Raw genomic sequence first — 42,777 nt, 5'->3', positions numbered from 1 at the left:
TCTTTTTTTTGAAAATTTCTTTCCGTCTGATTCTCCTTTCCTGCCAGTATTTCGATGAACGCCTTCGCTGTTGCGGGTGCAAAAGTAGAACCTTTTTCCGCTTACGCAAGCTTTTTCAAAGAGTTTTTTTGATATTTTTTCCATGTTTTTCTTAACATTCTAATAACTCGCCGTTTACAGCATAAACTTTTTTGAAGTCTTGTAGGTTTTTTCTCTGCAGCCCCGCTGTTTTGGCATTTTACGCCCGTTTCAGCATTCGCTTTTTATGGGGTTTTCAGCCTTTAAGCCCATTTTTTGAAGAAATTCCATGTTTTCAAAAGCCGACATCTTCCGTTTTTAATCCCGCAAAGGCGCTGAGACGCCAAGCTTTTCCTTCTCCCCCTTCCAAAACCCGCTCTTTTCCCTTCAAGCCGCCTCTGAAAACGGTGCCCTAGCCCCGATAGAAGCGGAAATCCTTTTGTGCCGGGGTTCGGCACAAAAGATTGGAGCGGATAGCGGGAAACAGCTCCTTATTATATTATTGTATAAAAGGCTTCGACTTCGCTCAGCCAGACAATCTAAATTTTCTACTTATATATATGTACAAAAACAAACCCGACAGATTTTAAAAAACTGTCGGGTTTATATACCTTATATATATGTATACTTATTTCTTGTTTAGATCTTTTGCTTTTTGCTGCCATTTTTCGGCTAGATCTTCATAATCTAATGGATTGGCTGGCTTTTGATTTGCTAATCTGCCAGACTCAAATGCTCTTACCAAAATGGTTTCTATCAAATAGTCTTCATTTACATCGTAGGGTTTGTATTCTTCTTTTAAACTAATGTCAAACAAATTGGCAGTTGTATTCGAAACGAAGGCTTTGAATCCGCTTTTTAGTGTTTTTATGAGTTCATACGTTGTAATTCCTGTTTGGCGATGGACTAGCTTTACTAAAATCTGTCCTTGTTTTCTAGAAAGTTTTTTAAGCCTTTCTTCGAATTCATTATTTAGATAATCTTCTACAATTTTGAAATACTTCTTTTTTTCACGGTTGGTTTTCAAACGCGCCATTCCGTTATTCAATGCCGTTAATCGCTCTGCAGCCAATTTTGCATAAGGATAAACTTTATAAACTCTATTTTGAAGAATTTGAAATTGTTTCATTTCTTCTGGACTCATCTTCTGTCCTTTTGAAATAATTATTTCTGGCAGTTGAATGGTGTCGCCTAAAATAGAATCTTTCTCTGTTAATATATATCCCATTTGTTCGTTCTCTTTGGGAGTAACTTGGGCTTTAGAAGAAAAACAAACTAAGAGTATAAATAAAAAGGTGGTTAATCTCATTGAATCATAATTTAAGTGTAAAATTATATATTTATACACAACTCTAATACCAAATTTATATTTTAGCAGAAAAATATTTTTATGAGCACAAATTCTATCTTAAATGAGACTTCTATAGCATTCTTAGAAAGCTACCTAAATAACGCTTCTCCTACTGGTTACGAAAGTGAAGGCCAGAAACTTTGGATGGAGTATTTGAAACCTTATGTTGACACTTTTATAACGGATACTTATGGAACTGCTGTTGGAGTAATCAATCCTGACGCGCCCTATAAAGTGGTTATTGAGGGACATGCTGATGAAATTTCGTGGTATGTAAATTATATTACGGAAGATGGTTTAATATATGTTATTAGAAATGGTGGTTCTGATCATCAGATTGCTCCTTCTAAAAGAGTCAATATTCATACTAAAAATGGAATCGTTAAAGGTGTTTTTGGATGGCCTGCAATTCATACTCGTTTGCGCGACAAGGAAGAGATTCCTAAATTAAGTAATATTTTTATTGATTTAGGTTGCGAAAATAAAGAGCAAGTTGAAGCTTTAGGCGTTCATGTTGGATGTGTTATTACTTATCCGGATGAATTTATGATTTTGAACGAAAACAAATTTGTCTGCCGTGCGATCGACAATAGAATGGGCGGTTTTATGATTGCTGAAGTGGCTCGTTTATTAAAAGAAAACAATAAAACCCTTCCTTTTGGTTTATATATTGTAAATTCTGTTCAGGAGGAAATTGGTCTTCGCGGTGCCGAGATGATCGCACACAGAATAAAACCAAATGTTGCCATTGTTACCGATGTTTGCCATGACACCACTACTCCAATGATTGATAAAAAAGTGGAAGGCGACCTTAAAATGGGGAAAGGTCCTGTTATTGGGTACTCTCCTGCTATTCAGAATAAACTTCGCGATTTGATTGTAGAAACTGCCGAAGAAAACAAAATCCCTTTTCAGAGACATGCTACTTCTCGTGCAACAGGTACAGATACTGATGCTTTTGCTTACAGTAATGGAGGTGTTCCTTCTGCATTGATTTCGCTTCCTTTGCGATACATGCATACAACTGTAGAAATGGTTCATAGAGAGGATGTTGAAAATGTTATTCAATTGATTTATGAGTCATTACAGAAAATTGAGAACAATGAGACGTTCTCTTATTTCAATTAAAACAATACCTTATATTAAATTCGGCTGTTTCTCAAAATGGCCGAATTTATAAATTTCCTTCAAGAATGAAAATACTACTACTCGAAGACGATTTTACTTTGTCTAAAGAAATCTCAGCATTCTTTACCTCTAAGAAGTTCGAGTGTGTTCCTTATTATGATGGTTCTTTATTGCTGAAGAAATATTTTCCGTACGAATACGATTTGATTATTCTTGACATCAATGTCCCTGGATTAAACGGAATAGAAGTTTGCAAAGGCATTCGTAAAATAGATAATAAAACGCCAATAATCATGCTGACTGCTTTTAGTGAAATCGAAGATAAACTATCTTCTTTTGATAGTGGCGCAGATGATTATTTAGTTAAACCATTTCATTTTGAAGAATTATACGCTAGAGTACAATCTCTTTTAAGACGAAAGGAAGTTCCGCAACAGATAGAAAGCAAAATTGCAATCAAAGATTTAGAAATTTTTGAAGAAGATATGAAAGTTTTTAGATCTAATGAAGAAATTAAACTTACTCCGAAAGAATTTAAGTTGATTCTAATTTTGGCTCATGCCAAAGGAAAAGTGCTTTCGAAACAATTTATTGCTGAAAAACTTTGGGACTATCATATTGAAACTAATCAAAATACCATTGAAGTTTACATTAACTTTTTGAGAAAGAAAATAGACAAGGATCACGAAATAAAACTTATACGTACTAAGGTTGGCTACGGCTATTATCTAAGCGATCAAGAATGACATTAAAAAATAGAATATCCCTTTTAGTAAGTTTACTGTTTACCATCCTTTTCGGGCTGGCATCTACAGTGATATTCATTTTGTATTCTAATTATAGAAAAGAAGAGTTCCGCGATCGATTAGAAATTAAAGCTTTATCCAACATCAAATTATTGGTGAATGTCAAACAGATCGATAACCAGCTTTTAAAAATAATAGATCAAAATTCTATCAATAAACTATATGACGAGAAAACCTTAGTTTTCGATTCTAATTATAAGCTAATCTATAGCAGTATTGACGATGCCAAAATTAATTGGTCTGTTGAAGACTTGAAATATTTAAAAAAGAATAAAACTTTTTTTAAACAACAAGGAGATTATGAAGTCTATGGCGTTTTTTATGATACAAACGACAAGGACTTTTATGCTTTGATATCAGCAACTGATGATTATGGAAAAAAGAAATTACTTTTTTTAAGGTACACATTAGTTGTTTCATATATTTTCTTTACTACGATCTGCTGGCTATTAACCTCTTTTATGGTTAGAAAAGCGATGAATCCGCTTCTTGCTTTTCATCAAAAAATAAAAAACATTAACGAAAATAATCTCGATACCAGAATTGCATCCAACAGCACCAAAAATGAAGTCGATCTGCTTGCTGATGAGTTTAATTTTATGATGGATCGAATTGAAGTTTCGTATCAAAAACAGAAGGAATTTACCGCTCATGCCTCACATGAATTAAGAACACCGCTTTCTAGAATGACTTCTCAGATTGAAAACGCTATTGCCGATCCAGATCTAAAACCGAAGAATAATTCTTTCCTTAAAAACATATTGGCTGATGTTAATCATTTGGGCGAACTAATTAATTCGTTGCTTATTCTTTCAAAAATTGACAATAGAAATACAGAAAACATCGAAATTCAGCGTCTAGATGAAATTTTATTCTCTTCAATAGAAAAAATCAACAAAACATTTCCCGATTTTGTTATTCTTTTTGAAATGGAAGAAAGTGACGATCTGGATACTGCTTTGGAAATAAAAGGAAACAAAAATCTTTTGGAAATTGCTTTAACTAATATCTTAAAAAATGCCTACATCTATTCGGACAATAAACAGGCAAAAGTAAAAATAAGCACTGACCATTACCATCTTATCATTTCCGTTTCGAATACCGGAGACACTTTAAACGAAGAAGAACAAAAAAATCTTTTTGAGCCTTTTATGCGTGGGCAAAATTCAAAAAGAACTTCTGGCTTTGGACTTGGCTTAAGAATTGTTCATCGTATTCTGACGGTTCACAAAGCTAACATAACCTACTCAACCCCAGATATTAACACGAATTTATTTCAATTATTTTTCGAATTGTAAACTTTTTTAAGCTATTTTTAAGGTAGATTTTAAGCTTCCCTAAAGCCTGTTGATAGCATATTTGTATAACTCAAAATCAATACAATGAAAAAGTTATTCGCATTGCTGTTATTTGCAGTTTTGAATCAGACTGCAATAGCGCAAAAAACAGTCACTCTTCAGGACTGTGAAAGCCAATTTTTAAAAAAGAATTTATTCTTGCTGGCATCGCAATATAACATCGATGCTTCAAAAGCTCTAGCCATTCAGGCTCGCATTTGGGAAAACCCCGTAATAACAGCCGAACTGAATGCATACAACCCAGAAAGAGATAAGTTTTTTGACATTGGCAAAGAGGGTCAAAAAGTATTTGGCATTGAGCAACTTATTTATCTTGGGGGTAAAAAGCGTAATGAAATCAAACTTGCACAAACCAATGCGCAATTGGCAGAACTTTCATTCAATGATTTATTGCGCACTTTAAAACTACAGTTGCGTAAAAGCTTTTACACCGTTTATTACAATACCAAAAACCTTGAAAACACTGATAAACAGTTAGCTCATATCGAAAATTTGATCAATTCTTATTCCGTTCAAGCTCAAAAAGGGAATATTCCATTAAAGGATGTTGTTCGTTTGCAATCGTTGTATCTCAACTTTAAAAATGACCGATTGGAAGTAATAAACAACAATATAGATGAACAAGCTAATTTGAAACTGCTGTTGAATGAAACTGAAAATGTAATTCCTTCTGTTAGCAAAGACGATTCGAATAAATATTTAAAAGTTATTCCTTTTGACCTTAAAAGCTTTGAAGAACAAGCCATTGCAAATCGACCTGATTATTTAGCAAAACAAAAAGAGATTGAAGCTAATGAATTGAATGTAAAATGGCAGAAATCACTTGCGATTCCAGATCTTACTTTAGGAGCCAATTATGATCAGCGAAGCGGGGCTTTTAACAATGAAGCCAATGTTAGTGTTGGGATTCCGTTGCCGTTATGGAATAAGAACAAAGGAAACATTAAGTATGCCCAAACTATTTTAGAACAATCTAAGGTTGAAAAACAGAATTTTGAACTGCAACTTCAAACTGAAATTACTTCGGCTTGGACAAAATGGGATGAATCGAGACAAAACTACAGTGTGATTAAGCCAACGGTAAACTCAGACTTTGAAGCCGTTTACAATGGAATGCTTACCAATTTTCAGAAACGAAATGTAAGCCTTTTAGAATTTACCGATTTTATGGAAAGCTACAATCAGGCCATAATTCAGTTAAACGAATTAAAGAAAAAAGTAGTAATCGCCGGCGAAGAATTAAATAGTACCATTAACAAAGATTTATTTTAAAACAGTAAAGAAATGAAACATACATTATTCATAGGAATCGCAATTGCAAGTCTATCTCTAACAGGTTGCAAAAAACAAGTAGAGAATCCTGAAACAAATACGTCTTTTGTTTTAAGTAATACTATGCTAAAAAGCACTACAACAGCCGAAGCTAAAACTCAGCCCTTGAAAAATGAACTTAGTTTTTACGGAAAAATTACTGCTGACAACAATAAAATGATTGATGTTTACCCGCTAGTTGGTGGAAATGTTATGAAGGTAAATGTTGAACTTGGGGATTATGTAAAAAAAGGACAAGTTCTTGCGACAATAAAAAGTACCGATGTAGCCGATTTTGAAAAACAAGCTATAGATGCTAAAAGTGATTTGCTTGTTGCGAAGAATAATTTAAAAGTTGCTCAAGAATTGTTTGATGGTAAACTAAATTCTGAAAGCGATGTTCTCCAAGCGAAATCTGAAGTAAATAAAGCGCAGTCGCAATTAAGCAAGATTCAAGAGACTTATAAAATTTACAATATCAAAGCGGGATCTATTTACGAAGTAACCGCACCTATAAGCGGTTTTATAATTCAAAAAAGCATTAATCAAGATATGCTTTTGCGTAACGACCGTTCTGAAAACATATTTGATATTGCAGAAATTAGTGAAGTTTGGGCAATGGCCAATATTAATGAAATCGACATTAATAAAGTAAAGTTAGGAACTTCTGCCGCTGTAACTACTTTAAGCTATCCAGATAGAGTATTTCAAGGAAAAGTAGACAAAATCTACAATGTAATTGATCCAGAAACTAAAGCAATGCAGGCTAGAATCAAACTAAGCAATCCAGATTATATGCTTAAGCCAGATATGAATGCTAATATTAAATTGTCTTTCAACGAAAATCAATCTATGATAGCCGTGCCGAGTAAAGCAATTGTTTTTGATAAAAGTAAAAACTTTGTTGTGGTATTCAAAGACCGTAATAATATAGAAACAAGACAAGTAGAAGTTTACAGAGTTGTTGGTGATACTACTTACATTTCAAGCGGATTAAAGGAGAATGAAAAAGTAATCACAAACAATCAGCTATTTATTTATGGTGCTTTAAACAACTAAGAACATGAACAAATTCATAAAAAACATTATTGCTTTCTCTTTAAAGAATAAAGCATTTACCTTCTTTTGGGTAGGATTATTGGCTGTTGCTGGATTTATTTCATTCAAAAATATGCCTATCGATGCTTTCCCAGATGTTACCAATACACAGATCATCATAATCACGCAATGGAATGGAAAAAGTGCTGAAGAGGTAGAGCGTTTTGTAACCTCTCCAATTGAAATTGCGATGAACTCAGTTCAAAAGAAAACAAGCGTTCGAAGCATTACCATGTTTGGCTTATCGGTTATAAAAATTATTTTTGACGATGGCGTAGATGATACTTTTGCCCGTTTCCAAGTAAACAATTTATTGAAGAATGTTTCACTTCCCGATGATGTAGAACCAGATGTTCAGCCACCTTATGGCCCAACAGGAGAAATTTTTAGATATATTGTAAAAAGCAACAGTAGAGATAGTAGAGAATTATTGACATACCAAAACTGGGTAATTGATAAACAGCTTCGTTCTCTTCCTGGTGTTGCCGATCTAAATGTATTTGGTGGACAAACTAAAACATACGAAGTTGGAGTTGATCCGATTAAACTAGCCAAATATAATATTACGCCACTACAAGTTTATAATGCGGTAAATGCTGGAAACTTAAACGTGGGAGGTGATGTTATTGAAAAAAACGGACAAGCTTTTGTTGTTCGCGGTGTTGGTTTATTAAAATCAAAGGCAGATATTGGAAATATTATTGTTGATGATGCTGGCGGAAATCCAATTTTAGTTAAAAATCTAGCAGAAGTTTATGAAAGTTCAATGCCAAGAGTTGGTCAGACCGGTCTTGGAGATAATGACGATGCCGTTGAAGGAATTGTAGTAATGAGAAAAGGTGAAAACCCTCAAGAAACACTTGCCCTTATAAAAGCAAAAATCAAAGATCTAAATGATAATGTCTTGCCAAAAGATATTAAAATTGAAACTTTCTACGATCGTGATAATCTGATGAATTTTACGACCGAAACAGTAATGCACAACTTATTTGAAGGTATTATTCTGGTTACGGTTGTGGTATTCTTATTTATGGCTGACTGGAGAACTACTTTTACAGTTTCAATTGTAATTCCACTTTCTTTATTATTTGCTTTTTTATGTCTTAAAATGATGGGAATGAGCGCCAACTTATTAAGTTTAGGTGCTGTCGATTTCGGAATTATCATTGATGGAGCCGTTGTAATGGTCGAAGGATTATTTGTAGTTTTAGATCATCGAGCGCATCAATTGGGCATGGAGAAATTTAATAAAATTGCCAAAGGAAGCTTGATCAAAAGAACAGGAACTGAAATGGGTAAAGCCATTTTCTTTTCAAAGTTAATCATTATCACGGCTTTGCTTCCTATCTTCTCGTTCCAGAAAGTAGAAGGAAAAATGTTCTCTCCCCTAGCCTTTACATTAGGCTTTGCATTGTTGGGAGCCCTTATATTTACACTAACTTTAGTACCTGTTCTTTCGCATATTTTATTGAATAAAAATGTAAAAGAAAAACACAATCCGTTTGTTAATTTTTGGGATCGAATTGTTTCTAAAGGTTTTGCATGGACATTCAAGCATAAAGTACAAACTCTAATTGCCTCTACGGCGTTACTAGTTGGGGTTTTCTTTTCTGCAGGTTTCTTAGGAACAGAATTTTTACCTCAATTAAATGAGGGTGCATTATGGGTTACTGCCGAATTACCAATGAGTACTTCTCTTCCCGAAAGTGTTAAAACAGCGGCAATAATTAGAAAAGACTTAGAAAGTTTTCCAGAGGTAAAAAAGGTATTATCGCAAACTGGACGAAGCAATGACGGAACCGATCCAAATGGTTTTGGGTTTATTCAGCTGCAAGTAGACTTAATTCCGCAAAAAGAATGGAAACGTAAAATCTCTATGGACGATTTGATTAATGAAATGGATGAAAAACTAAAAGTTCACCAAGGGATAACCTACAATTACTCGCAACCTGTAATTGATAACGTTGCAGAATCGGTAGCGGGATTTAAAGCATCAAATGCGGTTAAAATTTATGGCGATGATTTGAATAAATTGGATCAGCTCGCAAATGAAGTTTTGGCACAGATTAAAAATATTCCAGGTATTAAAGATGCTGGTATTTTAAGAAATGTTGGTCAGCCAGAAATAAGCGTTATTCTTGATCGAGAAAAAATGGCAGCTTACGGAGTAACTTTAAGTGATGCTCAAGCGGTTTTAGAATTAGCTTTTGGAGGAAAAACAGCAACTGAAAAATACGAGGATGAGAAAAAATTTGATGTTCGTGTTCGTTTTTCAAAAGAATATAGAAAAGACGAAAAAGATTTGGAAGAAATTAAAGTTCCAACGATTAACGGAATCAAAATTCCTTTAAAAGAAATTTGCGACATCAAAACCATTACAGGTCCGGCATTTATTTACAGAGATAATACCAAGCGTTTTATAGGAGTTAAATTTTCTGTTCGTGATCGAGATTTAGGAAGTACCATTGCTGAAGCACAATCAAAAGTAAATAAATTGAAACTTCCTGCAGGTTACACAACAGGTTGGACAGGAGAATTTGAAAATCAAGTTCGTGCCAGTGCTCGTTTAGCACAAGTGGTACCGATAAGTTTAATTGGAATTTTTGTTCTTTTATTTATTTTGTTTGGAAACTTTAAGGATTCTCTTCTTGTTCTTGCCAACGTTCCATTTGCCATTATTGGCGGAATCATTGCGCTTCATATTACAGGAATGAATTTCGGAATTTCTGCTGGAGTTGGATTTATTGCTCTTTTAGGAATTTGTATTCAAAATGGAGTTATTCTGATTTCTGAATTCCATCATAATCTGAAAGCAAAATTCTCACTCGAAGAATCTATTTTTAGAGGAGTAAAAGCTAGAACAAGAGCTGTAGTTATGACTGCCTTAATGGCTTCTATTGGTCTTATGCCCGCTGCAATTTCTACAGGAATTGGTTCAGAATCTCAAAAACCACTGGCTATTGTAATTATCGGTGGCTTAATGACGGCTACAGTCTTAACTTTATTAGTATTCCCAATTTTATTCTGGGTATTCAATAGAAAAAAAGATGTGCCAATAGAATAGCAATCAAAATATTTAGTTTTAAATCAATTTGTTGGGATTTAAAAAAGAAGAAGCATCATTTTTATAATGATGCTTTTTTGTTTTAGAGTTCTTTCTAAAACAAAAAAAAGACCTTCTGCTCACAAAGGTCTTTTTTTCTACTAACTCAAAACTTTTTTATACTGTTATTTCAAATCTTTCAAAATCGCAATAGATTCTGAAGCATTTGATAATTCTGCATATTTCAATGCAGTAAAACCATTTTCATTTTTTGCACTAGCTTTTGCGCCATTTGCCAATAAAACTTTAATGATTTCAAATTTGTTATAACGTGCAGCTGTCATTAATGGAGTAAGATCTTCTGAAATTAAATTTACATCTGCTCCGTACTCAATAAATTTCTTAACTGTTTCAATATCTCCTTTGCTAATAGCAACATTTAAAGGGTTTGCTGTATAACCTGTACGTTCAATTGGATTTTTAACAGTTGAAACTCCGTTTGAAGCCATTGCTACATTTCCAAATGCTACCAAGGCTAGTCCTAAATAAATAACTGATTTTTTCATAATGATTGATTGTTTATTAATTGATTATTGATGATTTTAATTTCTGATGTAAAAGTAATTCATTTTATAGTATTATGCATTACAAAGTACCATGTTTTAACCAATTCTTAACAGTTACTTAATAATACGATAATTAAAGAACCCAAACGTTACCAAATTAATGGTTTTACTATAATAGACTATATAAAAAAGAAAATGTTACAATAAATCTTATTTATTTTTAATCTTTTTTGCAAACCCCTTCATTTCAAACTTTCAAATAATTTTTTAAATTTACTATGGGATTAAAAATCAAAAAGATAGCGTTTCAATCTAAAAGCCCTATAGTTCTTTGTTTAGCAAAAAAATCTATCCAAAAAACACTAACCTTAAAAACAAAAAAACCATGATTTTCATTAAAAGATTACTAGTTATTTTAATTTTATTCATTTCGATTGTTTTAATTGCTGCCTACTTTATGCCAAAAGAATATTCGGTTGAAAGAGAAATTACGATCAACAAACCTGCCGATAGTATTTTTAAATATGTTAGATCCTTAAAGAACCAAAATGAGTTTAGTGTTTGGCCCAATAGGGATCCAAAAATAAGGATTACTTATAAAGGTACTGATGGCGCAGTAGGCGCTGTATCTTCTTGGGAAAGCAATGTAAAAGAAGTTGGAGTTGGAGAACAAGAAATCACGAAAATAACAGAAAATAGACGTCTGGATTTTGCTCTTCGTTTTAAAAAACCTATGGAAGATACCGCAGTTGGATTTATGTCTACCGACCCAGTTTCGGAAAATCAGACAAAAGTAAAATGGGGAATCAGCGGTGTAATTCCTTATCCAACAAATATTATGCTTCCGATGCTAAAAATGGATCAAATGATTGGAAACGATCTGCAAAAAGGTCTAGAAAATTTAAAAGAGAAAATGGAATAACACTTTATCATTTTAAAATAAAAAAGTGCAATTCCGTTTTTTTGAATTGCACTTTTCTTTTTCTATTTACTATTCTTACGATTTTCTTTTAGCGTCTTTAAAATAGTAATAGAGTCTGATGATTTGGCGTACTCTGCATAATTCAAAGCGGTTAAACCGTGTGAGTTTTCGATTGACGAATCTGCTCCGTTGGCAAGTAATAATTTGATAATGTCGCAATGGTTAAATCTTGCGGCAACCATTAATGGCGTCATATTATTTTCCATTTTATTGACATTGGTGCCATACAAAACGAACTTCTTAACGGCTTCAAAATCGCCTTTGCTAATGGCGAGATGTAACGGAGATTTTCCATAAACTGAAAATTCTACTTGATTTTTAACTGCAAATGCCGAATTTGATGCAATTGAAACATTTCCAAAAAGGAAAAATAATCCTAAAATAACAACTGATTTTTTCATGATGATTGTTTGTTAAATGATTGATGATGATGATGATGATGATTTACTAGTTAGACGACTTAAAACTCGAGAAGGTTGCATGATTATTTCAAAAAAATAAAAAAACGCAATTTAGTTTGACCTAAATTGCGTTCTTAATTTGTTGAAGAATAGACTAAATCTTAAATTTCTTGCTGTAAATGTTCTTCAAATCCTTTTCAAATAAAGTAAAAGGATCATCATAGAATTTTATAAAATCTTTTTCGCTTACTTGTCCCGGAAAAGGCGCATAATAATGCGTTGGACTTGTAACATCGTTTCTCCAAACTAAAACATAAGCCAATTGCAGATTTTGGGATTTTAAAGTTTTAAGTAAAACTTCTGTCCACCACTTTTCATTAGGAATTGATTCTAGTCCAGTTTCTGTAAATGCAGCTAATTTTTTCTTTTTTATAGCCAAATCAGAAAATATTTTAAGTTTTCTTAGTCCAGCATCTAGATCGTATTTGCCATTTCTTCCAAAATCTCCATAATCATCCATGCCAAGCATATCAACAAATTCATCACCTGGATAACGCTCTAAATATTCTGCTTCAGAATTAAATTTATTATCAGGAGAAAAAGCATAAATAAAATTATGAACTCCCAAAGTATCTCTTAAATAAGAAACCGTAAACTGCCAAACCGCAATAAAATCTTCTCGAGAAGTATGCGTTCTCCCCCACCAAAACCAATCGCCATCAAATTCGTGAAAGGGCCTGAAAATCATCGGGGAAAGTTTTCCATCTTTTGCTTTAACAGAATGTGCAAAATCGGCAATAGTTTTTAAAATCTCTTTGTATTCCTCATGATGAGAACCTCCGGGCTTTATCAAAGACATGGAAGCAGCTGAAATTCCTTCTTTCCAATAAAATCCTCCTTCAGAAGCTGGATGGATTATTAAAATGCCAAGAAACAGTTGTAATTCCGCCTCTTTCATACGTATCGATTACATTTTTTCGCAATAAATCTTTAGTCTTTTCAATTTGGTCTTTGGAACGACCAGAAAAATCACTAAAATCAATCCCAACAATGGCAGGATGCGAACCCGTAACCGATTTTACATCTGAACGATTAGGCTCATTACTCCATCCATGTCCATATTCAAGCGCGTGCTGATGCCCGAAAAGAATATGCTTTTCGGAAATAGTTTTAAGATTCTGATATAAGTTTTTAGTTTCCTTTGTCGCATTTTTATCAATCTGCGCAAAAAGAAAATGCCCTGCTGTAAAACATACAAATAGCAGGGCATTTTTTTGGGTTATAAATTTCATGGCTTAAATAGTTAGTTTAAACCCGAAATTACTATTTTGAAGAAAGGTAATCTAATACGTTTTTTTCAATACGTTGATCAATATTGTCAATATCAGCTTTTACAAATTTTTCTCCTAAAATATTCTCAAATAATTCGATATATCTCTCAGAAACAGACTCGATATATTCGTCTGTCATATTCGGAATTTGCTGTCCTTCCTGACCTTGAAAACCATTTTCGATCAACCAACGGCGAACAAATTCTTTAGATAATTGTTTCTGCTCCTCTCCATTAGCCTGTCTTTCAGCATATCCATCAGCGTAGAAATAACGCGAAGAATCTGGAGTATGGATTTCGTCAATTAAAACAATAACACCGTCTTTTGTTTTTCCGAACTCATATTTTGTATCCACTAAAATCAATCCGCGTTTTGCAGCGATTTCAGTTCCTCTTTGAAATAAAGCACGAGTATATTTTTCTAAAACCAAATAATCTTCTTCAGAAACAATTCCTTTTGCTAAAATATCTTCACGAGAAATATCTTCGTCATGAGAACCATTATCTGCTTTTGTAGTTGGTGTAATAATTGGTTCTGGAAATTTATCGTTTTCTTTTAAGCCTTCAGCCATAGTAACACCGCAGATTTGTTTTCTACCCGCAGCATATTCGCGAGCTGCATGACCAGATAAATAACCGCGAATTACCATTTCTACCTTAAAAGGTTCACATAAATGCCCAACAGCAACGTTTGGATCTGGAGTTGCAATCAGCCAGTTTGGAACGATATCTTGCGTCAATTCCATAAATTTTGTTGCAATCTGATTTAGGATTTGTCCTTTATACGGAATTCCTTTTGGCAAAACTACATCAAAAGCCGAAAGTCTATCTGTTGCCACCATTACTAAAAGTTCATCATTAATATTATAAACTTCTCTAACTTTTCCGCGGTAAACTGATTTCTGATTCGGGAAATTAAAATCTGTAGTTGTGATTGTGTTGCTCATTATCCTTTTGGTTGTGTTGTTTTTAATGAATGCAAATTTAAAACTATTTGGCAGAGCAAACAAAGAAAATATTACTTCAATTTTAACTGATTTATTTAAAGCTTAAAATTCCTTTGCCAAAAGATTTTATTGACTCGTCTAAACTAGAAATTGTCGTTTGTGGCAACTTTTTAAAATCTCCTGATTGTACAATTAAAATTTGCCCTTCGTTATGCGCTGGTGCATTGGGCAAAAAAATTACGGCATTTCCCATTTCATCTTCCTCAATTAAATGGGCCGGTTGCCAGAAATTTCCATTTTTAAACAAAACCGGCAAGTCTGTAACTGGTTTTGGTTTACTATTTCGCTTTAATAACTTTTCTTCTGCTTCTTTTTTATTCTTTTCATAACCTGGCAGAAAGATCATTAATTTCTCATCTACCCACTTTGTAAATCTTTTTAAGAGAGATAATCGCATTAAAAAACCGCTGAAATAAATAAGAGCAATTAAAATAATCCCGCCAGCAATATCAGTTGCATATTTCCCTAATACCAGATCTAAACGAAGAAAGTGCGCAAATTTTTCTCCATAATTCTGAAAGAACTTCCAAACTTTTTCTAACAAAATAAAAAAAACTAAAAGCGGTAATAAAACCAATGCTCCCGAAATACAATTTCGTTCAACTTGAAGTAAAAATCTTTTCATTGTTAAAACAAATTAAGGTTAAAAAAATAAGAGCTAACTCTTTGCGAATTAGCTCTTATAAAAATAACTTATTATTTAATATTCAGCAACAAAATGAACATAAAACATTCTGAATTAAGTTGTTGCAAACTCTTTATCTAAAATTTTAGAGGCAATATATTTTGCAACTCCGTCTTCTGCATTGGTTTGAATTACTTCTAAATCTGGCAAAGCATCTTTTAAAATTGAAGGAGCGTTCCCCATAATTAATCCTCTTCCGGTAGCAGACAACATTTGCAAGTCGTTAAAACCATCGCCAAACGAAACCGCTTGTTCCATCGTAAATCCTTCTTTTTCTAACACTTTTGCAATAGCAACCGCTTTATCTACCGATTTGTCCATAAATTCTAAACAAGTTGGCAAACTAAAAGCATGATGCAAATGCTCTGAAGAATTGGCTAAAACAGCATCTCTCACTTTTACCAATTTCTCGTGATTATCGCATGAAAAGAAGATTTTAATTGCCTTGAAATCGTCTATAGTTTTGTAATCTACTAATTCTGGACGATATTTTAATTCGGCTTGAAAAGAGTTTAATCTCTCATTCCATTTATTAGTCTGCCACACGTTTTCCTTAAATAACACAACGGTAACATCTGGATCGATTTCGATATTTAATGCCGCTTTCACCACATCGCTGTCCAAATTAAAAGCAAAAAGTTCTTCTTTATCTGGCGAATGAATTCTACCTCCGTTCGAACTTACCAAATAAACCGGTACCGCAAGTGTTTCGATAATAGCCATGGCATCAAGGTGATGACGGCCTGTAGCTACAACAATCAAATAACCTTGATTGTGAAGTTCTTGAAAAATTGATTTGGTGTAATCTGAAATTCTGTGTTGTGGGTTGAGTAAAGTTCCGTCAAGGTCACTTACTACAACTTTTATATTTTTAAGTTTTGTCATATTAATATTCCAATATTTAGAATTGCAAATTTACGGCTTTAAGCTCGGTTAGACAAAGATTACAGGCTTTGAAAGCCAAAATTGAGGTAAGTTTATTATTTATTTAACTATTCCGTTAAATATTGCTATTTAAACATTTTAAATCTTAACAATTCCTGTTTTATATAAATTTATTGCTTTTTGAATTATCGTTTCAATCTGATCCAAGGGTAAATCTTCATTACTATCAAACATCATAATCTTCATTCGCGAACGATTCTCCTGAATCAAAAAAGGCTCATCAAAATGTTTTCCTTCTACAATTCCCATATAAGGCTTTTTGAATTTTTTATGAATCCATAAATAGCAAAACATTTTTCCTTTATAACAGAAAAATGGCATTCCGTATTTTAAAGTATTTGTAATATCCTGATCTTGTTTTAGAATGATTTCTTTTAATGCCAAGAATAATCCTTTTATAGGTTCTTCTTGGTTTAGGTAGAAATCATCTAGTTGTTTCATTTTTTAATACGTTTATCTAATTTTCTTGGTATGTGCATAAACTCTTTTTAAGGTGTCATAACCTGGACAATTAGAACTAGCTTTAAATTCATAAACTAAAGAATCATTTTTAAGATAGAATCTTTCTTTTGAGAAAATTAAAAAGTCAGCATTTTGGCTAGTATTACAATTTGGAATAGTCAACGTATCTTTTCTTCTGGTTTCACCAAATTTTATACATCTTGTATATGGAAACATTCGATAACATGTATCGCTACTTGTACTGTTTAATTCAATAGAATCCCCTACTAGTTTCCATTTCCCTTTAGAAATTACTCTCCAGTCGCACCCCGCTCCTTTATAAGAAAAAGTGCTGTCTTTATTTATCTTTAACAAATGACTGCCTGGAACAATATATTCCGTATCATACCAAGTGCCTACAAACTTGTTTTTTGGGATTTCTTTTTTTTCACATGAAAGCAAACCAATAAATAATATTAAAATCGATATTCTAATTTTCATTTAAATCTCGTTTGATTAATCTCTAATTCAAAAAAAATATTCGTTTTGCACCTTTACTAGAAACGTACAAAACGAATATTAATAAATGTTAAAACACAATTCACGATTTACATTTAACATTTCACTACAATAATTATTAATCGTGATTCTCGATTTGTTTATAAGCGTCAATCACCTTTTTAACCAATCTGTGGCGAACGATATCTTTATCATCTAGATAAATAATTCCGATTCCGTCAATATCTTTTAGAACCAAAATAGCTTCTTTAAGACCAGAAATAGTTCTTCTTGGTAAATCGACCTGTCCTGGATCACCCGTAATCATAAATTTGGCGTTTTTTCCCATACGGGTTAAAAACATTTTCATTTGTGAATGTGTGGTGTTTTGTGCTTCGTCAAGGATTACAAAGGCATTGTCAAGCGTACGCCCACGCATAAAGGCAAGTGGCGCAATCTGAATTATTCCTTTCAAAATATAATCCTCTAATTTTTCATTCGGAAGCATGTCACGCAATGCATCATACAATGGTTGCATGTAAGGATCTAGTTTTTCTTTCATATCCCCAGGAAGAAATCCGAGATTTTCTCCCGCTTCAACCGCTGGACGCGTCAGGATGATCCTTTTTACCTCTTTATCTTTTAGCATTTTAACCGCCATAGCGACACCGGTATACGTTTTTCCGGTTCCAGCAGGACCAATAGCAAAGACCATATCGTTTTTCTTAATCGTATCAACCAGCAATTGCTGATTTGGCGTCATTGCTTTGATAATCTTACCGCCAACACCATGAACTAAGATTTTATCATGATCATAAGCTCTTTTTTCTTCTTGACCATCACTCATAATTACACGCTCAATTACATTGTCGTCAATATTGTTGTAACGTGTAAAATGAAGCATTAATCTTTGAAATCTTTTTTCGAATTCGTCTAAAACTTCTTTTTCGCCAAATGCCTTTAAAGTTGTCCCTCGCGCTACGATTTTAAGCTTCGGGTAATACTTTTTAATGATTTCTAAATGGCTGTCCTGCGCGCCCCAAAATTCTTTTGGTGCAATATCTACTAGCTCGATTATTCTTTCGTTCAAATGAAGTAGTTTTAAATTAAAAATTCCTTTTAATATTTAGTGGTTGTCGGGTCTTTTTTTAATCACCGTATTCAGTGGCGGTTTTCAGTTTTATCAAAATAAACTTAAATACGTGTTACTGAATATTGTAACTTGCAAATGTTTTAAAAATCACAAATTGTCTTTTCTTTCTTTCAATTTGTGTTTACTATTATTAGCTTTGCATTTCTCAAATTTAATGAAATTTAGATTTAAATACTATCAATAGTTATAAACAAAATTATGTCAATAATTACCCTTACTACAGACTACGGCTTGAAAGATCACTTTGTGGGGTCGCTGAAGGGTAAAATACTTTCTGAAAATCCAGAAGTTCAGATCATTGACATTTCTCATGACATTGATCCCTTTAATACTGCCGAAGCAAGTTATATTATTGGAGCTGCTTATTTGAGCTTTCCAAAAGGAACAGTTCACCTTATTGGCGTTGATATTGAACGCAATAAAGAGAACCAGCACATTGCTATGCAGTGGAACGATCATTATTTTATTTGTGCCGATAACGGAATCTTAAGTATGTTGACGCAAAAAATAGTTCCGCAGAAAATTGTGGCAATTAATATCCATGATCGTTTCCCGATTGAAGCTACCGATTTGGATATTTTTATTCAAGTAGCTTCTCACTTATCTAAAGGCGGTTTATTGAATGTAATAGGAAAAGAAATTTCGTCTATAAAAGAAGCTACCGAGTTACAGGCTCTTGTAGCCGACGATGGAAATTCAATAAAAGGAAACATCATTTATATTGATCATTTTGGAAACGTTGTAACGAATATTTCTAAAAAACAATTCTTAGAAATCTCACGCGGACGTCCGTACGAAATTGTGATGAGTCCAAAAAGCATCAAAACCATTCTGCCCAATTATTCGGCTATTGCAACTTCAGACAAATATCCGATTAAAACGTATGAAGGAGAAAAACTGGCGATTTTTAATGAAGCCGGTTTTCTTGAAATTGCCATTTTTAGGAGCAATCCTTCTAAAGTGGGTTCCGCAAACAGTCTCCTTGGGTTGAACTACCGTGATGTGATTACGATTAAATTCTCGTAAATTAATTTTAGATTTTAGAATTCAGATTTTAGATTTGAAAACGCTAAACTTTGGAATTTGGAATTTCTCTATTGGAATTTTATTTTTTTATAAAAACAACAATCAAATTTGGTATTTTTGCGCACCTGTAAGACTTTAGGCAATTCAAAAAATCTAAAATCAACAGTCTAAAATCTAAAATTGAATACATGTTTGTTCGAATAGTAAAAATGAGTTTTCACGAAGAAAAAATTCCTGATTTTCTGGAGAATTTTGAATCGGTAAAAGAGAAAATACGAAATGCCGAAGGAAATCGTTTTTTAGAATTGTATCAGGACAAAAATGATAAATGCATCTTTTTTACCTACAGTTATTGGGAAACCGAAGAAGATTTAGAAAATTACAGAAACTCTGAACTATTTAATACCGTTTGGGATTTTACAAAAAAATTATTCAATGCAAAACCAGAAGCGTGGAGTGTTGATAAATTGGTGAGCTTAAATTAGTTTCAAGTTTAAGTCTGTGCGACTTGAAGTATGAAATAAAAAATCAAATTATGAAATATTTTCTCTTATCATTTTTACTAATTACACTTAGCAGTTGTGCACAAAACAAGCGTTTAGTTTTAGGAATTGAAAATGCGAATGAAGAATTAAAAATTGCTTTATCTAAAAAATCACAGCATAATGTTATCGATAATGAGAAGTTAGTTATAAAAGATAGTGTTACTGCAATTAAAATCGCAGAACCAATTTTATTTGATATCTACGGAAAAGAAAAGATAGAAAAACAAAGGCCATATGAAATTTACCTCTTAGAAAATTACTGGGTTATTTCTGGGACATTGCCTGAAAATTATGTCGGAGGGACATTTTTAATAATTATTGATGCTAGAAACTCCAAGATTATAAAAATTACACACGGAAAATAATTTATAAGTCGTTTCAAGAACATGAAACATGAAACAATAAAAACAAAACAAGAATGAAATCAATCATTTTACGAGAAATAAAATCCTTTTTTGGTTCTCCTATTGGCTACTTGGTCATTGCGATTTTCTTAATCAGCAACGGACTCTTTTTATGGGTATTTGAAGGAGATTATAATATTCTAAACACTGGTTATGCCGATTTAACTCCGTTTTTCACTTTGGCGCCATGGATTTTAATTTTCTTGATTCCAGCAGTAACCATGAGAAGTTTCTCTGACGAAAAAAAACAGGGAACTTTAGAATTACTTTTGACAAAACCTTTATCAATCTGGGAAATTGTAAATGGTAAATTTTTTGGTTCATTTTTGTTGATCATTTTAGCCATTATTCCAACCTTAATTTATGTAAAAGTAATTTCAGATTTAGGTTCACCAGAAGGCAATATTGATATGGGAAGTACAATTGGTTCTTACTTCGGATTATTGTTTTTAATTGCTTCGTATTCAGCAATCGGAATCTTTACTTCTACTCTTTCAGAAAATCAGATTGTGGCTTTTATTGTTGCCGTTTTCTTATGCTTTTTCTTTTATTTTGGTTTCGAAGGGCTGGCTACTTTAATACCTGGTTCAAACAATTTTATTTCGGTTTTAGGAATGCAAAATCATTTTAAAAGTATGAGCCGTGGTGTCATCGATACTCGGGATATTATTTATTTCTTAAGCATTGCTATCGCTTTCTTGTCTTTTACTGTTTACCAATTAAAATCTTTTAAAGCCTAATGAAACTATCTACAAAGCAAAATTTAAAGACATTAGGCATCACTATTTTTATTTTAGTTGTTCTAAATGTTCTCGGAACACTCTTTTTTCATCGTTTTGATTTAACAAAAGACCAACGTTATACCTTATCGCCAACTTCGTTAGGGATTGTAAAACAAGTTCAGAATCCGCTCTCTATAAAAATTTATATGGCTGGCGATCTTCCTGCAGATTTTAGACGTTTACAGCAGGAAACCAAACAGTTATTAGAAGAATTTCAAGCCTATAACAGCAATATTGTTTTTGAATTTGTTGATCCTTTAGAAAATGAAGAAGAAAGTGACGAATTGACAAAATCACTTTTCCAAAAAGGCTTAACTCCAATAAATATTACAGTCGACGACAAAGGAAAACAATCTCAAGCAATGGTTTTTCCTTGGGCAGTTGCAGTTTATAATAACAAAGAAGTTAATATTCCATTATTAAAAAATATAATGGGAGCTTCTACAACTCAGAAAGTAATCGGATCAATTCAGCATTTAGAATATTCTATTGCCGATGCTATCAATAAAATCACAAAAGACAAACAGAAAAAAGTTGCGATCATAAAAGGAAATGGCGAATTGAACGAAGTTCACGTTGCAAAAATGCTAATGCAGATTCGCGAAAGCTATTTCATTGGCCCTTTCACTTTGGATTCTGTTGCTAAAGATCCGAATGGGACTTTAAATGCATTAAAAAAATACGATTTAGCCATTATTTCTAAGCCAACAGAAAAATTCTCGGATGAAGAAAAAGAGGTTCTGGATCAGTTTATTATGAACGGCGGAAAAACGCTTTGGCTAATTGACCAAGTGGCTGCCGATATGGATAGTTTGTATAATGATATGGGCGCAACTCTGGCATATCCAAGAGATTTAAATCTAAACGATATGTTCTTTAAATACGGATTCAGAATTAATCCTGATTTAATTAAAGACGAACAGGGAACTCCGATAAAATTAGCAACTGGCGAACAAGGAAGCGCTACACAATATCAGGATTTTATCTGGAAATTTGCTCCACAGGTTTTTCCAACGAGTCAACACCCTATTGTTAAAAATCTAGGCGGAATTAAATTCGATTTCACAAATCCGATCGACACTTTGAAAAACGGAATCAAGAAAACCGTTTTATTGCAATCTTCTCAATATTCTAAAACAATTGGTTCTCCTGTAGAAGTTAACCTGAACATGGTTACCGAAAAAACAACTCCGCAGGATTATTTGAATAAAGGAAATAAACCATTAGCGGTTTTATTGGAAGGTTCTTTTCATTCTGCTTTTGAAAACAGAGTATTGCCTTTTAAAGACAATTCTTTTACAGCACAAGGAAAACCAAATAAAATGATTGTGGTTGCTGACGGAGACATTGCAAGAAATCAATTGGACAAAAATATGATGCCAGTTGAACTAGGTTACGACCAAAGAACAGGAAATCTATATGACAATAAAGACTTCGTAATGAATTGTATCAATTATCTTTTAGACGATACTGGACTTATTAACATTAGAAGTAAAGATGTAGAACTGCCTTTATTAGATAAAGAAAAAGTTTACGAAAGCTATACCTTTACTCAATTCATAACTATCGGAGTTCCAATTCTAATTTTATTGGTTTTCGGACTTGTATTTACTTTTGTAAGAAAAAGAAAATACAGTAAATAGATGTTAATAAAAAAATGTAATACTTTGGATAGTTTAAGATATATTTGTAATCCGTATATTTAGCCCCAAAATAGATAAAAAGCTTATCAAAAAATAAAATAAAGCAGATGAAATTTATAGTATCGAGTTCGTACTTATTAAAACAATTACAAGTTTTAGGTAGTGTAATCAATAGCAACAATACGTTGCCAATTTTAGACAACTTTTTGTTTGAACTAAACAATAATGAGTTGACCGTTTCGGCTTCAGATCTTGAAACGACTATGTCGGCTACATTATCTATCGATTCTACAAGCAAAGGAAGTGTAGCTGTTCCAGCGAAACTTTTGCTTGAAATTTTAAAAACTTTTCCTGAGCAGCCGTTAACTTTTACTGTTGAAGACAATAACACAGTAGAGATTAGCTCTAATTCTGGTAAATATGCCTTGGCTTATGCTGCAGGAGAAGAATTCCCTAAAGCAGTAAGTCTTGAAGATCCATCTGTAACACTTGTTCCTGCAGAGGTTTTAGCAACTGCGGTAAGCAAAACTATCTTCGCAGCAGGAAACGATGATTTACGTCCGGTAATGTCTGGAGTATTCTTCCAGTTTTCACCAGAAGGATTAATCTTCGTGGCAACAGATGCTCACAAATTGGTAAAATACTCTCGTACAGACGTTAAAGCATCTCAAGTTGCAGATTTTATCATGCCTAAAAAACCTTTAAACATTTTAAAAAGTATTTTAGGAACTTCTGACGCTGAAGTAAAAATTGAATACAACGATTCAAATGCGACTTTCTCATTTGATAATTATATCTTAATGTGTCGTTTAATCGACGGGAAATATCCAAACTACGAAGCGGTAATTCCGAAAGAAAATCCAAACAAATTAATGATTGACCGTTCTTTATTCTTAAGCTCTGTTCGTCGTGTTGCGATTTTCTCTAACAAAACTACACACCAGATCCGTTTGAAAATTGCTGGAGCAGAATTAAACGTTTCTGCTGAAGACATCGATTACTCAAACAAAGCAGAAGAAAGATTGACTTGTGATTATCAAGGTGATGATTTACAAATTGGTTTCAACTCTCGTTTCTTAACTGAAATGCTAACAAACCTACAGTCTGACATGATTATGCTTGAAATGTCTTTACCAAACAGAGCTGGTATTTTAACGCCTGTCGATGGTTTAGAAGAAGGAGAAACAGTAACAATGCTTGTAATGCCTGTAATGTTAAATAGTTAACATTAAAGTTTCTTTCTGTTACAGGGATATTTTTTAGTTTTAAATAAAAGATCTATCATTGTAAAAAAAAAGATATCGCTATTAACCAACCATTTTTTATACCTAGAAACCGCAATTCCCATAAAGAGTTGCGGTTTTTTATTTTGTTTCAGGTTTCAAGTCTCAGGTTTCAAGTTGATATGCTTTTTCTTTAATTTTTAACGCAAAGTGCGCTAAGTTTCCTTTTCTCTAGGTCTTTATAAAGAATAAAAGTTCGCAAAGCTTTGTGTGCTTAGCATTCTAAAAAAAATAAACATAAAACTTAGCGAACTTTGCGTAAAATCTTAGCGCACTTCGCGGTTAGAAAAACGCATAGCGTATCAACTTGAAACCTGAAACCTAAAACTTGAAACAACAATTTTCCATATCTTTGTAAAATGAAAATAGAAATTTGGTCGGACATCATGTGTCCGTTTTGTTATATCGGAAAAAGACAGTTGGAAACTGCACTTGCAGTATTTCCTAATGATGAATTTGAAATTGAATGGAAAAGCTTTCAGCTGGATCCAACCATTACTTCACAACCTGACATGGACGTTTATACGTTCTTATCGGAAAGAAAAGGCATGTCGATTGAACAATCTAAAGAAATGCATAAAGGAGTTGCAGAACGCGCTAAAAGCGTTGGTTTAGATTATAATTTTGATAAGGCTGTTATCTCAAATTCTTTAAACGCGCATAGAATCATTCAATTGGCTAAAACTAAAAATATTGGCGATCGAATGGAAGAAATATTCTTTAAAGCTTATTTTACTGATGGAGAAGATTTAAACAATGGTCAAACCTTGATTAAATTAGGAATCCAGGCTGGTTTGGAAGAAAATGAAATTAGAGAAGTGCTAGAAAGCGAAGATTTATTTGTTAAAGAGGTACAATCAGATATTAAAGAAGCTGCTGAAATTGGAGTTCAAGGAGTTCCTTTCTTTGTATTTGATCGCAAATATGCTGTTTCGGGCGCTCAGCCTATAGAAACCTTTGTAAAAACAATTCAGGAAGTTTTAAAATAAATCTTTAAGCTTCAGAAAACGTAAAAGCGTGCTGTTTATATATAAACAGCACGCTTTTATTATTTAGTTCTACTTTGAATAACTAAAAAAATTAATGACCAGCTCTACCTTTTGAATCTGTTGATTTTGTTGTAGTGCTTTTTCCTCTAGAACCAGATGTTGATTTTTGAGTTTTTCCAGAATCTTTCATTCCAGATTTCGAATCTTTTTTTGAAGTTTCCATAATGTTATAATTTTTTAAATTATTAATAAATACAAAGTTGCAAAATACGCAAGTGCTTATATTACAGAATTATATTTGAATATTACAAAATAGAAAGTAAACCAAAACGCTACGGAAACAAATCATGTAAAAATAAAGCTGAATCTTATAAATTATTTAAGTATCTAATTTTCAACTTTGTGTATATCATAAAGATAAAAATACTTACTAATTTAAAATAGCAGCCATGAGAACAGAAAGCAACTATAGAAAAACTGCCAAATTAAATGATTTTAAATGTAGTAAACCCGATCACGTTGATACGGCACATGAAAATGAAGCAATGGACGAAAACTTTACTTCGGGACAAAATCACGATACCAACTATAGAAATCAATGCGATCATTTTTCTGATGATTGTTACGAAATCGTAGAGAGCGGACTAAATCTGGCTGAGGACAATACTTTTCCTTCCTATAACGAATCAAATCCTTATAACAGTTATAATCTAGATAATGAAGATGATAAATATAACTGTCCTCCTTATAGAAATTTTGAATACTAAAAAATCCTAAAAAAGTTATGTCGCCAAAAAATGATCAGGAAGTTATGAATGAATATTTGTCTAATGAAAGAACTTTATTAGCATGGCTTCGCACTGGAATTGGGATCATGGTTTTCGGATTTGTAGCAGTAAAATTTTCTTTATTTTTAAAACAGGTTCCCGCTAAACATCTAGCAGAAACTGTTCCGCCCAACAGCAATTTCACCATTTATTTGGGTATTGGTTTATTAATTGCCGGAGCATTGACTATTTTACTGTCATATCTACGTTACATCCACACTATCAAACTATTAAAAAAAGGAAAGTATCAGTATTCAACTGCAATGCTTACCTTTATTACAATGATGCTGTTTGTATTGAGCATTTCACTTATCGCCTATCTAATAATAGCAGCAAGCTCTTAAAAAACAATTATCTAATTATCAAATTTTCTAATTATCAAATTAAAAAATGAATCCGCCATTATTACAATTTAACAATAAAGGAATCTACTGCCAGCAGGCCGATGTTTATCTCGATCCGTGGCGGCCGGTAACCAATGCCATTATTACACATGGCCACTCTGATCATGCGAGATGGGGACACCAAAATTATATTACACATTATTCTAATATTCCAATTATAAAACATCGTTTGGGAGACATTAATGTTTCGGGCAAAAACTGGAATGAAACTTTTACTATAAACGGCGTAAAATTCTCTTTTCATCCAGCAGGACATATTATTGGTTCAGCACAAATTAGAGTGGAATACAAAGGTGAAATCTGGGTTTTTACAGGCGATTATAAAACAGAAGACGACGGAATTTCTGTTCCGTATGAAGTCGTAAAATGCCATTCCTTTATAACCGAATGTACTTTCGGACTTCCCGCTTTTAAATGGGAACCACAAGCAAATGTTATGACTGAAATTAATAATTGGTGGGCCGAGAATCGTGCAGAAGGAAAAACTTCTGTTCTATTTGGATATTCCTTAGGAAAAGCACAACGATTATTAAAAAATCTCGACACAAACATTGGACAGATCTACACGCATGGCGCAATTGAAAATATGACCAATATTGTACGCCCAATGATTGATCTGCCTCCAACTATACGCGTAACAGCCGAAACTAAAAAAGAAGATTTATTAGGAAATATTGTAATTGCTCCACCAAGCGCACACGGAAGCACTTGGATTCGAAAAATGACTCCTTTTGTAACAGGAACAGCAAGCGGTTGGATGGCTTTTAGAGGAGCAAGACGCAGACGAGCCGTTGACCGCGGATTTGTCTTAAGCGATCACTGCGATTGGACCGGTTTATTGGAAAGCATAAAAGCAACAGGCGCAGAAAGAGTAATCTGCACTCATGGATATTCTGATATTTTTTCGAGATATCTAAGAGAATTAGGTTACGATTCCCGAACAGCCAACACGCAATACGAAGGAGAAACAAATGACATAGAGGAAAGTTAAATTCCAAAATAAATAAATTCCAAATTCCAAAAACCATCAACAGACAACTTTCAACCATCAACTAAATTCAAATGAAAAACTTTGCCGAACTTATAAAAACCTTAGACAGTTCTAATAAAACATCGGTAAAAGTTGATGCGCTGACGAATTATTTTCTAAAAGCAAACGACGAAGACAAAGTCTGGACAATCGCTATTCTTTCGCATCGTCGCCCTCCCCGACCGGTTAATACGACTTTATTACGTTTATGGGCAAACGAATTGGCTAATATTCCGCTTTGGCTCTTTGAAGAAAGTTATCATATTGTGGGTGATTTGGCCGAAACGATTGCTCTTGTAATTCCAACCACAAAAGAACATTCCGATAAAAGTCTGACTGAATTTTTACAGGAAATCATTGCCTTAAAAAAGAAAACAGATTTAGAGAAAAAAGAATATCTGCAAACCAATTGGCTGAATTTAAATTATTACGAAAGATTCGTTTTCACTAAATTAATAACGGGCAGTTTCAGAATTGGTTTAAGTCAGAAGTTAATGACTCGAGCGCTTTCTAAAGCCGAAAATATTGATGAAGATACGCTTGCTTACAAATTAATGGGCGACTGGAATCCGAATACGATTACCTTTCAAGAATTGATTTTGGACGAAAGAAGTAGCGATTATTTATCAAAACCATATCCGTTTTATTTGGCTTATCCAATTGAAGGCGAATTTGAAAATCTTGGCAATCCTGAAGATTGGAGCGCAGAACATAAATGGGACGGAATTCGATCTCAAACTATTATCCGCAACAATGAAATTTACGTTTGGAGCCGTGGCGAAGAATTGGTAACCGATAAATATCCTGAATTTCAATCTTTTATTGGCAATATTCCCGACGGAACAGTTATAGACGGCGAAATTCTTCCTTTTATTGAGAATCAAATTGGGACATTTAATGATCTGCAAACCAGAATTGGCCGTAAAAACGTATCGGCTTCTGTTTTAAAAAATACACCTGTTATCATTAAAGCTTACGATTTATTGGAATGGCAGGGAAAAGATATTCGCAATCTTCCTTACGAAGAACGCCGAACCATATTAGAAGAATTATTTACGACTTTGATTGGAAAAGAGATTCCGTTACAGCTTTCAGAAAGGATTCATTTTTCGACTTGGGAAGATGTTACAAATGAAAGATTAAAATCGCGCGAAATGAAAAGCGAAGGTTTAATGCTGAAACGAAAAGATTCTCCGTATCTAGTTGGAAGAAAAAAAGGAGATTGGTGGAAATGGAAAATTGAACCTTTAACGATTGATGCCGTTCTCACCTACGCTATGCGCGGTCACGGAAGACGTTCCAATTTGTTTACCGATTACACTTTTGCGCTTTGGCAGGAAAATGAAAACAACGAACGTGAACTCGTCACTTTCGCTAAAGCGTATTCCGGTTTAACTGATGCGGAATTTAGAATGGTCGATGATTTCATCAAAAAAAATACTTTAGAACGATTTGGACCAGTAAGAAGCGTTACGCCAAAATTGGTTTTTGAAATTGGTTTTGAAGGAATTGCTCTTTCCAAAAGACATAAAAGCGGAGTTGCTACCCGTTTTCCACGAATTTTAAGATGGCGACACGATAAAAAAATTGAAGAAGCCAATTCAATCGAAGATTTAAAAAATATGATTTTATAGATGAATAGAGAGCAGTTATTTAAGATCGCCAGCGAATGGTTTGAAAGTCAGGGATGGAAACCTTTTCCGTTTCAGACCCAGACTTGGACTGCTTTTTTACAAGGCAAAAATGGATTGCTAAATGCTCCAACAGGAAGCGGAAAAACCTATGCGCTTTGGCTTCCTATCATTCTAAATTATATTAAAGAAAATCCGAATTCTAGAACCAAGCACAATTCAGGATTAAAAGCGATTTGGATTACGCCTTTGAGATCTTTATCTGTTGAGATCAAACAAGCGGCAGAAAGAGTGCTTACAGATTTAAATATTCCAATGACAGTTGGAATTCGTTCCGGAGATACTTCTGCTTCAGAAAGAGCCAAACAAAAAGGAAAAATGCCCGATTTGCTCATTACCACACCAGAAAGTCTGCAATTACTCTTGGCAACAAAAGGCTATTCGAGTATTTTTAAAAATTGTAGTTCAATTGTCATAGATGAATGGCATGAATTACTAGGAACTAAACGTGGAGTTCAGGTAGAACTGGGATTATCAAGACTAAAAACCATTGCTAAAAATATTCGTATTTGGGGAATCTCTGCCACAATTGGTAATTTACAGCAAGCACAGGAAGTCTTACTTGGAGTAGATTCTGAAGCGTATCATAATTCCGTTTTAATAAAAGCGGTAATTAACAAAAAAATAAAAGTTGTTTCCATTATTCCAGAAAAAATGGATACGTATCCATGGCGCGGACATATGGGTTTACATCTGATTGATGAAGCGGCAAAAATTATAAAAGCCAGTAAAACGACGCTTATTTTTACAAATGTTCGTTCGGCTTGCGAAATATGGTATCAAAGATTATTAGAAAAATATCCTGAATTTGCTGGTGAAATGGCCATGCATCACGGAAGCATTGACAGAGAAACCAGACTTTGGGTAGAAAATGCCATTCGGAATGAAGAATTAAAAGTCGTAGTCTGCACTTCTAGTTTAGATTTAGGAGTTGACTTTGCTCCCGTCGAATCAATTATTCAGGTTGGAGGTCCAAAAGGCGTTGCCCGTTTTATGCAGCGTGCCGGACGAAGCGGACATCAGCCTGGAAAAGAAAGTGTTATTTATTTTCTTGCCACTCATGCCATTGAATTAATCGAGGCTTCGGCCTTGAAAAAAGCGGTTGAAAATAGTGTTATTGAAGATCGTGTTCCGTATTTAAACAGCTGGGATGTTTTAGTTCAATACCTTAATACGTTGGCAGTTTCTGACGGATTTTATCCAAACGAAATTTTCAAAGAAATTCAGGGTACTTTTAGTTATCAAACCATTTCGGATGAAAATTGGAACTGGATTTTAAATTTTATTACACAAGGAAGCCAAAGTCTTCATGCTTATGACGAATTTAAAAAAGTGGAAATTGACGAAAACGGCTGTTACAAAATAAACAGCAGAATGATTGCCATGCATCACAGAATGCAGATCGGAACTATTGTGGGCGATGCCGTTATGAATGTAAAATATCTCAGCGGCGGTTATATTGGCACGATTGAAGAATGGTTTATTTCGAAATTAAAACCTGGCGACACTTTTATTTTCGCAGGAAAAAAACTGGAATTATTCAAAATCAGAAACATGCAGGTTTTGGTAAAAAAAGCGAGTCCGAAGAAAGAATCTAAAATTGCGAGCTGGATGGGCGGACGTTTGGCTCTTTCTTCTCAAATGAGTGAATTGCTTCGACAGGAATTATATCGCGCCAATACCGATAATCTTTCGCCAGAATTAAAAGCTTTACAGCCTTTATTTAAAAGACAACGCAAAGAATCTATTGTGCCCAGTTCAGATGAATTTTTAATTGAAACCTTCAAAACTCGAGAAGGATTTCATGCGATTTTTTATCCTTTTGAAGGACGTTTTGTTCATGAAGCTTTAGCCAGTTTATTGGCCTTTAGAATAAGTTTATTGCAGTCGATCACATTTTCTTTGGCTTATAATGATTATGGTTTCGAATTGCTTTCAGATCAGGAAATTGATATCGAAGCGGTTCTAGACAATAATCTATTTTCAACCGAATATGTCCATCACGATTTGCAGAAAAGTTTAAATTCAACCGAAATGGCCCGAAGAAAGTTTAGAGATATAGCGGTAATTTCAGGATTAGTTTTTACTGGTTTTCCAGGAAAAATGGTTAAAACAAAGCATTTACAAAGCGGTTCGCAACTGCTTTTTGAAGTATTTAGAGACTTTGAACCTGATAATCTATTATTGCATCAAGCCTACCGTGAAACTTTTGAGCATCAATTAGAAGAAGGACGTTTGATTTTGGCTTTGGAACGAATTGCAAATCAAAAAATAATCTGGAAACAATGCTTGAAACCTACTCCTTTTAGTTTTCCAATTATTACCGATCGATTGAGAGAAAAACTTTCAAGCGAAACTCTGGCTGAAAGAATTCAGAAAATGACTGCATCTTATATGAAATAGATCTTTATGAATATTCAAATACAAAACGAAAACTTTACACTTCATTCAAGCGGGGCTGTTTTTTGGGAAAAGCAAAAAACAGTCATTATTTCTGATGTGCATTTGGGTAAAGTAACGCATTTTAGAAAACACGGAATTGCTATTCCACAAGACGCTATTTCTGAAAATTTTAGAAAAATAACAGCAGTTTTGAATCATTTTCTACCTGAAAAAATCATTTTTTTGGGAGATTTATTTCACAGCGCCAAAAATGCTGAATGGGATTTATTTGAGGAGTGGATTTCCAACCATGATCAAGAAACCTATTTAATTACAGGAAACCATGATATTATTGATGAAATTCATTATAAAAAAATTGGTGTGATTGTCACAGAAATTTTAGAAATTGATCATTTTCTTTTTACCCACCATCCTACAGAAAAAGAAGATTTTTTCAATTTCTCAGGACATATCCATCCTGGAATAATCCTCCGCGGATTAGGGCTTCAAAGCTTAAAATTGCGTTGTTTTTTTCAAAAAAGTAATCAAATGATTTTACCTGCTTTTGGAGAATTTACTGGGAAATTTATTATGAAACCCGAGCCAGATCATACCGTTTTTGCTATTGCTGGAGATGAAATTATTTTGATAAACAAAAACAATTGAGGCAGTCTATTTGATTTATTTACAACATTATAAAATTACACATTTAAAGTGTAAAATGAATTACCCTCAACTAAAGCTATAATCAATCGATTAGAAAAACAAAGAATTAAAAAACCCAGTAAAACTAAATTTATTGGGTTTTCTTGTTTAACTCTAAATTGTAATCAGAAAGTAAACATTATTGTTCGTCATTGTTCATGGCAGACATTAATAAGGTGTAAGCGTTTTTGACAACCACTTTTGAAGAGCTAGAAATGGCATCAGAAATGATTTGATTATACCCTTCATTTTTAACTCCAGACTTTACCTCTATCATTTGAAACTGATTGTTTCCAATATCTGTAAACACATAAAACTTTCCTTCCCAACGCACTACAGCATCTTCAGGAACTGTAAGCGCTTTTTTATTTTCTATTTCCACTTCGGCGTTTACGAAAAGTCCTGGCAAAAGTTCTGGATTATAACTGTTTACTTTACAAATAATTTCTGCTGCACGATCTCCATTTAAGCTTTGATTGATAAAAGCGATTTTAGCGGCATATTTTTTAGCATCAGAAGAGTTTGTATACGCCATAACCGTTTGGCCGATTGAAAGCGAAGTCACGTCTTTTTCGAACGCGTTTAATGTTAGAACAATGTCTTTCTTATCAATTAATTCGAAAAGCATATCTGTCGGACTTACATATTTTCCGATGTTTACATTTACTTTAGAAACCAAGCCGTTTATTGGCGAAATCACTCGAATTGTTTTGCTAATATTTCCAACATTCAGTGTTTTAGCACTAATTCCTAACAAGTTTAATTTTTGTTCCAAAGAAGAGATTGTGATACGCTGTGTTCTCATTTCAGTCGTAATTTGTTCCAAAACTTTATCACTTGCCGCTTTGTTTGCATTTAGCTCTTTTTGTCTTCTTTGTTCATTTTGAGCCAATTCGAATTTCTCTTTCGCCATCAAATAATTTTGCTGTAACTCGATAAACTGCATATCTTCTAAAACCGCTAAAACCTGTCCTTTTTGCACATTCATTCCTGCAATAAGATTGGTGCTTTTCACATAACCTCCCAATGGAATACTAATACTGATTACACTTTTGGGCGGAACCGTTACTGTACCTTGAAGCTGTAAAACCTCCTTTACATTTTTTTCAGTCGGATTACCACTTTCTAAACCAGCATTTTTAACTTGCTCAGGACTTAATTTAATGATGTCAATGCTTTTATTTTCAGCATTTTTAGTTTCCTCATTCTTCTTATTTCCGCAAGAAATTAGAAATATAGCGCTTATGAACGCCGCAATGTATTTTTTCATTTTAAATATTATTAAGATTTTGAAGTGTCACAACTGCTCTATTGTAAGCATTAAGCGCGTCTAAATATTCACTTTTGATTGTAATAGCCTGATTGACTACCAAAACCCATTGCAAATAATCGATATCTCCATTTTGCAATTGACTGCTTGAAGCTTCAATAATGGTTTGAGCATTTTTTAATCCGTCAGTTTCATAATACTGTAAGCTTTCTTGATATTTTTTTAGCTCACGATCTGCGTTTTCAATGTTCGTTTTCACCTCGATTTTAGCCGCCTCAGAAAGTTCAACATAGCTTTCGTATTCAGCCTTTGCAGCCTTTTTTCGTTCCGACTGACTTGTGAAAAATAGCGGAATTGAAAGTCCTGCATTTACATAATTAAATCTTTGTCCACTACCATAATAAACTTCCTGACCTGAAGTATTGGTTTGAGTTCCAATAATACTCAAATTGTTATATCCCAAAGTAATTTCAGGAAGTAATTTTGCTCCTTCTGTTTTCCATCTGAACTTAGCCGCTTCCGATTCAAACTGCGAACGCTGCACTGCTGGAAGATTTTCTGTTTTTACATTTTCTATAGACGAATGATTTAAAACTGCTTTCAAATTCATCTTTTTTGGAGCGTATTCCACTTTATCTTGAAGAATGGCATTAAACGAATTCAAAGCAATTTCAATATCTCTATTAACCATTACAAGCTGATTGCTGTAAAATTGTCTCGCAGATTGCGAAGTGCTTTTTTCTAAAACATTTGCTTCTCCCGCTTTAAATCTCAAATCTGATTTTTTCTCCATAATCCTGTAGATCGAATCAGCGTAAACTAAAAGTTCTTTTTTGCTGTTCAACCACAAATAATCATAGTATATATTTCGAACTTGAGTTTTGATTTCTTGCGAAGTCAATTGCACTTCGGCTTTAGCTTTACTAAAATCAGCTTTTAAGGCTTTTTTCTGATTGCTATAAACTGTTGGAAAAGCAAAAGTCTGGCTAATTCCAAAACGAGTGTCGTTTTGAATGCTATTAAACTGTCCGTAATCGGCGTCGATTTGTGTTTGGGGAATATTATAAGCCGATTTTTGCAAGTAGCTTTTCGACTGCTCGTTCAATTTAGCCGATTTAATCGTTCTGTTATTTTGAATCGCAATTGAAATGGATTCGTCAAGCGAAATGGGTAATTCTTGCGCTTTTGCCATATTCCCAATAAAAAGAATACTCAATAAAATGGTTAAATTATTCATGTGCTTTTTTCTTTCTTTAGTAAAAACTTTAGCGTGATACGTCATTAAATAAATCGCTGGAAGTACAAAAAGCGTTAAAAGAGTCGCTGTAACTAATCCGCCAATAACCACGGTTGCCAGTGGACGTTGTACCTCTGCTCCTGCTCCGTTGCTCAACGCCATCGGAAGAAATCCGAGAGAAGCTACAGCAGCCGTCATTAAAACGGGACGCAACCTGTTTTTTGTTCCCAATAAAATAATCTGGAAAGGATCGGTAATTTCTCCTTGTTTCTGAATTCGGTTAAATTCGGATATTAATACAATTCCGTTTAGTACTGCAACACCAAAGAGCGCAATAAATCCAACTCCGGCAGAAATACTAAAAGGCATATCGCGCATTACCAGCGCGAATACGCCACCAATTGCAGATAACGGAATTGCTGTAAAAATGATAATTCCTTCTTTAAACGATCTAAAAGCAAAATACAACAGAGCAAAAATCATTAATAAAGCAGCCGGAACCGCAACTCCCAATCTGGCTTTTGCCTGCTGAAGGTTCTCAAAAGCTCCTCCGTATGTAATATAATAACCAGGATCAAATTTAATTTGCTGATTTACTTTTTGCTGTAATTCCTCAACGATAGATTGAACGTCTCTTCCGCGAACATTAAATCCGACAATGATTCTACGTTTTGCATTTTCTCTCTGAATCTGGTTCGGACCTTCTACTTCCTCTACTTTTGCGACTTGATAAAGCGGAATCTGCATTCCGGAAGGCGTTGCAATTAAGAGGTTTCGAACATCTTCAATTCCTTTTCTTCCGTTGTCTTCAACGCGAACAACCATGTCGAAACGCTTTTCACCTTCGTAAATACTTCCGGCAACAGCACCTGCAAAAGCGGCGTTAATCGTTGCATTTACATCTGCCACACGCAAACTGTATTTTGCCATTTCTGCCCAATTGTAATCAATTACGATTTGAGGCATTCCGGTTACTTTTTCTACATATAAATCGGCTGCACCTTCAACGGTTTTACTAATTGCTCCCAGTTTTTCAGCATATTCTGAAAGCTTCTGAAGATCTTCCCCGTAAATTTTACAAACCAAATCTTGTTTCGCTCCTGTCATCAATTCGTTAAAACGCATCTGAACAGGAAACTGAAATCCAGTTGTAACTCCAGGCGCAATTCGTTTAACGGTTTTGGTCATTTTATCTGCCAATTCAGGAAACGAAGAAGCACTTGTCCATTCCGATTTGTCCTTTAAAACAATAATCATATCTCCGCCTTCAATTGGCATTGGATCGGTTGGAATTTCTGCGCTTCCAATTCTCGACACCACTTGCTCTACTTCTGGATATTCTTTCTTTAATTCTTTAGAAATTTTTGTAATGGTTTCTGTTGTTGTAGAAAGATTGGTTCCTAGTAGCAATCGGGTTTCAACAGCAAAATCTCCTTCTTCCAATTGCGGAATAAACTCTCCACCCATTCTTCCGAATAACAAAACGGCTATTCCAAAAAGTACAAATGCGCCAATAACAATTGCTTTTCTAATACGTAAAGCTTTGGTAAGCCAACCTTCATAAGCGTTTTCTAATCTTTCCATAATACGATCTGAAAGGTTCTTTTTAGGACTGATTTTTTTACTTAGAAATAAAGCGCTAACCATTGGCACATAAGTCAATGACAAAATAAAAGCTCCTAAAATGGCAAAAGCAACAGTCTGCGCCATTGGCTTGAACATTTTACCTTCAATGCCTTGTAAAGAAAGAATAGGCAAATACACAATCAAAATAATAATTTGCCCAAAAACTGCCGCATTCATCATACGTGCTGCCGAACCTGTAACCTCCTTATCCATTTGCTCTTGCGAAATATCATTTGAGACTTGGTATTTTTTAGAACTGTGAAGATGATGCAGAATCGCTTCCACAATAATTACAGCTCCGTCTACAATCAATCCGAAATCTAATGCTCCAAGACTCATTAAATTTCCGCTTACGCCAAAAGTATTCATCATAATAATGGCAAAAAGCATCGCTAACGGAATTACAGAAGCTACAATAAAACCTGCTCTAAGATTTCCTAAGAATAAAACCAGAATTAGAACGACAATTAAAGCTCCTTCAATTAAGTTTTTTTCAACTGTTCCAATGGCATTGTCTACCATTTTAGTTCGATCTAGAAACGGCTCAATTTTTAATCCTTCGGGAAGAATTTTCTCGATTTGAGCAATTTTATCTTTTACGTTAACAATAACATTATTGGCGTTTTCCCCTTTCAGCATCATTACAATACCACCAACCGATTCTCCATATTCATCTGTCGTTAAAGCACCGTAGCGAATCGCTGAAGAAATCTTAACATCGGCAACATCTTTTATCAAAATAGGAAGTCCACCTTGTGTGCTTTTAACCACAATGTTTTCAATGTCTTTAAGGCTTTTAGCTAAACCAGTACTTCTAATGTAAGAAACTGTTGGTCCTTTCTCGATATAAGCTCCACCAGTGTTTTCGTTACTACTATTTAAAGCGGTAAAAACTTCACTTATCGTTAAATTCTGAGCTTTTAATCGTGCCGGATTTACAGCGATTTCATACTGTTTTAATTTTCCGCCAAAAGTAGAAACATCAGCAATTCCTTTTGTTCCCAAAAGCTGTCTTCTGATGGTCCAATCTTGAATGGTTCGTAAATCTTCTAAGGAATATTTTTCTTCGTAACCTGGTTTTGGTTTTAAAACGTATTGATAGATTTCTCCCAAACCCGTTGTTACAGGCGCCATTTCGGGCGAATTTGCATTCCGATCAATTTCTACTTGCTGTAATCTTTCTGCAATTTGCTGACGTGCCCAATATACATCTGCATCGTCTTCAAAGACAACACTTACAAGCGAAAGCCCGAAACGGGAAATACTTCTGCTTTCCTTTAAATTTGGAATATTACTGATGGCTTGCTCAATTGGAAATGTAATTAATCTCTCTACATCTTCTGCGCCAAGCGATGGAGCTGTTGTGATAATTTGTACCTGATTATTAGTGATGTCTGGTACAGCATCAATTGGTAATTGGGTAACCTCATACACACCGTAGATAATCCACAGCAGTGTAAAGATTCCAATTGCCAGTTTGTTCTTAACTGAGAACTGAATTACTTTATTAAGCATATTTTATTAATTAAAAAATAATAAATGAGCAACTAAAAACACTATGTATCAGTCACTTCAAGAAAAATTTAAAAATTAATTATGCAATCGGAGGTCTAAATAGAGAAAGCAGATTCGGATCTGAAAAAAGATCTGATCTGTAAGTTGGAATTTTTGATTGTGGTAATTCTGGATTGAAAGGAACCGGAAGTAAGTCTTTGTCGTCTAAAATAAAAACAAAGTGAACCGAACTGCTGCTAATGGTTTTAAAAGGAAGCTGCATATCTCGATCTCCGTCATTGTCTTTTAAATCTTCTCCCCAATAATGCATAGACAAGAAATCTATAAAGCTTACGCCTTGCAGTTTTTTATGTTCCTGAAAATGTTCTATCAGAATTGGCAGTTTATAGAACTGCTGCACAAAACTGCTGTTTGAAGCGATTAGAAAAATGAATATGTAGACAATTAGTTTTCGCACGAAGCAAATTTAATTTAAATTCTCTAAGATTTCATCTTTTTAAACTAGCAAAAGGGTCTTTTAACAATTTAGAAATATGCAATACCGCTTTTACTGCATCCAATATTGATGAAGCTTGTTTACTATCAAATCGTCAAAATCTAATCCTATCTTCCTAGCTTTCAATGCTGCTATTCTTCTTTATAAAACAAAAACGAGTCAATTCTTATTGAATTAACCCGTTTGTGTTTTTAATTTTTTGCAACTGTATTTTTAGTACAGAATTTAAGTATTGCGATTGGAATTTGCATTTTCTTGAAGCTTACCTATTTTTACTAAAATCAGATTCTCGTAGGCGTCTTGCCTTTTGTCGCTTTTTCTCCCTGAACTAAATCCTTCACTAATTCTATAATTCTTAATAAACTGGCTTTTCTTTGCTCCTAAAGCATAATGCCAGCTTCCCATTTCTGATTGAACAAAAATTATAGCTTCATCCAAATTCATTATTTTCTTTTTTGAAAGTAACGGACTTGTTTTATAAACGGCATTATTACGAGCATCAAACGTAAACTGAATTTTAGCAGCTATTTGAATATCATATAAAAAATGAACCAAAAAGTATACTAAAAATACACCAATCACCCAGCGCATTTCTTCTCCTAGATCATTAAAAAACAATAGTAAAGCTATTACTCCTGCCGCTATTCCAACCAAAAACCACCATGATTGATCTAGTGATGGCTTTTGCGGATTTAATGAAAATGAATGAAGCGTTTCTTCGATGTTATATCTTTCTCGAATGCTCATCTAAAATTTCATTAATTTCATTCATCAAATTCTGCATGGATCTAGTTGTAAAAGCTTGAGCGATTCCGGTGCATTTCTCCTTGTTTTCTTTTTTGTAATAAAGATTTAAGGAAACGTTTGTTGTAATAAGATTATATTTCACTTTGACCAATTCAAAATTGAGAAAATCAGCAATCGGAATCAGAACGGGTTTGTTAATCAATCCGTTTTTTATTCTAAACTCCTTTCTGTCGAGATCAATACTAAATCCTTCCTGCCAAATCGAAATAAAGCATATAACAGCCAAGACTCCAAAAATGCCAATTACTGCATTATTTTTATAATAAATGCCTCCAATAGTAAAAGCAATCATTCCGAGTACCACAATTAGTCCAAAGCCGTATTGCCTTTTCATGACATACAGATTTCCTTCTTTTGTGAATTTCTTAAGTTGATTCATCTCTCTACTCAATTTTAACGCCATCAATAATCAGAGAATCACAAAGAAGTGAAATGTAAGCGCTCGTATAATCGGCAGTTAATTGATCGCTTAAAGAATCTACTCTTCCTTTTGTGAAATCAAATTTTCTCGTCGGAAGCTTTCCAAATGTATCAGTCATGGTAATCTGACCATCGACTCCAGCTTTATTTTTCATTAAAACTGCCAGTAAGGCAATATCTTGTTTTTCAAAATCAAGAGAAAAATAATAATTGTTTTTTACCTCCGACTCTGTTCCACTAACGGTAGATTTGGTAAAAGAAAATGTAGCAGATCGCAATACCGCTTTTGTCGTTTTGTTACCATCTTTCAAAGCGATTTCTATTTTAATGCGTTTATCTTCTTGCCCATAACTTAATGATGATATAAAAAGGCAAGCAACCATTAACAATGTAAAAAAAATCTTATTCATAATTTTATAGTTTTAAAAATAATTTATATCAGCAAGATTACTACTAAGATCAACTTGCTACAATTCGAAATTGGCAAATGGATGCTTTAGATTTTTATTTGGTAATTCTATACCAGTATCGAGAAAAAGTGCTCTTTAACCACTTCTAAACAGAGACTTTACAAGGGAATTTCTTGTCAAATTTGAGGAGTGATTTTTTTGGTCAGTCTATTTTCAATTTGTACTTTGGCATCAATTACCACAATATATGCACAAAAAAACTACTTTAAATCAGATTAAAAACAGGAAAACGAAATGCTTGTTCTCGTTTCTTTTTTTGGTTTTCATCGCCCCTATAAATGCACAAATTTCGGCTGTCGAAAAGATTGCTTCCTATGGCTATTCCAAACGTTTTTCTGATTCGTCTGCCAGTAAAAAAATTCAGCAGCAAGCTCTTGCTTTAGCCAAGAAAAAAAAGAATATCGACGATGAGGTTATTTGTTATTCATATCTCGCTCTTACACAAAGGCGTTTATTGCATTTAAAAGAATTTACTCGTTATGCAGACACAGCTTATATATTAGCTCAAAAAAGCAACCAAATAAGAGTTAAAGCTTTTGCTTCTCTAGCAATGGGAAATTTAAAGTCTTATATAGATGATAAACCTCAGGCCATCGACCATTTATTGCATTCGTATACGCTTTTCTCAAAAATAAATGCTCATGATCAATGCGCTAAAATTGCGTCCGACATATCGTATCTATTTTCTCCAGCATCGTCAGAAAAAGTTCATAAATATGCGCAAGAGGCTTTAGAACATGCTTATAAAGCAAAAGATCCCGAAAGTAAATTGTATGCAAGATTGGCTTACGGAGGTTATTTGACCGATAAACTCGAATCTGGAACAGAGAAAGATTGGCAAAAGACTTTAAATTTTTTAAAAACTACAGTTGCACTTGCCGAAAAAGAATCTTTTGATATCATTAGCAAAAGCAACATCGGAATCGCCTACATCAATCTGGCAGATCTTTATTCTAAAGGTCCGAAACCAATTAATGAAACTGCATTGCTTGACAACCTCGAAAAAGCTACTGCAATTGCCAAAAAATACAATATTAAAATCATTTACAGAAGCGCCATAGGCCTTCAAGGTTTTTATTATACCGAAAAAGGAAATTATGTAAAAGCCGAAATGCTTTTTATTGAAGGAATAAAATACCAGCTTAGCCTACCTTACACCGATAATTATTTATTGGCTACTTTTTACAATTGCTTAAAAGAAGTTTCTGCAAAACGTCATGATTTTGAAGCATATTATGCATACGATACCTTGTTTACGAAATACAATCAGTTAAAATATAATGAAACCACTCAGAAGCTTTTACAAAACGCAGATGCCAGATTTGAGTCTTCTAAGAAAATGGAGCGTATAAAACAGCTTGAATTGGAAAATGAGTTGGAGCAGCAAAATAAACTTTTAGGCTACGGAATTGCTGGAGTTCTGTTGCTTGGACTTGTTTTTATGTTTCGTTCCTACTATTTCAGGCAGCGTTATTATTTAAAGCGTGAGGAAATTTTAAAGCAAGAACAAACCAATAGTGAATTAAAACTGCAATTAATGGAAAAAGAAACCATTGAAAACCTTGCAACTAGACTTTCATTAGAAAGAAGATTATTGCGTTCTCAAATGGATCCGCATTTTATTTTTAATGCTTTGGGAAATATTCAGAGTATGATTTTGCAGAAAGATACGATTCCGGCAGTTTCTTATTTGAATAAATTTGCCAAACTCACACGCCAGATTCTAGAACAATCGAGAAAGGAAACCATTTCGTTAGAAGAAGAAATTGGTACTTTAAAAAATTACATCGAATTGCAGCAGTTGCGTCTTAATAATAGTTTTGAATATGCGATTGTTTGTGACGAATCTGTTAAAGAGGACATTCTTATTCCGCCACTTTTAATTCAGCCTTTTATTGAAAATGCTGTTGAACACGGATTAAAACCAAAACCAAAAGAAGAAAAAGGTCTATTGCAGATTAATTTCTCACAGCAAACGGAACAAAAAAATCTAATCTGCACCATAAAAGACAACGGAATCGGACTTACAGCTTCGAGAAAATTGAAAACAAACGAAAATCATACCTCTCTTTCTACGACAATTACTGACGAAAGATTAGCAAAAATGCAAAAAGACCATCCGTATGCTGGTTTTCAGGTTTTAGAGCGCAATGCAGACAACGGAGAAACGGGCTGCATTGTTATTATTAATATTCCAATATTGTAAAAAAATGTACAAAACTATCATTATAGAAGACGAACAGCGCATTCGCGAAGCTTTATCCATTATGTTGGAAATGGTTGCTCCAGAAGAAATTCAAATTATCGCTTACGCGGAAAGTGTCGAAGAAGCTGTAAAATTAATTGACCGCATGCAGCCCGATTTGGTTTTTATGGATATTATGCTTCAAAACGGAACTGGATTTGATGTTCTAAAACAAATTTCCTTCAACTCTTTTCATCTTATTTTTACAACCGCTTACGAGCAGCATGCCATTAATGCTTTCAAATACAGCGCAATAGATTATCTGCTAAAACCAATTGATCCAGACGAACTTAGAACTGCAATTGAAAGGATTTCGCTTTTACAAGAAAGAGTTTTAGAAAAACAGCAATTAAGCGAACTGCAAAATAACCTTACCAAAACTCCCGACCGCATTATATTGCCCACACAAGAGGCTATGTATGTAGTTAAATTAGAACAAATTACAAGATGCGAAACTTCGGGTTCTTACACCACTTTCTTTTTGACCGATGGCCGAAAAATTATGGTTTCTAAACCTTTAAAAAATTATGAAGATTTGCTGGAGCCTCCAATGTTTTTCCGCATTCATCAATCGCATTTAATCAATGTAAATTCTATTATAAGTTATTCTCGCGAAGGAATGGTTCATATGAATGACAAATCGGTTGTGCCCATTTCACGAGGAAAAAAGGAGCAATTTTTCAAATTAATGAAAGAAGAAATTTAACCTTTTAAAAAACACATTTTACCTCTTACCGATTTAAATGCAACCAATACCAACCAAAAAGCACAGTAGACAAAGTAACTGTTTCAGGTCCTATTCCTAGTTTCTATTTTTGACCCAATAAATAACTTAAACTATGAATAATAAAACCCTTTC

41 protein-coding genes (1 of these 41 only partly in view) are annotated in these 42,777 nt (G+C 33.8%); 23 read left to right on the top strand and 18 right to left on the bottom strand.

Annotation, left to right across the window (positions count from 1 at the left end; translation table 11 throughout):
• Nucleotides 1-646: 646 nt before the first annotated feature.
• Nucleotides 647-1,327: a DUF4294 domain-containing protein gene (locus SOM12_RS19585; protein ID WP_095929998.1), complete on the bottom strand. Its 681-nt coding sequence runs from the start codon at nucleotides 1,325-1,327 to the stop codon at nucleotides 647-649.
• 81 nt (nucleotides 1,328-1,408) lie between these two features.
• On the opposite strand from SOM12_RS19585, the gene SOM12_RS19580 reads away from it, so the two are divergent.
• From SOM12_RS19580 to SOM12_RS19555, 6 genes are all read left to right on the top strand, one after another.
• Nucleotides 1,409-2,497, top strand: coding sequence for a M42 family metallopeptidase (locus SOM12_RS19580; RefSeq protein WP_320495002.1), 1,089 nt, complete (start codon nucleotides 1,409-1,411; stop codon nucleotides 2,495-2,497).
• Nucleotides 2,498-2,562: 65 nt separating this feature from the next.
• Nucleotides 2,563-3,243, top strand: coding sequence for a response regulator transcription factor (locus SOM12_RS19575; protein WP_320495001.1), 681 nt, complete (start codon nucleotides 2,563-2,565; stop codon nucleotides 3,241-3,243).
• On the top strand, nucleotides 3,240-4,601 hold the full coding sequence (locus SOM12_RS19570) for a HAMP domain-containing sensor histidine kinase (protein ID WP_320495000.1): 1,362 nt from the start codon (nucleotides 3,240-3,242) through the stop codon (nucleotides 4,599-4,601). The genes SOM12_RS19575 and SOM12_RS19570 overlap by 4 nt, the downstream gene beginning before the upstream one ends.
• Before the next feature lie 84 nt (nucleotides 4,602-4,685).
• Nucleotides 4,686-5,933, top strand: a complete 1,248-nt coding sequence (locus SOM12_RS19565) for a TolC family protein (protein ID WP_320494999.1) — start codon at nucleotides 4,686-4,688, stop codon at nucleotides 5,931-5,933.
• 12 nt (nucleotides 5,934-5,945) lie between these two features.
• Nucleotides 5,946-7,031: an efflux RND transporter periplasmic adaptor subunit gene (locus tag SOM12_RS19560; protein ID WP_095930003.1), complete on the top strand. Its 1,086-nt coding sequence runs from the start codon at nucleotides 5,946-5,948 to the stop codon at nucleotides 7,029-7,031.
• A 4-nt stretch (nucleotides 7,032-7,035) separates the two neighbouring features.
• The gene (locus tag SOM12_RS19555; protein ID WP_320494998.1) at nucleotides 7,036-10,134 is read left to right on the top strand and encodes a CusA/CzcA family heavy metal efflux RND transporter; all 3,099 of its coding nucleotides are present in this window, start codon (nucleotides 7,036-7,038) and stop codon (nucleotides 10,132-10,134) included.
• A gap of 164 nt (nucleotides 10,135-10,298) precedes the next feature.
• Here the strand turns inward: SOM12_RS19555 and SOM12_RS19550 are convergent, their stop codons facing one another.
• The gene (locus SOM12_RS19550; RefSeq protein WP_250837538.1) at nucleotides 10,299-10,679 is read right to left on the bottom strand and encodes an ankyrin repeat domain-containing protein; all 381 of its coding nucleotides are present in this window, start codon (nucleotides 10,677-10,679) and stop codon (nucleotides 10,299-10,301) included.
• A 385-nt stretch (nucleotides 10,680-11,064) separates the two neighbouring features.
• Between SOM12_RS19550 and SOM12_RS19545 the strand changes: the two genes are divergently transcribed.
• Complete coding sequence (locus SOM12_RS19545) at nucleotides 11,065-11,601, top strand: SRPBCC family protein (protein ID WP_320494995.1); 537 nt, start codon at nucleotides 11,065-11,067, stop codon at nucleotides 11,599-11,601.
• Between the two features lie 62 nt (nucleotides 11,602-11,663).
• On the opposite strand, the gene SOM12_RS19540 is transcribed toward SOM12_RS19545, so the two are convergent.
• The 9 genes from SOM12_RS19540 to SOM12_RS19500 all read right to left on the bottom strand — a co-directional run bounded on the left by SOM12_RS19540 (nucleotide 11,664) and on the right by SOM12_RS19500 (nucleotide 18,058).
• Nucleotides 11,664-12,062, bottom strand: coding sequence for an ankyrin repeat domain-containing protein (locus SOM12_RS19540; RefSeq protein WP_320494994.1), 399 nt, complete (start codon nucleotides 12,060-12,062; stop codon nucleotides 11,664-11,666).
• A 154-nt stretch (nucleotides 12,063-12,216) separates the two neighbouring features.
• Nucleotides 12,217-13,020 carry a glycoside hydrolase family 26 protein gene (locus SOM12_RS19535; RefSeq protein WP_320494993.1) on the bottom strand — a complete coding sequence of 268 codons (804 nt, stop codon included), beginning with the start codon at nucleotides 13,018-13,020 and terminating at the stop codon, nucleotides 12,217-12,219.
• On the bottom strand, nucleotides 12,962-13,354 hold the full coding sequence (locus SOM12_RS19530) for a glycosyl hydrolase (RefSeq protein WP_320494992.1): 393 nt from the start codon (nucleotides 13,352-13,354) through the stop codon (nucleotides 12,962-12,964). The genes SOM12_RS19535 and SOM12_RS19530 overlap by 59 nt, the downstream gene beginning before the upstream one ends.
• A gap of 31 nt (nucleotides 13,355-13,385) precedes the next feature.
• Nucleotides 13,386-14,339 (bottom strand): phosphoribosylaminoimidazolesuccinocarboxamide synthase, encoded by a 954-nt coding sequence (locus tag SOM12_RS19525; RefSeq protein ID WP_320494991.1) that lies wholly within the window; start codon nucleotides 14,337-14,339, stop codon nucleotides 13,386-13,388.
• Nucleotides 14,340-14,430: 91 nt separating this feature from the next.
• On the bottom strand, nucleotides 14,431-15,024 hold the full coding sequence (locus tag SOM12_RS19520) for a hypothetical protein (RefSeq protein ID WP_095930010.1): 594 nt from the start codon (nucleotides 15,022-15,024) through the stop codon (nucleotides 14,431-14,433).
• Between the two features lie 114 nt (nucleotides 15,025-15,138).
• Complete coding sequence (locus SOM12_RS19515; protein WP_320494990.1) at nucleotides 15,139-15,969, bottom strand: Cof-type HAD-IIB family hydrolase; 831 nt, start codon at nucleotides 15,967-15,969, stop codon at nucleotides 15,139-15,141.
• A 138-nt stretch (nucleotides 15,970-16,107) separates the two neighbouring features.
• Complete coding sequence (locus SOM12_RS19510) at nucleotides 16,108-16,470, bottom strand: DUF1801 domain-containing protein (protein ID WP_095930012.1); 363 nt, start codon at nucleotides 16,468-16,470, stop codon at nucleotides 16,108-16,110.
• Between the two features lie 12 nt (nucleotides 16,471-16,482).
• On the bottom strand, nucleotides 16,483-16,971 hold the full coding sequence (locus SOM12_RS19505; protein ID WP_095930013.1) for a hypothetical protein: 489 nt from the start codon (nucleotides 16,969-16,971) through the stop codon (nucleotides 16,483-16,485).
• A 136-nt stretch (nucleotides 16,972-17,107) separates the two neighbouring features.
• Nucleotides 17,108-18,058, bottom strand: coding sequence for a PhoH family protein (locus SOM12_RS19500; RefSeq protein ID WP_095930014.1), 951 nt, complete (start codon nucleotides 18,056-18,058; stop codon nucleotides 17,108-17,110).
• Nucleotides 18,059-18,319: 261 nt separating this feature from the next.
• Between SOM12_RS19500 and SOM12_RS19495 the strand changes: the two genes are divergently transcribed.
• The 7 genes from SOM12_RS19495 to SOM12_RS19465 all read left to right on the top strand — a co-directional run bounded on the left by SOM12_RS19495 (nucleotide 18,320) and on the right by SOM12_RS19465 (nucleotide 24,793).
• Complete coding sequence (locus tag SOM12_RS19495) at nucleotides 18,320-19,147, top strand: SAM hydrolase/SAM-dependent halogenase family protein (protein ID WP_320494989.1); 828 nt, start codon at nucleotides 18,320-18,322, stop codon at nucleotides 19,145-19,147.
• Between the two features lie 188 nt (nucleotides 19,148-19,335).
• Nucleotides 19,336-19,632 (top strand): putative quinol monooxygenase, encoded by a 297-nt coding sequence (locus tag SOM12_RS19490; RefSeq protein ID WP_095930016.1) that lies wholly within the window; start codon nucleotides 19,336-19,338, stop codon nucleotides 19,630-19,632.
• Nucleotides 19,633-19,682: 50 nt separating this feature from the next.
• Nucleotides 19,683-20,057 carry a YbbC/YhhH family protein gene (locus SOM12_RS19485; RefSeq protein WP_320494986.1) on the top strand — a complete coding sequence of 125 codons (375 nt, stop codon included), beginning with the start codon at nucleotides 19,683-19,685 and terminating at the stop codon, nucleotides 20,055-20,057.
• Between the two features lie 53 nt (nucleotides 20,058-20,110).
• A complete protein-coding gene (gene gldF / locus SOM12_RS19480; protein ID WP_095930017.1) occupies nucleotides 20,111-20,836 on the top strand; it encodes a gliding motility-associated ABC transporter permease subunit GldF in 726 nt (241 codons plus the stop codon).
• Entirely contained in the window at nucleotides 20,836-22,521 is a 1,686-nt protein-coding gene (gene gldG, locus SOM12_RS19475) for a gliding motility-associated ABC transporter substrate-binding protein GldG (RefSeq protein WP_320494985.1), read from the top strand. The genes gldF and gldG overlap by 1 nt, the downstream gene beginning before the upstream one ends.
• A 107-nt stretch (nucleotides 22,522-22,628) precedes the next feature.
• Nucleotides 22,629-23,747: a DNA polymerase III subunit beta gene (gene dnaN, locus SOM12_RS19470; RefSeq protein WP_095930019.1), complete on the top strand. Its 1,119-nt coding sequence runs from the start codon at nucleotides 22,629-22,631 to the stop codon at nucleotides 23,745-23,747.
• 416 nt (nucleotides 23,748-24,163) lie between these two features.
• Nucleotides 24,164-24,793, top strand: coding sequence for a DsbA family oxidoreductase (locus SOM12_RS19465; RefSeq protein WP_320494984.1), 630 nt, complete (start codon nucleotides 24,164-24,166; stop codon nucleotides 24,791-24,793).
• Between the two features lie 91 nt (nucleotides 24,794-24,884).
• On the opposite strand, the gene SOM12_RS19460 is transcribed toward SOM12_RS19465, so the two are convergent.
• Nucleotides 24,885-25,016, bottom strand: a complete 132-nt coding sequence (locus SOM12_RS19460) for a hypothetical protein (protein ID WP_256385526.1) — start codon at nucleotides 25,014-25,016, stop codon at nucleotides 24,885-24,887.
• A 226-nt stretch (nucleotides 25,017-25,242) separates the two neighbouring features.
• On the opposite strand from SOM12_RS19460, the gene SOM12_RS19455 reads away from it, so the two are divergent.
• From SOM12_RS19455 to pdeM, 6 genes are all read left to right on the top strand, one after another.
• Nucleotides 25,243-25,560, top strand: coding sequence for a hypothetical protein (locus SOM12_RS19455; protein ID WP_095930021.1), 318 nt, complete (start codon nucleotides 25,243-25,245; stop codon nucleotides 25,558-25,560).
• A gap of 17 nt (nucleotides 25,561-25,577) precedes the next feature.
• On the top strand, nucleotides 25,578-25,964 hold the full coding sequence (locus SOM12_RS19450; RefSeq protein ID WP_320494983.1) for a YidH family protein: 387 nt from the start codon (nucleotides 25,578-25,580) through the stop codon (nucleotides 25,962-25,964).
• Between the two features lie 46 nt (nucleotides 25,965-26,010).
• Nucleotides 26,011-27,015 carry a ligase-associated DNA damage response exonuclease gene (locus tag SOM12_RS19445; protein WP_320494982.1) on the top strand — a complete coding sequence of 335 codons (1,005 nt, stop codon included), beginning with the start codon at nucleotides 26,011-26,013 and terminating at the stop codon, nucleotides 27,013-27,015.
• Between the two features lie 71 nt (nucleotides 27,016-27,086).
• Nucleotides 27,087-28,688, top strand: coding sequence for an ATP-dependent DNA ligase (locus tag SOM12_RS19440; protein WP_320494981.1), 1,602 nt, complete (start codon nucleotides 27,087-27,089; stop codon nucleotides 28,686-28,688).
• On the top strand, nucleotides 28,689-31,148 hold the full coding sequence (locus SOM12_RS19435; RefSeq protein WP_320494979.1) for a ligase-associated DNA damage response DEXH box helicase: 2,460 nt from the start codon (nucleotides 28,689-28,691) through the stop codon (nucleotides 31,146-31,148). It abuts the gene before it with no gap.
• A gap of 6 nt (nucleotides 31,149-31,154) precedes the next feature.
• Nucleotides 31,155-31,793 (top strand): ligase-associated DNA damage response endonuclease PdeM, encoded by a 639-nt coding sequence (gene pdeM, locus SOM12_RS19430; protein WP_320494978.1) that lies wholly within the window; start codon nucleotides 31,155-31,157, stop codon nucleotides 31,791-31,793.
• A gap of 178 nt (nucleotides 31,794-31,971) precedes the next feature.
• Here pdeM and SOM12_RS19425 read toward each other — a convergent pair whose 3' ends face one another.
• The 6 genes from SOM12_RS19425 to SOM12_RS19400 all read right to left on the bottom strand — a co-directional run bounded on the left by SOM12_RS19425 (nucleotide 31,972) and on the right by SOM12_RS19400 (nucleotide 39,613).
• Nucleotides 31,972-33,102: an efflux RND transporter periplasmic adaptor subunit gene (locus SOM12_RS19425; protein ID WP_320494977.1), complete on the bottom strand. Its 1,131-nt coding sequence runs from the start codon at nucleotides 33,100-33,102 to the stop codon at nucleotides 31,972-31,974.
• Between the two features lies 1 nt (nucleotide 33,103).
• The gene (locus SOM12_RS19420; RefSeq protein ID WP_320494976.1) at nucleotides 33,104-37,480 is read right to left on the bottom strand and encodes a CusA/CzcA family heavy metal efflux RND transporter; all 4,377 of its coding nucleotides are present in this window, start codon (nucleotides 37,478-37,480) and stop codon (nucleotides 33,104-33,106) included.
• 79 nt (nucleotides 37,481-37,559) lie between these two features.
• Nucleotides 37,560-37,937, bottom strand: coding sequence for a hypothetical protein (locus tag SOM12_RS19415; protein WP_095930029.1), 378 nt, complete (start codon nucleotides 37,935-37,937; stop codon nucleotides 37,560-37,562).
• Nucleotides 37,938-38,201: 264 nt separating this feature from the next.
• Nucleotides 38,202-38,723: a hypothetical protein gene (locus tag SOM12_RS19410; RefSeq protein WP_320494975.1), complete on the bottom strand. Its 522-nt coding sequence runs from the start codon at nucleotides 38,721-38,723 to the stop codon at nucleotides 38,202-38,204.
• Nucleotides 38,701-39,162: a hypothetical protein gene (locus SOM12_RS19405; RefSeq protein WP_320494974.1), complete on the bottom strand. Its 462-nt coding sequence runs from the start codon at nucleotides 39,160-39,162 to the stop codon at nucleotides 38,701-38,703. The genes SOM12_RS19410 and SOM12_RS19405 overlap by 23 nt, the downstream gene beginning before the upstream one ends.
• Nucleotides 39,163-39,166: 4 nt before the next feature.
• Nucleotides 39,167-39,613, bottom strand: a complete 447-nt coding sequence (locus tag SOM12_RS19400) for a hypothetical protein (RefSeq protein WP_320494972.1) — start codon at nucleotides 39,611-39,613, stop codon at nucleotides 39,167-39,169.
• 247 nt (nucleotides 39,614-39,860) lie between these two features.
• Between SOM12_RS19400 and SOM12_RS19395 the strand changes: the two genes are divergently transcribed.
• From SOM12_RS19395 to SOM12_RS19385, 3 genes are all read left to right on the top strand, one after another.
• The gene (locus tag SOM12_RS19395; RefSeq protein WP_320494970.1) at nucleotides 39,861-41,879 is read left to right on the top strand and encodes a sensor histidine kinase; all 2,019 of its coding nucleotides are present in this window, start codon (nucleotides 39,861-39,863) and stop codon (nucleotides 41,877-41,879) included.
• 4 nt (nucleotides 41,880-41,883) lie between these two features.
• Nucleotides 41,884-42,624, top strand: coding sequence for a LytR/AlgR family response regulator transcription factor (locus tag SOM12_RS19390; RefSeq protein ID WP_095930034.1), 741 nt, complete (start codon nucleotides 41,884-41,886; stop codon nucleotides 42,622-42,624).
• A 133-nt stretch (nucleotides 42,625-42,757) separates the two neighbouring features.
• On the top strand, nucleotides 42,758-42,777 hold the start of the coding sequence (locus SOM12_RS19385; RefSeq protein WP_095930035.1) for a DUF4870 domain-containing protein. It continues 310 nt past the right edge of the window; only the first 20 of its 330 coding nucleotides appear in the window; the start codon lies at nucleotides 42,758-42,760; its stop codon lies beyond the right edge, outside the window.

It is taken from the genome of Flavobacterium sp. CFBP9031, assembly GCF_034044945.1.
GTDB lineage: Bacteria > Bacteroidota > Bacteroidia > Flavobacteriales > Flavobacteriaceae > Flavobacterium.
Note: the sequence above shows the minus strand (reverse complement) of the source record. Positions and strands in the feature narration are given on the sequence as shown.

What these genes read in the sequence shown, in the direction of transcription:
- SOM12_RS19585 (WP_095929998.1), bottom strand. Translation starts at nt 1,327, where the DNA reads ATGAGATTAACCACCTTTTTATTTATACTCTTAGTTTGTTTTTCTTCT.
- SOM12_RS19580 (WP_320495002.1), top strand. Translation starts at nt 1,409, where the DNA reads ATGAGCACAAATTCTATCTTAAATGAGACTTCTATAGCATTCTTAGAA.
- SOM12_RS19575 (WP_320495001.1), top strand. Translation starts at nt 2,563, where the DNA reads ATGAAAATACTACTACTCGAAGACGATTTTACTTTGTCTAAAGAAATC.
- SOM12_RS19570 (WP_320495000.1), top strand. Translation starts at nt 3,240, where the DNA reads ATGACATTAAAAAATAGAATATCCCTTTTAGTAAGTTTACTGTTTACC.
- SOM12_RS19565 (WP_320494999.1), top strand. Translation starts at nt 4,686, where the DNA reads ATGAAAAAGTTATTCGCATTGCTGTTATTTGCAGTTTTGAATCAGACT.
- SOM12_RS19560 (WP_095930003.1), top strand. Translation starts at nt 5,946, where the DNA reads ATGAAACATACATTATTCATAGGAATCGCAATTGCAAGTCTATCTCTA.
- SOM12_RS19555 (WP_320494998.1), top strand. Translation starts at nt 7,036, where the DNA reads ATGAACAAATTCATAAAAAACATTATTGCTTTCTCTTTAAAGAATAAA.
- SOM12_RS19550 (WP_250837538.1), bottom strand. Translation starts at nt 10,679, where the DNA reads ATGAAAAAATCAGTTATTTATTTAGGACTAGCCTTGGTAGCATTTGGA.
- SOM12_RS19545 (WP_320494995.1), top strand. Translation starts at nt 11,065, where the DNA reads ATGATTTTCATTAAAAGATTACTAGTTATTTTAATTTTATTCATTTCG.
- SOM12_RS19540 (WP_320494994.1), bottom strand. Translation starts at nt 12,062, where the DNA reads ATGAAAAAATCAGTTGTTATTTTAGGATTATTTTTCCTTTTTGGAAAT.
- SOM12_RS19535 (WP_320494993.1), bottom strand. Translation starts at nt 13,020, where the DNA reads ATGAAAGAGGCGGAATTACAACTGTTTCTTGGCATTTTAATAATCCAT.
- SOM12_RS19530 (WP_320494992.1), bottom strand. Translation starts at nt 13,354, where the DNA reads ATGAAATTTATAACCCAAAAAAATGCCCTGCTATTTGTATGTTTTACA.
- SOM12_RS19525 (WP_320494991.1), bottom strand. Translation starts at nt 14,339, where the DNA reads ATGAGCAACACAATCACAACTACAGATTTTAATTTCCCGAATCAGAAA.
- SOM12_RS19520 (WP_095930010.1), bottom strand. Translation starts at nt 15,024, where the DNA reads ATGAAAAGATTTTTACTTCAAGTTGAACGAAATTGTATTTCGGGAGCA.
- SOM12_RS19515 (WP_320494990.1), bottom strand. Translation starts at nt 15,969, where the DNA reads ATGACAAAACTTAAAAATATAAAAGTTGTAGTAAGTGACCTTGACGGA.
- SOM12_RS19510 (WP_095930012.1), bottom strand. Translation starts at nt 16,470, where the DNA reads ATGAAACAACTAGATGATTTCTACCTAAACCAAGAAGAACCTATAAAA.
- SOM12_RS19505 (WP_095930013.1), bottom strand. Translation starts at nt 16,971, where the DNA reads ATGAAAATTAGAATATCGATTTTAATATTATTTATTGGTTTGCTTTCA.
- SOM12_RS19495 (WP_320494989.1), top strand. Translation starts at nt 18,320, where the DNA reads ATGTCAATAATTACCCTTACTACAGACTACGGCTTGAAAGATCACTTT.
- SOM12_RS19490 (WP_095930016.1), top strand. Translation starts at nt 19,336, where the DNA reads ATGTTTGTTCGAATAGTAAAAATGAGTTTTCACGAAGAAAAAATTCCT.
- SOM12_RS19485 (WP_320494986.1), top strand. Translation starts at nt 19,683, where the DNA reads ATGAAATATTTTCTCTTATCATTTTTACTAATTACACTTAGCAGTTGT.
- gldF (WP_095930017.1), top strand. Translation starts at nt 20,111, where the DNA reads ATGAAATCAATCATTTTACGAGAAATAAAATCCTTTTTTGGTTCTCCT.
- gldG (WP_320494985.1), top strand. Translation starts at nt 20,836, where the DNA reads ATGAAACTATCTACAAAGCAAAATTTAAAGACATTAGGCATCACTATT.
- dnaN (WP_095930019.1), top strand. Translation starts at nt 22,629, where the DNA reads ATGAAATTTATAGTATCGAGTTCGTACTTATTAAAACAATTACAAGTT.
- SOM12_RS19465 (WP_320494984.1), top strand. Translation starts at nt 24,164, where the DNA reads ATGAAAATAGAAATTTGGTCGGACATCATGTGTCCGTTTTGTTATATC.
- SOM12_RS19460 (WP_256385526.1), bottom strand. Translation starts at nt 25,016, where the DNA reads ATGGAAACTTCAAAAAAAGATTCGAAATCTGGAATGAAAGATTCTGGA.
- SOM12_RS19455 (WP_095930021.1), top strand. Translation starts at nt 25,243, where the DNA reads ATGAGAACAGAAAGCAACTATAGAAAAACTGCCAAATTAAATGATTTT.
- SOM12_RS19450 (WP_320494983.1), top strand. Translation starts at nt 25,578, where the DNA reads ATGTCGCCAAAAAATGATCAGGAAGTTATGAATGAATATTTGTCTAAT.
- SOM12_RS19445 (WP_320494982.1), top strand. Translation starts at nt 26,011, where the DNA reads ATGAATCCGCCATTATTACAATTTAACAATAAAGGAATCTACTGCCAG.
- SOM12_RS19440 (WP_320494981.1), top strand. Translation starts at nt 27,087, where the DNA reads ATGAAAAACTTTGCCGAACTTATAAAAACCTTAGACAGTTCTAATAAA.
- SOM12_RS19435 (WP_320494979.1), top strand. Translation starts at nt 28,689, where the DNA reads ATGAATAGAGAGCAGTTATTTAAGATCGCCAGCGAATGGTTTGAAAGT.
- pdeM (WP_320494978.1), top strand. Translation starts at nt 31,155, where the DNA reads ATGAATATTCAAATACAAAACGAAAACTTTACACTTCATTCAAGCGGG.
- SOM12_RS19425 (WP_320494977.1), bottom strand. Translation starts at nt 33,102, where the DNA reads ATGAAAAAATACATTGCGGCGTTCATAAGCGCTATATTTCTAATTTCT.
- SOM12_RS19420 (WP_320494976.1), bottom strand. Translation starts at nt 37,480, where the DNA reads ATGCTTAATAAAGTAATTCAGTTCTCAGTTAAGAACAAACTGGCAATT.
- SOM12_RS19410 (WP_320494975.1), bottom strand. Translation starts at nt 38,723, where the DNA reads ATGAGCATTCGAGAAAGATATAACATCGAAGAAACGCTTCATTCATTT.
- SOM12_RS19405 (WP_320494974.1), bottom strand. Translation starts at nt 39,162, where the DNA reads ATGAATCAACTTAAGAAATTCACAAAAGAAGGAAATCTGTATGTCATG.
- SOM12_RS19400 (WP_320494972.1), bottom strand. Translation starts at nt 39,613, where the DNA reads ATGAATAAGATTTTTTTTACATTGTTAATGGTTGCTTGCCTTTTTATA.
- SOM12_RS19395 (WP_320494970.1), top strand. Translation starts at nt 39,861, where the DNA reads ATGCACAAAAAAACTACTTTAAATCAGATTAAAAACAGGAAAACGAAA.
- SOM12_RS19390 (WP_095930034.1), top strand. Translation starts at nt 41,884, where the DNA reads ATGTACAAAACTATCATTATAGAAGACGAACAGCGCATTCGCGAAGCT.